The sequence below is a fragment of the Enterobacteriaceae endosymbiont of Donacia marginata genome (assembly GCF_012567685.1).
GTDB lineage: Bacteria > Pseudomonadota > Gammaproteobacteria > Enterobacterales > Enterobacteriaceae.
Window position 1 is genome coordinate 2,420 of the sequence record NZ_CP046184.1, and the last position, 57,671, is coordinate 60,090.

The following is a 57,671-nucleotide window of genomic DNA, read 5'->3' on the forward strand; positions in this document are numbered from 1 at the left end:
AATTAATATTAAATTTATTTAAACGATTGTGGGTTGTAAGGTTAAGTAAATAAGCGTATATGACGGATGCCTTGGCAGTCAGAGACGATGAAGGACGTGTTAATCTGCGAAAAGCATCGATAAGTTGATTTAAAACATTATTAGTCGATGATATCCGAATGGGGAAACCCAATATATTTAATTGTATATTATCGTTATTTGAATACATAGAATGACGAGGTGAACCAGGAGAACTGAAACATCTAAGTATCCTGAGGAAAAGAAATCAATAGAGATTTCCTTAGTAGTGGCGAGCGAACAGGAAAAAGCCCAGAAATATATGTATTTATTATATTAGTAGAAATAACTGGAAAGTTATACAATATAGGGTGATAGTCCCGTATATTAAAATATGATAAATATAATTTCAAAGAGTAGAACGAGACACGTGAAATCTTGTTTGAATATAGGGGGATCATCCTCTAAGGCTAAATACTACTGACTGACCGATAGTGAACTAGTACCGTGAGGGAAAGGTGAAAAGAACCCCGGTTAGGGGAGTGAAATAGAACCTGAAATCATATACGTACAAGCAGTAGGAGCATTTTTTAAAAATGTGACTGCGTACCTTTTGTATAATGGGTCAGCGAGTTATATTTTGTAGCAAGGTTAACTGTATAAGGAAGCCGTAGGGAAACCGAGTCTTAAAAGGGCGTTTAGTTGCAAGGTATAGACCCGAAACCCGGTGATCTAACCATGAGCAGGTTGAAGGTTTGGTAATGCTTACTGGAGGACCGAACCGACTAATGTTGAAAAATTAGCGGATGACTTGTGGTTAGGGGTGAAAGGCCAATCAAACCGGGAGATAGCTGGTTCTCCCCGAAAGCTATTTAGGTAGCGCCTCGTGTAATTCATATTCGGGGGTAGAGCTCTGTTTCGGTTAGGGAATCTTCCAGATTTACCAATCCGATGCAAACTTCAAATACCGAATAATGTTATCACGGGAGACACACAGCGGGTGCTAACGTCCGTTGTGGAGAGGGAAACAACCCAGATCGCTAGCTAAGGTCCCTAAGTTATAATTAAGTGGGAAACGAGGTGGGAAGGCATAAACAGCCAGGATGTTGGCTTAGAAGCAGCCATCATTTAAAGAAAGCGTAATAGCTCACTGGTCTAGTCGTCCTGCGCGGAAGATTTAACGGGGCTAAATTATACACCGAAGCTGCGACAATAAATAATTTTTTTATTGGGTAGGGGAGCGTTCTGTAAATTGTTGAAGATAAATTGTGAAGTTTGTTGGAAATATCAGAAGTGCGAATGCTGACATGAGTAACGATAAAATAGGTGAAAAACCTATTCGCCGAAAGACTAAGGGTTCCTATCCAACGGTAATCGGGGTAGGGTAAGTCGAAACCTAAGATGAGGCTGAAAAGCGTAATCGATGGACAACAGGTTAATATTCCTGTACTCATTATTATCGCGAAGGGGGGACGAAGAAGGTTAGATTAGCCAGGTGATGGTAGTCTTGGTTTAAGCGTTTAGATGAATTATTTAGGAAAATCCGGATAATTATAACATTAAGGCGTTATGACGAAATACTTTATTGTATTGAAGTAATTAATACCATACTTACAAGAAAATCCTCTAAGCTCTAAATAATATTGAATCGTACTCTAAACCGACACAGGTGGTCAGGTAGAGAATACTAAGGCGCTTGAGAGAACTCAGGTGAAGGAACTAGGCAAAATAGTGCCGTAACTTCGGGAGAAGGCACGCTGATTGTAAGTGAAGAAATTTACTTTTGAAGCTGAAATCAGTCTAAGATAATAGCTGGCTGCAACTGTTTATTAAAAACACAGCACTGTGCAAACACGTAAGTGGACGTATACGGTGTGACGCCTGCCCGGTGCCGGAAGGTTAATTGATAGGGTTATTATTTTAATAAGAAGCTCTTGATCGAAGCCCCGGTAAACGGCGGCCGTAACTATAACGGTCCTAAGGTAGCGAAATTCCTTGTCGGGTAAGTTCCGACCTGCACGAATGGCGTAATGATGGCCAGACTGTCTCCACCTGAGACTCAGTGAAATTGAAATTGCTGTGAAGATGCAGTGTACCCGCGGCAAGACGGAAAGACCCCGTGAACCTTTACTATAGCTTGATATTGATTGATAGATATTGATGTGTAGGATAGGTGGGAGGCAATGAAATATCAACGCTAGTTGGTATGGAGCCAACCTTGAAATACCACCCTTGAATATTTATTATTCTAACCTAAACCCGTTATCCGGGTTAGAGACAGTGTCTGGTAGGTAGTTTGACTGGGGCGGTCTCCTCCTAAAGAGTAACGGAGGAGTACTAAGGTCAGCTAATCACGGTTGGAAATCGTGAGGTTAGTACAAAGGCAAAAGCTGGCTTAACTGTAAGAATGACAATTCAAACAGATGCGAAAGCAGGTCTTAGTGATCCGGTGGTTCTGTATGATAAGGCCATCGCTCAACGGATAAAAGGTACTCCGGGGATAACAGGCTAATACCGCCCAAGAGTTCATATCGACGGCGGTGTTTGGCACCTCGATGTCGGCTCATCACATCCTGGGGCTGTAGTAGGTCCCAAGGGTATGGCTGTTCGCCATTTAAAGTGGTACGCGAGCTGGGTTTAGAACGTCGTGAGACAGTTCGGTCCCTATCTGCCGTGGGCGTTGGAAGATTGAAAGAATTTGCTCCTAGTACGAGAGGACCGGAGTGAACGTATCTCTGGTGTTCGGGTTGTTATGCCAATAGCATTGCCCGGTAGCTAAATACGGAAAAGATAAGCGCTGAAAGCATATAAGCGCGAAACTTATCTTAAGATTAATCTTCCCTGAATTTTTATTAATTATTTATAAAAATTCCTTAAGGGACGTTAAAGACTATGACGTTGATAGGCTGGATGTGTAAGCATAGTAATATGTTGAGCTAACCAGTACTAATAAACACCCGTGAGTCTTAACCTTACAACACCAGAATCGTTTGGATTTAATTATTAATTAATTATTTTATAGTTTAGTAAAATATTCCTGGTATAAATAACGCAATGGTACCACCTGAATCCATTCCGAACTCAGAAGTGAAACGTTGTTGTGCCGATGGTAGTGTGAGGTTTACCTCATGTAAGAGTAGGTAAATACCAGGGATAATAATACAAGTAATTTATATTTCATATAATGTATAAGAAAAAACTTTGTAAATATTCATTAAAAAAATTAAATACTTTTAATATAAATATTAATGCTAGTAAAATTGTACAAGTTAAAGAGTTAAAACAATTATGTTTAATATGGAATAAATATAAAAAAAAAAAATTTCCTTGTATAATTTTAGGAGAAGGTAGTAATGTTTTATTTTTAAAAAATTTTTATGGTTTAGTTATTATTAATAGAATAAAAGGTATTTATCTAAGTGAATCTAAAAAATATTGGAATTTACATATAAATTCTGGAGAAAATTGGCATAAACTTGTAAAATTTACAATTAGAAAAAAAATTTATGGTTTAGAAAATTTAGCATTAATCCCAGGGCGTGTTGGATCAGCACCAGTTCAAAATATTGGAGCTTATGGGGCTAGTATACAAAATTTTTGTGAATATGTAGATATTATAAATCCTATCAATAAAAAAATTAAAAGAATTAATAAAAAAGAATGTAATTTTAGATATAGAGATAGTGTTTTTAAATATAATTATAAAAATTATATAATTATTTCTGTAGGTCTATCTTTATCCAAAAATTGGATTCCAAATTTAGATTATCACGATTTAAAAAAATTAAAATATAATAATATTACTCCTCAAATAATTTTTAATTATATTTGTAATCTTAGAAAACAAAAGATTCCCCATCCAAAAATTCATGGAAATGCAGGAAGTTTTTTTAAAAATCCAATTATATCTCCTATATTAGGTTTTAAATTATTAAAAATATTTTCTGATATGCCTTTTACTTTAGAAAAAAATAATTTTAAATTATCTGCAGGATGGTTAATTGATAAATGTAAATTTAAAGGCTATAAAAGAAAAGGGGTAATGGTATATTCAAGACAATCTTTAATTATTATAAATAAATTTAATAATTCATCAGGAATAGATATTTTAAAATTAGCTATAAAAATATATAATGCAGTTGGAAAAAAATTTGGAGTTTGGTTAGAACCAGAAATTAAAATTATAGGTAATTATGGGGAAATAGATCCTTGTATTTTTTTTAAAAAAAATATATAAAGTAATTTTTTTACTAAAATTTATTTTAGATAAATAATCTTTTAAAAATTATTTTTAAAGCTAAAACATAGCCATATGTACCTAATCCTAGAATAACTCCATGAGAAATATCTGAAAAAAATGATTTTTTTCTAAAAACTTCTCTTTTATATATATTTGTAATATGTACTTCTATAAAAGGAATATTTATTGCTAATAAAGTATCTCTTAAAGCAATACTAGTATGAGTAAAAGAGGCAGGATTAAAAATAATATAATTAAAATTATTTTTATATTTAATTAAATAATTAATTAATTTATATTCTGCATTAGATTGAAAATGGCTTAATTTACAATTATTTTTTTTAGCTTTTTTAGTTAAAATATTAATAATATCTTTTAAAGATTGTTTCCCATATATTTTAGTCTCTCTATTACCTAAAAGATCTAAATTTGGACCATTTAAAACTAAAATGTGATAATTTATATTTTTCATTATTATTTTATTAATATATATTTAATAGTTAAAATATCTTTAATACTATTATAGTAGTAAATATTTATTTTACAAAATAAATATATTTTTAAAAAATTTATTTATTTATAATAAATAATATATTTATTATGAATAAAATGATATTATTTATTATTAATATAAAGAACTATATTTAACTAAAATAACTATAAAATATAAAGTCAGGTTTTTTCATCATGTTAAAAAAATTTCGAGGAATGTTTTCTAATGATTTATCTATAGATTTAGGAACAGCAAATACTTTAATTTATGTTAAAGGAAAAGGAATTGTTTTAAATGAACCTTCTGTAGTAGCAATTAGACAAGATAAGGCAGGTTTTCCTAAAAGTGTAGCTGCTGTTGGATATAATGCTAAACAAATGTTAGGAAGAACTCCAGGAAATATTTCTGCAATTAGACCTATGAAAGATGGAGTTATAGCCGATTTCTTTATTACTGAAAAAATGTTACAACATTTTATTAAACAAGTTCATAGTAATAGTTTTATGAAACCTAGTCCAAGAGTATTAGTATGTGTTCCTGTTGGCGCAACTCAAGTTGAAAGAAGAGCAATACGTGAATCAGCACAAGGTGCAGGAGCTAGAGAAGTTTTTTTAATAGAAGAACCTATGGCCGCTGCAATTGGGGCTGGTTTGCCTGTATCAGAAGCAACAGGTTCGATGGTTATCGATATAGGAGGAGGAACTACTGAAGTAGCAGTTATATCACTTAATGGAGTAGTATATTCTTCTTCTGTAAGAATAGGGGGGGATAGATTTGATGAAGCTATTATTAATCATGTAAGACGTAACTATGGTTCCTTAATTGGAGAAGCTACAGCTGAAAGAATTAAACATAGAATAGGTTCAGCTTATAATAATAATGAAGAATTATTAGAAATGGAGGTAAGAGGAAGAAATTTAGCAGAAGGAGTCCCAAGAGGATTTACATTAAATTCAAATGAAATTTTAGAAGCTCTTCAAGAACCTCTAACAGGTATAGTTAGTGCTGTAATGATTGCATTAGAACAATGTCCTCCAGAATTAGCTGCTGATATAGCAGAAAAAGGTATGGTATTAACAGGAGGTGGAGCATTATTAAAAAATTTTGATAAATTATTAATTGAAGAAACAGGTATACCAGTATCTATTGCTGAAGATCCATTAACTTGTGTAGCAAAAGGTGGGGGGAAAGCTCTAGATATGATTGATATACATGGAGGTGATTTATTTAGTGAAGAATAAAATTATTATAAATTAAGATGATATATTTATGAAATTAATTTTTAACAAAAAACCTATTTTTAAATTAAGAATAATTATTACTATAATAATTTCTATTATAATTATAATTACTGATATATATTCTAATTATTTAATAGAATTAAGATATTCTATTAATAATAAAATTAGTCCAATTTATTTTTTTTTAAATAAACCATTTTATATATATAAAAATACATTAAATTATTTTATAGAATATAATGTTTTAAAAAAAAAAAATAAATATTTATATAATAAAATATTAAAACAAAATATTGAATTATATAATTTACAAAAAATTAAATATGATAATATTGATCTAAGAAATATTTTACAAATACCTATTTTAAAAGAAAAAAAAAGTATTTTAGCTGAAATAATACCTATGTATTTCCCTATAAATAGGGATGTATTATTTATTAATAAAGGATTAAAAGATGGTGTAGTACCAGGAACAATAGTTCTTAATGATAAAGGTATTGTAGGACAAATAATAATAAATAATAATAAAAATAGTCAAGTTTCATTGATTTGTAATAAAAAAATTTTTTTACCAGTACAAATAAAAAATAGTGATATTAAATTTATAATTCACGGTAATGGATGTACAAAAAACTTACAGTCTGAATATATATCTACAGATATTATTCTTAATAAAGGAGATATATTAGTTACATCTGGATTAGATGAACAATATCCTATAGGATATCCAGTAGGTATTATAACTAGTATATTTTTTGATAAAAAAAAAAATTTTAATATAGTTTATGTAAAACCATTTTTACAAATAGAAAAAATAAAATATTTAATGTTATTAATAAATTCAAAATAAAATATGAAAAATTATTTCTTAAGATTATTTATCTATACAACTTTTATAATATCATTATTTTTACAAATTTTATGTACTAAAAATAGTAATATTATTTTACAAATACCCTGGTTAATATTAATTTTAATTTATTGGGTTTTAAAATATCCATATGTAATTAATATTATTACAAGTTTTTTTATAGGATTATTAATTGATTTTTTTGCTAATTATATATTAGGAATACATAGTTTATTACTATGCATATTAACATATTTTTTATCATATAATTATATATTAATAATAAATTTAAATATAATTTATAAATTTTTATTAATTATATATATTTCTTTCATAATTAATATTATTGTTTATTATATCAATAATATAAATTTTAATTATCAAGAATTATTTTTACAAAGTATTATAAATAGTTTTATATGGATTATTATTTATTATAGTATGGAGAAGTTTTATTATAAATGTCAAAAATATTTTTTCTCATAAAACAAAACATTATCATTATAATGATAATGTTTTGTTTTAAATACTAAATTTAAATAAATTATTTTTTATTTATAAACATATATTATTTTTTGGTAATCCAGCAATGTTTAAAGCTTGTTTTAAAATACCTTTAGGAAATAATTGAAAAAGTATAATACTATCCCAATGAATATCATTATATTTTTTTTTTAAATAATTAATTAAGATACGTAAATTAGGGTTTATTTTATATTTAAAATATAAAAATCTTAATGTATATATTACTTTCCAATGATTTATAGTTAAAATAATATCTTCTAAAGATGCAATTTGAATTGCTATTTTTTCATTCCATGAATCATTTTTTTTATATAAATACATTTTTATGCTTTATTTTAAATAAAATCTGTTTTAATAATTAAAATATTTTAAATAGGAGGAAGAGAGATTCGAACTCTCGAATAGTTTCCTATTTCCGGTTTTCAAGACCGGTGCCTTCAACCACTCGGCCATTCCTCCAATATATATAACTATATATTATGTATATAATAATATATTTTATAAAACAATTAAAGTGAATATTTTAAATAATTAAATATCATAAAATATGAAAAATAATAATTTTAAATTAGGTAATTTATATATTGTAGCTACCCCGATAGGTAATTATAATGATATAACTAAAAGAGCTTTAATTACCCTAAATAAAGTAGATTATATTTTAGCTGAAGATACAAGAAAAATAGGAATATTATTAAAAAATTTTAATATAAAAAAAAAATTATATTCATATTATGAATATAATGAAAAAAAAAAAATAAAATTATTTTTAGAAAAAATTCAACAAGGATATAATATTGCATTAGTTTCAGATGCAGGAACCCCATTAATAAATGATCCAGGATATAGAATTATTCAATTATGTCGTACACAATATGTTAATATAAAAATTATACCTATCCCAGGTCCATGTGCTGCTATTTTAGCATTATCTATATCAGGGTTACCAACAAATAGATTTTGTTATGAAGGTTTTTTATCTAAAAAAAAAAATAAAAGAATTAAAAGATTACATGAATTAAAATTAGAAAATAGAACATTAATTTTTTACGAATCAACACATAGAGTATTAAAATGTTTATATGATATAAAAAAAATTTTTGGGAAAGATCGATATATAGTCTTTATAAAAGAATTAACAAAAAAATGGGAAAATATATATGGAAATAGTATATCTAATCTAATTAGATGGTTAAAATTAGATTTAAATAGATTAAAAGGAGAAATAGTATTAGTTATTAGTGGATATAAATCTTCTAATAATAATTATAAAATATCTTCTAAAGTAATTAGAACATTTTTAGAATTAAAAAAAGAATTATCAACAAAAAAAGCAATAAAAATAACTTCTGATATTTTTTCTATTAAAAAAAATTTATTATATAAATTTTATATAAAAAAAAATACTAATTATGATTCTAATAATGTAGAATAATTATTCTAAAGTTAGTTAAAACAGTCGCTTTTATTAATTTCTGTAAAAGAGGAAAGTCCGGACTCCATAGGGTATGGTGCCAGATAATTACTGGGAAGTTTAAACTTACGAATAGTGCAACAGAAAAAATACCGCCTTTTATTTATAATAAGGTAAGGGTGAAAAGGTATGGTAAAAGCATACCGGTATATTAGTAATAATATACGTCAATGTAAACTCCACCAGGAGCAAGGCTAAATAAGATTCGTATAACCCGTACTATGAATCTGGGTAAGCTGCTTGAAATAATAAGTGATTATTATTCTAGATAAATGACTGTTTCAGACAGAATCCGGCTTAAAAATTAACTTTATATAAATAAGCATAATTTCTTCTTTTAGAAGAAATTATGCTTTTTCATAAGCATATAAAATATTTTTCATTAAAATTGCTACTGTAATAGGTCCAACACCCCCAGGTACTGGGGTAATATAAGAAGCTCTTTGTTTTGCTAAATTAAAATCAATATCACCTACAATCTTATTTTCATTAATTTTATTAATCCCAACATCAATTACAATTGCCCCTACTTTAATCCAATCTCCTGGTATAAAGTTTGGTTTCCCAATAGCTACTATTAATAAATCTGCATATTTTATATAATGATGTAAATCTTTTGTAAAACGATGTGTAATCGTAATAGTACATCTATTTAATAATAATTCCATAGCCATTGGTCGTCCAACTATATTAGAAGCTCCTACAATTACTGCATTAAGACCACATAGATTAATATTATAATATTTTAATATTTTTAATATTCCTAAAGAGGTACAAGGACGTAATAAAGGAACTCTTTGACATAAACGTCCAATATTATAAGGATGAAAACCATCTACATCTTTTGATGGATGTATTGTTTCTAAAATTTTAATTATATTTATTGTTTTAGGTAATGGTAACTGAACTAAAATACCATCAATATATTTATTTTTATTTAAAAAATTAATAACTTCAATTATTTTATTTTCATTGATATTTTTAGAAAAATTATATTTAGTATAAAAAATACCTAGTTTTTCACAAATTTTTAATTTATTTTTAATATAAATTTTTGATGCAGGATTATTCCCTATTAAAATTACTCCTAAACCAGGTTTTCTTTTCTTATTTAAGAAAATATTTTTTATTTTTTTACGAATTTTAATATATATTTTTTCTGCAATAATATTGCCATTAATAATTTTAGCATTCATTTTAAATTACTCATTTTGAAATAAAATTATTAATTAAAATTAATTTAATTAATTTGAATATATATTATAATAATGATATGATTAATAAATCAAAATCATTATTTTGCGCTCTTAGCTCAGTAGGATAGAGCAATAGCCTTCTAAGCTATTTGTCACAGGTTCGAATCCTGTAGAGCGCAAAAATATTCAATAAAAATAATAACTTTATTATTAAATTTATTCAAAAATTTTATAAATAAATAAAATATTTAAATTAAAGTATTGTATTTTAAAATATCTCTTTATTATTTATTTACATATAATATTTATATAACCAATAATATTGTGAATATTTTATAAAATTTTATTTAAAAAAAATTTATGTTTTTCATATTTTCATCAATATTAAATTAATTATAAAAAATTAACTTTATTTAATAAGATTTCAATAAAATAAATTAAAATTATTTTCAGAAAAATAGTTGTAAATATAATTTTATAAATATACTAATATAAATGATAAAGATAATAAAATTATCAAATAATAAGAATATAACCTTATTTTTACTCATAAGATAAATTTTATGAAAAAATTATATTTTAATAGTATTAAAATCTTTAAAATATATATTTTAATAAATATAAAAAATAATATATTTATCTTTTTATCTTTATTTAAAATATTATTTACTAAGATAATTATTATTTTTTGAATAATAAGTATTATTATGGGTCGTGCAGGATTTGAACCTGCGACCAATTGATTAAAAGTCAACTGCTCTACCAACTGAGCTAACGACCCCCATTTATAAATTTTCTGGGTGATGACGGATTTGAACCGGCGGCCCCCTCCTTGTAAGGGAGGTACTCTACCAACTGAGCTAATCACCCAAAATATTATTCTTATATGCTATATTTTTTAATACTAAAATGTCAATATTTTTATTAAAAATATTTAAAATAAAAATAAAATAATTTAAAATTATATAATAATATAAGAATATTAATCTATATAAAAATTATATTTTATGAAAAAAATAACAACTAGATTTGCACCAAGTCCAACTGGTTACCTACATATAGGTAATATACGTACTGCTTTATATTCTTGGCTATTTGCTAGAAAAAATAAAGGTAATTTTATATTAAGAATTGAAAATACCGATTTTAAAAGATCAAAAAAAATTTTTATTAAAAATATTATTGATACTTTAAAATGGTTAAATATTGATTGGGATAAAGGACCATACTTACAAAGTAAAAGAATAAATAGATATAATAGTATTATAAATACTATGTTAAATGAGGGTAAAGCTTATAAATGTTATTGTTCTAAAGAAGAATTAGAAAAAAATAAAAAAAAACAAATTATTAATAAAGAGAAGATTAAGTATAATGGTAAATGTTTTAATAATAAATTAAAAGTTAATAAACAATTACCTTATACTGTAAGAATACATATCCCTAAAAATAAATATATTACATTTATAGATACAATTAGAGGGAAAATAATAATCGATAATAATGAATTAGATGATTTTATAATTAAAAGAACAGATGGTATGCCTACTTATAATTTTTGTGTAGTTATAGATGATTGGGATATGAAAATAACTCATGTTATTAGAGGGGAAGAACATATAAATAATACACCTAAACAAATTCATATTATTAATGCTGTGGGAGCGAATATTCCTATTTATACGCATGTTTCTATAATTACCGATAAATTAGGAAAAAAAATTTCTAAAAGAAATAATAATTTAGATATTTTAAAATATAAAAAAAAAGGTTATTTACCTATTGCATTATTAAATTATATTTTACGTTTAGGATGGTCTTATGGTAATAAAGAAATTTTTTCTTTAAAAGAAATGAAAAAATTATTTAATTTAAAAAATTTAAATAAATCATCTAGTATTTTTGATATAGATAAATTAAATTGGTTTAATAAATATTATTTAAGTAAATTATCAAAAAGTGAGATGCTTAATTATTTAGAAAATTTTTGTAATAAAAATAATATTAACATTAATAATGGTCCTAAATTAAAAAATTTATATACAATCTTTAATAAAAGATTTAATACATTAGAAGAAATAAATAATTTATGTTTTATTTTTTATAAAAATCCAAATTATAATAATCTATTGATTAAAAATTATTTAAATATAAATACTCAAATAATTTTAGAACTATTTAAGTTAAAAATAACTAATATAAAATTATGGTCTATAGAATATATTAATAATATTTTTAATAAAATTTTATTAAAATTAAATATTTCTTATAAAGAAATAGCTATGACTTTACGTTTAGCAATAACTGGGATAAAAAATACCCCTCCGATTAATCATATAATTTATTTAATGGGTAAAAAAAAAACTTTGTATCATATTAATAATGCAATAAATTTTATTCAACTTAAATAATCTTTAACTATATGAACCATAATATATATTAAAAAAATAAGCGGATGAATAGATTTATATTTCCCCCGCTTATATTAATTTCTTAATCTAGGTTTTATTAATTGTTTTTTTATTGCAGCTGATAATTCGTCTAATGAAGAATTTTCTGAATATTCATTTTCAAGAGGTTCTCCTGACAATTGAGCTTCAGCTAAATATGTATGTACTGGCTGTCCATTATCATCTTCCATAACTACATGATACCATGGTTTACTACGTAATGTTTTAATTTCAGCAACTTCATTAATTTTAGGGTCACGTAAAGAATATTCTGGATCAACATCAACTATAACTCCTAAAAAACCTAATAATTTATGTCTTACTTGTTGACCAATACCAAATTTACTGGTAATCATTATTAAGATCCTTTCTAAGAAATATTACAGTTTTAATATTAATTATATAATAAACTTTTCTAAAATTAAATATTTATTTAAATTAAAATTAAATTAATTTTTGTATTTTTTAGTATAATTTTTTTATAAAAATTATAAATAAAATAATTTTTTATTATAATAATATTTATATATTAAACTTTTATTTTAAAAAAAGAGAAAAAATATATGGTAAGGCCTATTTGTGCTATTATTAATAGCAGTGCATTAAAAAATAATTTAAAAATAATAAAAAAAATTGCATATAAATCTAAAATTTGGTTAGTATTAAAAGCAGATGCGTATGGTCATGGTATTAAAAATATTTATTCTATTATAAAAAATAATAGTGATGGTTTTGCTATTTTAACATTAGATGAAGCTATAATTTTAAGAGAAAATGGTTGTAAAAAACCTATTCTATTATTAGAAGGTTTCTTTAATAAAGAAGAATTATGTATAATTTATAAATATTTTTTAACTATTACAATACATAATAAATGGCAACTTAATAAGTTAATTCAATATAAATCAAAATATCCTATTAATATATATATAAAAATTAACACTGGGATGAATAGATTAGGATTTCCTGTAAAAGATATTACTTCAATAATAAGTATTATTAAAAATAAAATTAATGTTAATAATATAACTTTAATGACTCATTTTGCTGATGCATCTCAAAATTCTTATTTTGTAAAAAAGCAAATAAATAGTATTAAAAATAATATTAGCATTTATCATAATTTTTCATGCTCATTTGCAAATTCTGCAGCAATATTATGGCATTCATATAGTTATTATGATTGGATAAGAACTGGGATTATTCTATATGGAGCATCACCAACAGGTGATTGGAAAGATATTTCTACAAAAAAAATACAACCAGTAATGACATTAAAAAGTAAAATAATATCTATTCAAAAAATATATCCAGGAGATATAATAGGATATAATTGTAGTTATTATACAAAAAAAAAACAAAAAATAGGAATTGTTGCATGTGGTTATGCTGATGGTTATCCTCGGAATATTAATTATAATAAAACATATGTTTTAATCAAAGATATTAAAACATTAATACTAGGTAATGTATCTATGGATATGATTGCAATAGATTTAACAAATATCCCAACAGCTAAAATAGGAAATTCAGTAGAATTATGGGGAGAAAATATTAAAATAGATGATATTGCTAAATCTTCCAATACTATTGGATATGAATTAATGTGTTCTGTATCTAAAAGAGTACCTAGAATTTTAAAATAATTTTAAAATTTATTTCAAAACTTGAATATAAAAAATAATAAAATTTATATTTATTTTTCTATCATCTTTTTTAAATTATTTATATTTATTCTCATAAATAAAGGTTTAAATTTATTAATTTTTGTATTAACTAAAGGTAATTTAATATTATTAAAACATAATTTTTTTTTTAAGAATACTTCTGTTTTTTGAGATAAAATAGGCATAATTGGTTTCATATATATCATTATTACACGGAACATATTAATACCCATAGAACAAATACTATGAACTTTTTTTTTTTTTAAATTATCTTTAATTAACAACCATGGTTTATATTTATCAATATAATAATTAGCTTTATCTGATAAAATGATTATCTGTTTAATAACATGACTAAATTTACCTTGTATAAAATATTCATGTATAATTTCAGATTTTTTTACAAATTTTAGATATAAAGATATATCAATGTTTTTAGCTAAATTATCATTAAAATAATTATTAATAAAAAATGCATTTCTTGAAGCTATATTAACAATCTTATTTACAATATCTCCATTTATTTTATGAATAAAATCATAAAAATTAAAATCAATATCATTGATATCATATGATAGTTTGGAAGCATAATAATAACGTAAACTATCAGAATCTATAAAATTTAACCATTGTTTTGCAGTAATAAAATTACCTCTAGATTTAGACATTTTAGATCCATTTAATGTTACATGACCGTGAACAAATAATTTAGTAGGTTTTCTAAAATTACTGCCTTCTAATATTGCAGGCCAAAATAAACTATGAAAATAAATAATATCTTTACCAATAAAATGGTATAATTCTGTATTGGAATCTTTTTTCCACCATTCATAAAAATTAATTTTTTTCTTATCACATAGATTTTTAAAAGTACTTATATAACCAATTGGAGCATCTAACCATACATAAAAATATTTATTAATAGATTTTGGTATTTTAAAACCAAAATATGGGCCATCTCTAGTTATATCCCATTGTTTTAAACCTAAAATAAACCATTCATATATTTTATTTTTTATTTTTTTATTTAAAACACCAGAATAAATCCAATTTTTTAAAAAGTTACTAAATTGAGGTAAATCAAAAAAAAAATGTTCAGAATTACATAATATAGGGGTTGTATTAGATAAAATAGAAATTGGAGTAATTAATTCTATGGAAGCATATGTTGCTCCACAATGTTCACAATGGTCTCCATTTTGGTCTATAGATTTACAATTAGGACATAATCCTTTTACAAATCTATCAGGTAAAAAAATATTATGTACAAGATCGTATAATTGTTGAATAATTTTTTTCTTAATAAATTTTCGTTTTTTTAAACGATTAAAAATTAATCTAGAAAAAAAAAGATTTTCATTACTATGTGTCGTATAGTAATTATCATAACTAATATTAAATTTTTTTAAATCTGTAATATGTTCATAATATATTTTATTAATTAAAGTTTCTGTACTTATATTTAAGTCTCGAGCCTTTAACATTACAGGAGTACCATGTGCATCATCAGCACAAATAAAAAATATTTCATTTCCATACATGCGATGATATCTAACCCAAATATCTGCTTGTATATGTTCTAACATATGCCCTAAATGTATACTACCATTAGAATAGGGTAAAGCACATGTAACTAATATTTTTTTTTTTAATAACATAATATCGTACTTATTATATTTTTATTTATTTAAAATTAATTAAAATTTATTTAATTTTTTAAAAATATTTTAATAAAAGAGCTTCATTATAATATTATTACAAATAGGATACAATAAATATAAAGAAAATATTAAATATAAATAACAAAAGATATCTTCATTAAGTAATTTTTTTGTAATAAGTGGTAATCTAAACTTTTTCTTATAAGGCCAAAATAACGGAACTCCAGATGGGGTTAATATATCAGCAATAATATGACTACAATAACCTATAATTAATCCTAATCTAACATCAAAAATATGATTTAATTTTAAATTAATAGAAAAAATAATAAATCCAAAACTTAAAATAGATAATAAACTATGTGTAAATCCTCTATGTCCAAATATTTTATTAATTAAATATGATAAAATTTTTATTTGACGTCCTAAAATAGATTGAGGATTATCAATATCTGGTAATAAACATGTAATTATTGAAACAGGAATAATACGCCACCAATCATCATGATACAGAATTTTAGAAAAAATAAAATGTTGTATTAAAATACTACTAGTTATTGTAAATATTATATGTCCTTTAACTGTCATATAAACTTACCTAATATAAATTTTACTAAATTAATTTAGCAATAATACCATTAATATTTATTTTTTTTATAATAACTTTTATTTTATCAGTAACCTTAAAAAATAATTCATTATTATTTAATATAATCCCTTTTTCTTGATTAATCATTAAATTATTACTTAAAAATTTTTTAGGAATAAAAGCATAAGCACCATTTTCTATAAATCTTATTTTAATACCATAATATAATATATCAATAATTTCACATATGAAAATTTTATTACGAATAGAAATATTTTTAAAATACTGTAAATATAAAAAATTATATAAATCTTTTTGTGCTTGTCTATATAAATAACGTTTTTGATTCATATTAATATAGATAGTATCTAAAGGTTTTTTTATATTATATTCTTTATTTATAATTGATTTTATTAATCTATGATTAATCATATCTCCAAATTTACGAATAGGAGATGTCCAAGTAGCATATCTTTTTAAACCTAAAGAAAAATGAGGTCCTGGTTTTACATTAAATAATGTAATTAATTGATATTTTTTTATTCTATTTAAAACAAATGATAATTTTAAATCTTGTAATTTATTATATATAGTTTTATATCCTTTTAAAGTCATTAAAAATGATTTATTATATTTAATATTATATTTATTCAATAACTCTGTTATTTTATTAATTTTATTAATATTAAATCCATAGTATGTATTATATATTCCAAAACCTAAATTTTTATATAATATTTCAGATGCACATATATTAGCTGTTATCATTGCAGTTTCAATAATTTTATGTGCTATTCTTTTTTTTTCTATTACTATATCTAATATAGTACCTTTATTATCAATAATAAATTTATAATCTATATTATTAAAATTTACAATATTTTTATAATTCCATTTTTTACGATATAAATAAAATTTATATAATAAAAAAATTTGTTGTTTAATTTTATTATTAGGTTCCCAAATTCCTTTTTTTTCTAAAAAATCTGAAACATCATGATAATTTAATTTTGCTTTTGATTTTATCCACCCGGTAAAAAAAACTATTTTTTTATTTAAAAAACCATTTTTATCAATTATTATTTTACATATTAAAACTGGTCTTTTTTTATTCGGATGTAAAGAACAAAAATTTTCTGACAATTTTTTAGGTAATAAAGAAATTGTTAATCCTGGTAAATAATTTGTAAACATTCTCTCTGATGCTATTTTATCTATTTTACTATCTTTTTTAATATAAGAAGTAGGGTCTGAAATAGCAATATAAATTAATAATTCCTCTTTAGATATCTTTTCTATATATAATGCATCATCTATATCTTTAGTATCTTTATTATCTATTGTAATAAAAAATAATTTTGTTAAATCTTCTCTATGTATATTTTTATCTAAAAATTCTATTTTTTTACATAGGTTATTACTAGGAGAGTTAATTGAAAGATTATATTTTAATAAAATTTTCCACCATGGTTTTAAATGTTTATTATTTATAGTTAAAATTTCTGTTATTTCTGCTAAAAATAAACCATTACCCTTCTTTAATAAGGGATGTTGGATAATTTTTGCAATTACTTTATCACCATCTTTAAAATTATTTTTTATATCTTTCCCTATAACACATTTTATTATATTATTATATAAAATTTTTTTTTTAGGAATAACATAAATAATATTTGTTTTTTTTTTTACTATTCCTTCAAAAATATTAAGATTAGATTTTAATAATTTAATTGGGATAACGTTCAATTTATTATTATTACTTTGTATATTAGCTAATATATAATCCCCCTCCATTATATTTTTTAAATAAATACAAGAAATATGATATATATCATTATTATCTGTTTCTAAAATTACTGTCTTTTTATTTAAAATTTTAACAAAACCTTTAATAGAAGGTAAATTTTTTGTAAATTTTTCTTTTAGTTTTAAAAGTAAAATATTATTATAAAGCATAATATTAATTATGAATTTTTTAAAATTAAAAATTTTTTAATAATTAAAATGGAAGATCATCTTCAAAATCAAGAATATTTTCATTTTTATTTATAGATAATTTATCATTATTATTTTTTTCTGTTATATTATTAGATATATTTGTTTTTTTATTCCAATCATTTTGAATTTCTTTTGAATTTTTGTCTTTATTTAATAAATTATTATCATGTTGTCGTAAATTATTTAATATTTGCATTGTTCCTCCTATACTTACAATTATTTCAGTTATATAATTATCTTGTCCATTTTGATTTTGCCATTTTCTGGTTTGTAAATAACCTTCAATATAAACTTGAGCACCTTTTTTTAAATATTCATTAGAAATTTCTGCTAATTTTCCAAATATTACAATTCTATGCCATTCAGTTTTTTCTTTATTTTCTCCGGTATTTTTATCCTTCCAATTACTTGAAGTAGCTACTATAATATTTACAACAGGATTCCCATTAGGCATATAACGTATTTCAGGATCTTTGCCTAAAAAACCGATTATAATTACTTTATTGACACCTCTTTTACTAGCCATTTTTTAAGCCTTTTAATAAAAAATTAATATTTTAAATTATAATAAGATTATTACATAAAAAATATAAATTATATAGAAAATAAATTTCCAATAAGAAAACGTAATTTTTTCATTGCATTTTTTTCTAATTGTCGTATACGTTCTGCAGATATACCATAATAATTTGCTAATTCTTGTAATGTAGTTTTTTTTTTATTTTTATTTAACCATCTTAAATTAATAATATTACGACTACGATAATCCAATTTTAATATAGCTTTATATAATTTTCCCGAAATAAATTTACTCCAGTTATCTTTTTCAATTATATTAGCAAAATTAGAATTATGATCTTTAAGAAAGATATTAGAATTAATTTTTTTATTTTTAAAATTATCTTTTGTATTATTATCATTCATATCTTGTGCTGACATACGTGATTCCATTTCATAAACATCTTTAATAGATACTCCTAATTCTTTAGCTACCATTTTAATTTCATCTTGATTAAACCAACCTAATCTTTGTTTAGCTTTTCGTAAATTAAAAAATAATTTTCTTTGTGCTTTTGTAGTAGCAACTTTTACAATTCTCCAATTACGTAAAACATATTCATGTATTTCAGCTTTAATCCAATGAATAGCAAAAGAGACCAATCTTACCCCAATTTCTGGATTAAATCTACGTACAGCTTTCATTAATCCTATATTACCCTCTTGAATAAGATCTGCTTGTTGTAAGCCATATCCAGAATAATATTTAGCTACATGTATAACAAATCTTAGATGTGATAAAATTAATTTTTTAGCAGCTTCTAAATCTCCTTTATAATATAATTTTTTTGATAATTCTTGTTCTTCCTTAGAAGTTAACATAGGATAATTATTTGCTACATGTATATATGAATCTAATGTACCTATAGGTAAAACAGAAGATTTTATATTAGAGGTAAATATATTTTTATACATTAATTCCTCCAAAAAGAAAAAAATATTAATAATTAATTTTAAATTTATTAAAATAATTATTAATTAATAATCTGTAAAAATTGCATTTATGAAATCTTTTGCATTAAATAAATATAAATCTGTAATTTTTTCTCCACAACAAAGATATCTTATTGGTATATTAAATTCATTTGCTAGGGAAAAAACAATACCACCTTTTGCTGTTCCATCTATTTTAGTTATTGTAATCCCTGTTATTCCTATATTATCATGAAATGTTCTAAGTTGATTAATAGAATTTTGACCAATATTTGAATCTATAATTAACATTATTTCATTAATAATCATATTATTATTTTTTTTTATTACACGTGTAATTTTTTTTAGTTCCTCCATAAGAAGAAAATTATTATGTAATCTTCCTGATGTATCTGCAATTAGAATATCTATTTCTTCTTTTTTAGCTTTAGAAATTGCATCAAAAATAATTGCTGAACTATCCTTTTTTTTAGAATTATGTATAAAAAAACTATTACTTTTTTTACTCCAGGAAAATAATTGTTCATGAGCTCCAGCTCTAAAAGTATCACCAGAAGCTAAAAGTACAGATTTTTTTTTTTTATAGAAATAATATGCTAATTTTCCTATTGTAGTTGTTTTCCCAACTCCATTAACACCTATTATTAATATTATAAACGGTTTTTTATTATTAATAATTAATGGAATTTCTACTGGAAGTAAAATTTTTAACATTTCTTCTTTTATATATTTATATAATTGAGAAGAACTTTCTAATTTATTTGATTTAATATATTTTTTTGTTAAATTAATAATTTTTTTTGTAGTATGTATTCCTACATCAGAAATAATTAATTTTTCTTGTAATTTATTAAATAATTTTTCATCAATAATATTTTTTTTTTTAAAAAGATTGAAAATTTCTTTACTAATATTTTTACTTGTTTTAATTAATTTTTTTTTTAAATAATTAAAAAACCCTATTTTGTCTTTACTTTTTTTATTTATCATTTTTTTACAAAAATCTTTAAATTATCTAGTAATAAAATACTTGATTTAATTAAAATTAATTATTATTTAAATAATATAACAAAAATAATTTTAAAGTAATTATTATTAATAGTAATTTTATATAAACTATGAAAAAAAAATATAATAATATTAATATTATATCAGGAAAATGGAAAGGTAAAAAAATAAAAGTTATAAATAATAAAATTTTAAAACCTACAATGTGTTTTATCCGTGAAAATTTATTTAATTGGCTTATGAAAAACGATTTATATAAATTAAAATGTTTAGATTGTTATGCTGGTTCTGGAATTTTAAGTTTCGAAGCTCTTTCTAGAAATGCTTTATTAGCTACCTTAATAGAAAATAATAAAAAAATATTTCAACAATTAAAAAAAAATATTTATTTATTAAAAATAAAAAACATTTTTTTAATTTATAATAATACTATAAATTTTTTATCAAAAAAATCAAATATTCAATATGATCTTATTTTTATAGATCCCCCATTTTGTGAAAAAAATATTTTATTACAAAAAACTTGTATTTTATTAGAAAAAAATAATTGGTTAACAAATAATGCAAAAATTTTTATTGAATGTAATAAAAAAAGTAATTGTTTTCTTTTACCTAAAAATTGGATAAAATATCGACAAAAAACATTTGGTGTGGTTACATATTTTTTGTATCAAAAAGTTTGTATAAATAAAAAACTATAATTTTTTTATTAAAAAATAATGTTTAGTATCATGTGTTTTTTGATTAATTATGTTATAATTCATAAAATGACAAAAGTATTTTATATCTATATTAACTAATAAATCATTTGTAATAATTAATAAAGTTTCATTTTTTTTTATTTGAAGTGTCTTTTTCCTAATCATCATAATAGTATTTGGACATTGTAATCCTTGTATATCTAAAATATGATCTGCGTTTTTATAAAAATTATTTTTTTTAAACATTTTAATATATTATTAGTAATAAATTTATACAAATAATTTTATTATAATAAAAAAAACAATTTTTTTGTAAAAATTTATAAATAAATTTATATTTTATATATATAAGGTAATATTATGAATTTAGAAAAAAAAAAAATAGCTCTGGAAGATGCTATTTTACAAATAGAGAATCAATTTGGTAAAGGTTCTATTATGAGACTAGGTGATAATAGAACTATGGATATAGAAGCAATATCAACAGGATCTATATCTTTAGATATAGCTTTAGGTATTGGTGGTTTACCAATTGGAAGAATAGTTGAAATATATGGACCAGAATCTTCTGGTAAGACTACTTTAACATTACAAATTATTGCTGCAGCTCAAAAATTAGAAAAGGTTTGTGCTTTTATTGATGCTGAACATTCATTAGATCCTATATATGCTCAAAAATTAAATGTTGATATTAATAAATTATTATGTTCACAACCTGATACTGGGGAACAAGCTTTAGAATTATGTGATTCATTAGCTAAATCAGGTATAGTTGATGTTATTATCGTAGATTCAGTTGCTGCCTTAACACCAAAAGCTGAGATAGAAGGAGAAATAGGAGATTCACATATAGGATTAGCAGCAAGAATGATGAGTCAAGCTATGCGTAAATTAGCAAGTAATTTAAAACAATCAAATACACTTTTAATTTTTATTAATCAAATTCGTATGAAAATTGGAATTTTATTTGGAAATCCAGAAGTAACAACCGGTGGTAATGCTCTAAAATTTTATGCTTCTATAAGATTAGATATTAGAAAAATTGGTAATGTAAAAAATGGAGATGAAATAATAGGTAATGAAACTAGAGTAAAAGTTGTAAAAAATAAAGTTGCAGTACCTTTTAAACAAGCTGAATTTCAAATTATTTATGGACAAGGTATTAATATTTATGGAGAATTATTAGATTTAGGAGTTAAAGAAAAGATAATTGAAAAATGTGGATCATGGTATAGTTATAATAATGAAAAAATTGGACAAGGAAAAATGAATGCTATAAATTTTTTAAAAAAAAACAAAAAACAATCTTTAAAAATAGAAAAAAAAATACGAGAAATTTTTTTTAAAAAAAAATAATATAAATAAATATTCTATTTTTTATAAAAAATTTATATATTTTTTTAAAAATAATTAAGGATAATTTATAGTATGGAAAATAAAATAGAAAAAGTTCGTATAATGTTTTTAGATTTTTTTCATAAAAAAAAACATAAAATAATAAAAGGAAGTTCATTAATACCTGATAATGATACATCATTATTATTTACAAATGCAGGGATGAATCAATTTAAAGAATATTTTTTAGGATATAAAGAACCTCCTTATCCAAGGATTACTACAATTCAAAAATGTATACGAGTAGGAGGGAAACATAATGATTTGGAAAATGTAGGTTTTACAAATAGACATCATACATTTTTTGAAATGTTAGGTAATTTTAGTTTTGGAGATTATTTTAAAAAAGAAGCAATTTCTTATGCATGGGAATTACTAACTGATCCTCAATGGTTTAATTTAGAAAAAAAAAAAATATATATAACTGTATATTATACAGATATCGAAACATATAATATCTGGTATAAAAATATTGGTATTCCAAAAAAAAATATTTTATTAATTAAAGATAAAAATAATATAATTTATAATTCTGATAATTTTTGGCAAATGTCTGATATAGGACCTTGTGGGCCATCTACAGAAATTTTCTATGATTTAGGTTCTGATTTAGAAGGTGATATTAGAAATAATTTAGGAAATCGTTTTATTGAAATATGGAATATTGTTTTTATCCAATTTAATAAAAATTTAAAAGGAGAATTAATACCTTTACCAATAAAATCAGTTGATACAGGAATGGGGTTAGAACGTATTAGTAGTATTTTAGAAGGAGTTAATTCAAATTATAAATTATATTTTTTCCAAAAAATTATTAAAGATATAAATAAGATTATTAAAAATAAAAATTTAGAAAATAATTCATTAAAAGTCATAGCTGATCATATCCGATCATCTATTTATTTAATAATAGAAGGTGTCATACCTAGTAATGAAAAAAGAGGATATGTTTTAAGAAGAATCATTAGAAGAGCTATTAACCATGGGAGAATATTAGGACAAAAAAAACCTTTTTTTTATAAATTAGTAAAAATATATATAAAATATATTAATAAGATAGAAAAAAATTTTTTATCTAGAAAATTTAATTTTATTACTAATATAATTAAAAATGAAGAAGAAAGTTTTAATAAAATTATAAATTCAGGAATTCTATTATTAGAAAAAGAAATTAAAAAATCAAATAATAATTTTTTATCAGGAAAACAAATATTTTATTTATATGATACTTTCGGATTATCACCTGATTTAATACAAGACATATGTATAAATAAAAAAATTAATATTGATAAAAAAGAATTTATAAAATATATGGATATTCAACGACAAAAATCTAGAAAAAATATTTTTTTTGAAAAAAAAACTAATTTATATTACAAAAACAAAATATCAAAATTTAATGGATATAATAATTTTACTACTTTTAGTAAAATACTAGATATATATTTAAATGAAAAAGCAATAAAAAAAATAAATATAGGAGATTATGGAGAGATTATATTAAATGTTACTTCTTTTTATGGAGAATCTGGAGGACAATTAGGAGATATAGGATTTTTAGAAAAAGATGAAAAAAATATATTTCAAGTTTATAATACAAAAATACAAGGTAATTTAATTATTCATATTGGTAAAATGATTTTAGGATCATTAAAAATAAATGATTATTTATATTCTAAAATAAATATAATAAATCGCTTAATGATTAGTAGAAATCATTCTGCAACACATTTATTACATTCTATCTTACGTAAAAAATTTGGGAATTATATCGAACAAAAAGGATCTCTAATTACTAATAAATATTTAAGATTTGATTTTTCATATAAAAATCCAATAGAATTACAAGATATTTTTAATATTGAAAAAAAAATTAATAATTATATATTTAAAAATATACCTATAAATACATATTTTAAAAAAAAAACAGAATTACAAAATAATAATAATATTATTAATTTATTTCATAATAAATATACTGAAACAGTAAGAATTGTAAATATTGAAAATATTTCACAAGAATTTTGTTGTGGAACACATGTATTAAATACTCAAGAAATTGGTTTTTTTATAATTATAAAATTTTTAAATATTGCAAATGGTATAAAACGTATACATGCAATAACTCATAATTTAGCTTTAGAATATATTCAAAAACAAAACAAAAATACTAAAATTATTTCTAATATATTTAAAACAGATGAGGAAAATTTAATAAAAAGTATTTTATTATATAAAAAAAAAACTAATATATTAAAAAATAATATTAAAGAATTAGAACAATATATTTCTTTAAAAGAAGAAAAAAATTTAATAAAAAATATTATTTTAATAAATAATATTAATTTAATAATAAGTAAAATATATAATTTTAATCCTAAATTATTTAATTATATTATAAAAAAATTATTAAAAAAATTTGAAAAAACAATCATATTTCTATCTACAAAATGGGAAAAAAAAATCTTTTTTATTATAAAAATTACAACAAATATTACCAAAAACATAAATGCTAAAGAAATTATCCAAAAAAATTTAGATAAAAATAGTTGTAAAGTAAATGGATGTGCTAATATAGCACAAGGAAATATTAATCTTAATGAAGATGAATATTATTTTTTCTTATCTAAGATAAGATTATTTATTTTAAATAAAATAAATAAATTAGATTAATTTTAAATTAAGTTAATTTTATTAAAAATATTTTAAATAGAATTTAAAATTATTTAAAAATAAATACAAAAATAATAGATATTTTATATTTTATTATTTTAAGGAGAAAAGGATGCTTATTCTTACTCGTCGAGTAGGCGAAACACTTATGATCGGTGATGAAGTTATGGTAACAGTATTAGGAATAAAAGGAAATCAAGTTCGAATAGGTGTGAATGCTCCTAGAGAAATTGCTGTTCATCGTGAAGAAATATATCAACGTATACAAGCTGAGAAAAATCAAAAAACAAATTCGTTAAAATAATTTTATTTTTTTATAAAAAACAAAAAATAATTAATTTGACAAAGTTTTTATTAAAGTTATAATGGTATATAATACTAATTAATGTAATTGGTGAGATGGCCGAGTGGTTTAAGGCGCACCCCTGCTAAGGGTGTATGTAGTTTCTGCATCGAGGGTTCGAATCTCTCTCTCACCGAAAATATTAAAGCATCCGTAACTCAGGGGATAGAGTACTCGGCTACGAACCGAGTGGTCGGGGGTTCAAATCCTCCCGGATGCAAATAAAAAATAATTTTTTAATACATTTATTTTTTAATTTTTAAATCTGGAGAAATAATTATTTTTAAAATAAATTATTTAATTAATGTTTAGTATCTAAAATTCACGTAAAATATCATTAATTGCTGTTTTACTTAAAGTTTTTTTATCTACTTTTTTAACTATTACTACGCAATATAAATTATACTTTCCATCTTTAGATGGTAAAGTTCCTGGAACTACAACTGAATAGCTAGGAATAATTCCATAATTAATTAAACCAGTCTCTCTGTCATAAATTTTAGTACTTTTTCCAATATATACCCCCATTGAAATTACAGATCCTTTTTTTATAATTACGCCTTCTACTATTTCTGATCTTGCACCTATAAAACAATTATCTTCAATAATAGTAGGATTAGATTGGATAGGTTCTAATACCCCCCCTATACCAACACCTCCTGAAATATGAACATTATTTCCTATTTGAGCACAAGAACCTATTGTAGACCAAGTATCTATCATAGTTTTTTCTCCAATAAAAGCACCTATATTAATAAAAGAAGGCATCAAAATTGTTTTATTAGAAATAAAAGATCCAAATCTGACAACAGTAGGAGGTACTATACGACATTTTAATTTTTTAAAATTTTTTTTTTTAAAATTATTATTAAATTTTAAAGGTATTTTATCATAAAAATTATTATATGTTCCTTTAAATAAAAAACTTTTATTTATTTTAAAATATAATAATATCGCTTTTTTAATCCATTCGTAAACTATCCAATTTCCTTTAATATTTTCAGATACTCTAATTACCCCGTTATCTAAAAAATCAATTACTTTATTAATATTATTAATAACTTTTTTATCTTTTAATAAATTATCATTTTTTTCATATTCTGAAAAATAATTTTCTATCATATCTCTAAAATATTTCATATTATTTTATTACTAAAATTTTTTTAATTAAATATTTTTATATTAATAACCATATCATTTATTTTATTAATTAACAAATTTTAATATTTTAAAAAATTATTTATATTTTTGAAATAAGGAAATTATTTTATTTTCATTTATCATTTTAATATTTAATTTAGTTGCTTTTAATAACTTAGAACTAGTTGTATTAGTACCTAAAATTAATATGTCTGTTTTTTTACTAATATAATTATTTATTATCGCTCCTAATATTATTAATTTTTTTACAAGATTAAATCTTGTTATAAATATAAATTTTCCAGTAATAGTTATTTTTTTTTGATAAAAATAATTTTTTTTTAAAATATTTTTAGGATAAATAATTTTAATTTTTTTTAATAAATTTTTAATTATATTGATATTATTTTGTTTATTAATAAAATTAAATATGTTTAATGAAGTTTTTTTACCTATATTTTTAATACTACGTAATTCAGTTAAATTAGTATTTAAAAATTTTTCTAATGTTTTAAAAAATAATGATATATGGTAACAAGTTACTATCCCCATTTCTGGAATTCCTAAAGAAAATAAAAATTTATTAAAAGTAACTTTTTGTTTATCTTGTAAAGATTGTAAAATTTTATTAATAGACTTATTACCTAAATTATCTATTTGGGATAAAACATTACTATTTAAATTTAATAAATCTATAGCATTTTTTATTAAATTTTTATCAACTAATTTATTAATTAGTTTTTCTCCTATAAAATTAATATTAATAACATCTCTTGAAATAAAATGCTTTAAATATGCTTTTAATTGATCTTTACAAGATAATCCTGCTGTACAATATAAAATATTATTTAATGTTTTTTTAAGAATAGAGTTACAACTAGGACATAATTTAGGTATTGAGATACTAATTCTTTTTTTTAATAATTTTTTATTAATTATTACATTTGTAACTTTTGGTATTACATCTCCACATCTTTGTATAACTATATAATCTCCAATTTTTAAATTTAATCTTTTTATTTCATTAATATTATATAATGTTGCAAAATTAATATTTACTCCATTAATATTAACAGTATTAAAATTAGCAATAGGGGTAATAACTCCTGTTCTTCCAATCTGAAAAATTATTTTTTTTAACAATGTTAATTTTTCTTGTGAAGGGAATTTATATGCAATAGCCCATTTTGGTGCATGATTAGTATATCCTAAAATATTTTGTTTTTTTATATTATTAATTTTAATCACAATCCCATCAATATTATAAGGTAATAAATTTCTATTTTTTTTAAAGTATTTATAAAAATTTATAATTTTATCATAAGAATAATAAACTTTTGTATATTTAGATATAGGAATTCCAAAACATTCTAATTTTGTTAATACTTCTTGTTGATTTAAAAATATTATTTTATCTGTAAAACCAATCCCATAACCATAAAAATTTAGTAAATTAAAAATTTTTTTATTAATACATTTATTTATTTTTAAAATACCATATGCTGCACTTCTCGTATTACTAAATACTTTATATTTACCAAATTTCTGTTCATTTAATTTTTTAAAATTTTTTTTTGTTATAAATATTTCCCCTCTTATTTCTAAGATTTTAGGGAAATTTTCACCTTTTAATACATGAGGTATATTTTTGATTTTTAAAATATTCTTTATAATATTTTCTCCAATAAAACCATCTCCTCTTGTAGCAGCACTTATTAAAATACCATTATTATATAATAAATTAATTGCTATACCATCAAACTTTAATTCACAACAAAAATTTGATTTATTTATTATTTTATTTATAGGCAAAAAAAATTTTTTAAATAAATCATTTTTATGAAATACATTATTTAATGATAACATTGGTATATTATGATATATTTTTTTAAAAAATATTAATGATTTATATCTAGCTCCTACTAATTTTGTGGGAGAATATTTATTTTTTAAATAAGGATATAAATTTTCTAATTTTTCTAGTTTAGAAAATAATTTATCATATTGATAATCAAGAATATTAGAACTATTTAATACATGATATTTATAATTATAATTTAGAATTTTTTTACGTAAATTTATTATTTTTTTTTTATAATAAAAAAGTTTATATATTTTATATAAAATATTTATAAATTTAATTATATAAAATTTTAAATTTTTTTTTTCCATATTGTTCCAATATCAGTATCTTCTAAAATAATATTATTTTTTTTTAATTTATTTCTAATTAAATCAGCTTTATCCCATAATTTATTATGACGAGCAATGTTACGTTTTGTAATCAATTTTTTAATTTTATCTTCATCATAATAATTACATGAATTTTTATTATTTTGTAAATATTCTTTTGGATTATAAAATAAAATTCCTAAAATATTACCCAATTTTTTTAATTTTAAAATAAAATAATTAGCAATTAAATATTTCTTTTTTCTATAAGCAATATTAATTTTTTTAGATATTTTAAATAAAATACTATATGCTTTAGGAGTATTAAAATCATCATCCATAGATTTATAAAACTGTTGTTCTAATAAAAAAAAATTATTTTTTAGATTTTTTATACTAAAAATATTTTTCTTATAAAATAAAGAAATATATAATTTTTGTATAGCTAATTGAGCTTGTTTTAATTTATTTTCATTAAATATAATAGGTCTACGATAATGAGTAACTGTTAAAAAATATCTAATAACTTCTCTATTATATTGCAATAATATATCTTTTATTTTAAAAGTATTTTTTAATGATTTAGACATTTTTTTATTATTAATAATCATCATTCCAGTATGCATCCAATAATTAACGTAAAATTCTTTATCCATACAAGAAGATTGTGCAATTTCATTTTCATGATGAGGAAAAATTAAATCATTACCTCCACCATGAATATCAAAATTTTTACCTAAATATTTACGACTTAAAGTTGAACATTCTATATGCCATCCTGGACGTCCATATCCCCATGGAGAATCCCAACCTATATTAGCTTTATTTGTTAATTTCCATAAAATAAAATCTTTATAATTTTTTTTAACACTAATATTTTTAATTCTTATATTTAATTTTAATAACTTTATATTTTGTTTAGATAAAATTCCATAATTTGGATATTTTTTTATAGAAAACATAATATCACCATTTTTAGCAATATATGCAATATTCTTTATTAATAATTTTTTTATTATAAAAATAATATCTTTTATGTGATTAGTAACTTTAGGTTCAAAATTAGGAGATAATATATTTAAATCCTTAAAATCTTTTGATATTTCTTTAATAATGTTTTGTGTAATATATTTTATATCTTTATTTTTCTTTTTTGCTAACTTTATAATTTTATCATCAACATCGGTAATATTTCTTATATAAAAGACTTTATATTCTAAAAATTTTAAATATCTGATAATTATATCAAATACAATAAAAGTTCTTCCATGCCCAATATGACATAAATCATATGGTGTTATACCACATACATAAATTTTTACCTGTTTTTTATTAATAGGTGAAAATATTTCTTTTTGTTTATTTAATGTATTAAAAATTTTTAACATTTATTTCCTTTTATAAAATTTATATAAATAATTTTATATTAATTATTTTTAATAAAATATTTTTTTTATAAAAATTAATTTTTTATAAAAAATTAATTAAATTATTTTAAGAAAGAGATTAAATATTCTCATTATTATAATAATTTGAATAATTATCAAAACGTGTAATTTGATTATTAAAAATTAATTTTATCGTACCAACAGGACCATTTCTTTGTTTCCCTATAATAATTTCAGCGATACCATGTAAATTAGTACTTTCATTATATACTTCATCTCTATAAATAAACATAATAAGATCTGCATCTTGTTCTATTGAACCAGATTCTCTTAAATCAGAATTCATTGGACGTTTATCAGATCTTTGTTCTAAAGATCTATTTAATTGAGATAAAGCAACAACAGGAACATGTAATTCTTTAGCTAAAGATTTTAAAGAACGAGAAATTTCAGATATTTCTAATGTTCTATTAAAAGATAATGAAGGAACTCTCATTAATTGTAAATAATCTACCATAATTAAACTTAATCCATTATGTTCTCTAAATATTCTTCTAGAACGTAATCTAATTTCTGTAGGAGTTAATTCTGAAGAATCATCAATATATATATTTTTTTTTTTTAATAAAATACCCATTGTATTTGATATTTTCTTCCAATCATCATCATTTAATTGTCCTGTTCTAATTTTACTTTGATTTACACGTGAAAGAGAAGCAAGCATACGGATCATAATTTGTTCACAAGGCATTTCCAAACTAAATATTAATACAGGTTTATCTTGAGAGATTGCAGTGTGTTCACAAATATTCATTGCAAGAGTAGTTTTACCCATCGCAGGACGTGCTGCAATTATAATAAGATCAGAATTTTGTAATCCTGAAGTTTTTTTATTTAATTCATGGTATCCAGTATCAATTCCTGTAATCCCTTTTTTTGGAGAATTATAAAAAGATTCAATTTTAGAAATTGTAACTTCTAGAATTTCTTCTAAATTTTTAGGTTTAGTATTTTTACTAAAACGTTTTTCTGCAATTTTAAATACACGAGATTCAGCTAAATTTAATAAATCTTCACTATTTCTACCATTTGGATAATATCCTGCTTCGGCTATTTCATTTGCAACAGATATCATTTCCCTAATTATAGCACGTTCATGAACAATATCAGCATAAGCGTATATATTTGATATACTAGGAATATTTTTTGATAATTCAGCTAAATATGCAAATCCTCCTACTTGATTTAATTTTTTTTTATTTTCTAGAGATTCAGAAAGTGTTATTAAATCAATAGGTTTACCTAATTCTATTAAACAATTCATTTCATGAAAAATTATTCTATGAGATAGAATAAAAAAATCATCTACTATTATTTTTTCTATAATATGTTCCCAGCGATTATTATCTAACATTAATCCTCCTAATATTGATTGTTCTGCTTCTAAAGAATGAGGAGGGATCTTAATTCTTTCAATTTGTATATCTTTTTTAAATTGTTTCATTCAATTATTTATTACCATATATAAATTTAATTTTAAATTTACTTAAAAAGTAAAAATAAAATTTATTATTTTATCTTTATAAGAGATAATGCTTTTTTTAAAACATCCAAATTATTTTTTTTTAAAAAATTTTTTTTATCAAAAATAAAATTTTTAAAATTATGTGATCCATTAATACCATAAAAAATATTTAATATGGGGGTAATAATAGTTCTTAAAGAAGTACCTTTTTTTAGTTCCTTTTCTATATAAGAAAACATCGATTTTACTATCATTATAGGATTTGTGATAGTAGATTTACTATGATAAATATATTTATCTATATCTACTAATATCATAGGATTTTTAAAAATTTGCCTTCCAAGCATAACTCCATCAACATATTTTAGATGTTTTTGTACATCTAATAAAGTTTTAATACCACCATTAATTGAAATTTTTATATTTGGAAAATCATTCTTTATTTTATAAATAATTTTATAATTTAATTTAGGAATTATTAAATTTTTTCTTGTATTAATTTTTTTATAAAGTAAAGCTTTTCTGGCATGAATAATAAATCTTTTACATCCACTATTTATAAGTAAATCAATAAATTTATGTAAAAAATCATAACTATCATTATTATTAATACCAATACGCATTTTAACAGTAATTGGTATAGAAACACTATCACTCATAGATTTAATACAATCTGATACAATTAAAGGATGATTCATTAAGCATGCTCCAAAATTATTCTTTTGAGACCTTAAAGAAGGACATCCTAAATTTAAATTAATTTCTTTGTATCCTATTTTTTCTGCTTGTTTAGCACATAAAGATAATAACTTTGGTTTATTTCCAGCTATTTGTAATACAATATTACTAACATTTTTATTTTCTAATAAAATAATTGGACTTTTTTTAATAAAATTACAATGTATCATTTCAGTGTATAAAAGTGATTTTTTAGTTAATTTACGATAAAAATATCTACAATATTTATTAGTTTTTTTTAACATAGGAGCTATTTCAAATCTAAAATATGGGATGTTATTTTTCATATTTATAATCAATTAATAAATTAAAAAATTATTTATTATATAAATATATAATAGAATATTAAACATATTTAAATAAATTATTTATATGGATTTTTGTTTTCTTGAAATTTAAAATTTATTATACTACCTGTACATTGTAATTTCTTATAAAAAAAATTTAATAAATAACTTTTATAATTATTATTTAATTTTGTTAATTGATTACCATATATTTTAAATATTAAAAAGTTATTTTTTAATTGATGTATATATTTTAATTTTATACGTCGACCATTATACATAGGAGGTAAAACTAATTTAGTTGCTAAACTTAAAATTTTCATAAGTTTAGAAGTATTATATACTTTTTTTGAAATATTATATATTTTATATATTAATTTAAAAATATTTTTTAAATTTATAGCAAACTTAGCAGAAATAGAAATTATAGGAAAATATTTAAATTTTTTTTTTATAAGTGTTTTTATAAAATTAATATCTTGAAATTTAATAAGATCTATTTTATTTATTATCAGAATAATTGGTTTTTTTTGTAAAATAATATATTTTATTATTTTTATATCTTGATTACAAAAAATTTTTTTTTCTCCATTAATTATATATAAAATTATATTAGATTGATTTATAATTTTATAAGATTCAGTAATTGAAATTTTTTCTATTTTATTTGTAATTTTATTTTTTTTTTTTATACCTGCTGTATCAATTATTGTAATATTTTTATTTAAATGATTTAATGATATAGAAATACTTTCTCTTGTTGTTCCAGGGATGCTATCAACAATTATTCTTTTTTCATTAATAAATTTATTTATTAATGTAGATTTACCTACATTTGGCATACCTATCACAGCTAATTTAATATTTTTATTTTTATTTTTTATTAAAAATTTAGTATTTAATTTATCTAAAAAATTCTTTTTTATATAAATTTTATTGATATGAAAAAATAATATTTTTTGAAATTTTAAAATATCATTTTTATTCATAATATTTATTCTATAAAAATCTATACCTAAAGAATAAAATTCAGTATCTAAAAAATATTTTTTTTTTGTATTTAATAAAATAATTATTTTTTTATTATATTTTCTAATATTATCAATAATTTTATAATCTGTAAGATTAAGTTTTTCCCCTTTTATTATTAATAAAATAATATTAGATTCTTTAATGGATAACAAAATTTGTTCTTTTATTAAAAAATTTTTTTTTTCAAATTTATTATAACTTACTGTATCTACGCAAATAAATTTATAATTTTTAATTTTAGCATTACCATATTTTCGATCTATCGTGAAATTTGGTATTTTATTAACTAATGCATCATATTTTTTAATCAAAATATTATATAAAGAAGATTTTCCTACATTACTATCACCTAGTATAGTAATAATAGGATATTTATATTTCATTTTTATCTCTTTTTATTTATTATATTATTAAAATTTTAAATAGATATATTTTATTATATATAGTTTGTATAACTAATTTATTATTTATTAATAAAATAAAATTTATTTTATATTTATCAATTTTTTTATTTCCAAGAAAATTTCCTTTTTTAGAATCTATCCAATAAAGAAATCCTTTATTATTTGTAAAAAAAATTTTTTTATTATAAATAAATAAATTATCAATTTTACTATTTTTAAATTTATCTTGTATCCATATTAAGTGCCCATTTTTTGCATTTAATGAAAGAATTCTATTTTTAATATCTATTAAATAGATATTATTATTATCTATAATAAAATTTTTATGAGTAAAATATATTTTTTCCCAAATAATATCACCAGTACTTAAATTTAAAGCCATAAAAGTACCATTATAAGATGATACATAAACAATTTCATTATATATAACAGGTTGAACATCAATATCATTGATATTAATAAAATTCTCTTTATCATCAAATTTTAATAAATCTTGTTCCCATATTAATGATCCATTAGAAACTACACGAGAACTAACTAAACCATTATCATCACCAGTAATTATATTATCAAAAAAAAGTACAGGAGTAGATAAACCTCTTATCGAAAATATATTTGTATTTCCTAAGTTAACTGTCCATAAAATTTTACCGTTATTTTTATTTAACCCCTGTAAGATATTACCAATACTATGTACTATTAATATATTTTTTCTAATAATAAAATTAGATAATACTTCGCTAAATACATTTTGTATCCAAATTATCGATTTTGTTTTTATATTTATCGAAAAAATTTTTCCTTGCTGATTACCTACATATAAATAATTATTTGAAATTATAGGCCCAGAAGTAAGATATTTATCTTTACAAGATGAAAAAAAACAAGATTTATTTATTAAATTAATATACCAAATAATTTTTCCTGTTTTTATATTTATACAATAAATTAATCCATTACTATTAGCTAAATATAAAAACCCTTTATAATAAAAAGGATTTAATTTGTTAAAAAAAATATTATTTTTTTCTATTTTATTTTGCCAAATTAATTTTAATTTTATTTTTTCTAATTTAGATAATGAATTATTATTTTGATGTAAAAAACTTTTTTTTTCATATGTACAAGAAATTAAACAAATAGAACAAAAAATAAATATTAATATCGTTAATTTTGATAATTTTATTTTCATATTTTACTCTTTTAGAATTTAAATTTGATTAATTATATTTTCTTAAAAAAAATTAATGAAATATTTTTTTTAAATAAAATATTAATTTATTTTCTGGTATAACTATTTGTTTTTTTAAATATAAATTTTTAATAATAATTGAATTATTATCTATTTCTTTTTGACCTATTATAATTATAAAATGTGATTTATATTTATTTGCTTCAATAATTTGTTTTTTTAAATTTTTAAAAAGATAACTAGTAATTATCCTAAGTTTAGGAAATTTATTTCTAATTAATTCACCAATAATTAATATTTTCTTTAAAATATGATTATTTTCCATTGGTATTAAAAAAATATCAACTAAATATTTAATATTTATTTTTAAAGATTTGATAATTTTAATTAATAATATTAAACGTTCTAATCCGATAGCACATCCAATACCATTATTAATTTTATCATTACTCATATTATTAATTAATTTATCATATCTACCCCCACCACATATAGTTTTAGAGGTTCCTTCTCCTATATCATTAGTTTTCCATTCAAATACTATATCATTATAATAATCTAATCCTCTTACTAAATAATTATTTATAGTAAATTGTATATTCATAAAATTTAAAATTTTACATAATTTTTTGAATTTATTTATACTCTTATCATTAAGATAATTATATAATTTTGGTGCATTTTCCAATAAAATTTTAATATTTTTATTTTTACTATCTAATATCCTTAAAGGATTTGTATAAATCTTTTTTCTATCTTTTAAATCCAAAAGATGAGAATTTTTTTCTAAAAAAAATATTAATTCTTTTATATATTTTTTCCTATCCTTTAAAGTACCTAAAGAATTAATTTCTAAAAAAATATTATTTATAATATTTAATTTTTTCCATATATTATTTATAATAATAATAATTTCAGCATCAATATAAGGAGATTTTAATCCAAGTATTTCCATACCAATTTGATTAAATTGTCTATACCTTCCTTTTTGAGGTCTTTCATAACGAAACATAGGTCCATTATACCAAAAACGTTTATTTTTAGAATAAATATTATGTTCTATAATAGCTCTAATAAAGCCAGTAGTTCCTTCAGGACGTAAAGTTAAAGAATTATTATTCTTATCAAATAAAGTATACATTTCTTTTTCTATAATATCTGTATCTTCTCCAATAGTTTTTTTAAATAATTCACTTTTTTCTAAAATAGGTAATTTAATTTCCTGATATCCATAATTATTTAAAATATTTTCAATAATATTTTCAATATTTTTCCATATTAAAGTATTTGGGAATAAACAATCATGCATACCATGAATTGCTGTAATTTTTTTTATCACTATAAAATATCTCTTTTTTTATAAAAATTAATTTAATAACTTAAATTATTTTTTAATATTTTAATAAAATAAAATATATTATACTAATAACAATTAATTATTTAAAATAAAATATATCTTCTTTATAAATTTTTTATTTAATAAAATTAAATTATATTGAATTAATAGTATTAAAAAATATATTTCTATGAAAAATGATATTTATTGGATGAAATATGCTTTATATTTTGCTAAATTAGCAAAATATAATGGGGAAATACCAGTAGGAGCAATTATTGTAAAAAATAATAAAATAATTTCTTTTGGAAATAATAATACAATTAAAAAAAATGATCCTACAGCGCATGCTGAAATAATGGCTTTAAGAAAAGCTGGTAAATATTTAAAAAATTATAGATTGTTAAATACAACTATGTATGTAACATTAGAACCATGTTTAATGTGTTCTGGTGCTATAATTATGAGTAGAATTTCTCGTTTAGTTTTTAGTACTTATAATAAAAAATATAGTAATATAGGATCTTTTATAGATTTGTTAGGAATTTATAATATTAATCATAAAATAAAAATAAGTTCTGGAATTCTAAAAAAAGAATGTACAAGTATGATACAAGATTTCTTTTCTTTAAAAAGAAAAAAAAATAATTTTTGTTTATAAAGGTAAGTTAATTTGGAAAAAAATAAGAAAATATCAGAATTATATTCTGATAAAGAATTATTAAATATTATAAAAAAAGAATCAAAAAGACAGGAAGAAAATATTAATTTAATAGCTTCTGAAAATTATACATCACGTGATATTATGTCAGTCCAAGGGACTATATTAACTAATAAATATGCAGAAGGATATCCTAATTATCGATATTATGGAGGTTGTAAGTATATTGATCAAATTGAAAATATTGCTATAAACAGAGCTAAAAAATTATTTAATGCAGATTATGTTAATGTACAACCACATTCAGGATCTCAAGCTAATTTTGCTGTATATATGGCTTTATTAAAACCTGGAGATATTATTATGGGATTAGAACATTCACATGGAGGTCATTTAACACATGGATCTCAAGTAAATTTTTCAGGAAAAATTTATAAAAGTATATCTTATAAAACTAATATAAGTGGGATAATTGACTATAATTATTTATTAAAATTAACAAAAAAATATAAACCAAAAATGATTATTGGGGGATTTTCTTCTTATTCAAGAACATGTGATTGGGCTAAAATGAGAAGTATTGCAGATTTAGTAAATGCATATTTTTTTGTTGATATTTCACATATTGCAGGATTAATTATTGCAGGATTATATCCTAATCCATTGCCTTACGCACACGTTGTTACTAGTACAACTCATAAAACATTATCTGGACCTAGAGGAGGAATTATATTATCATTAAAAAAAAATAAACATTTATTTAAAAAATTTGACAGATCTATTTTTCCTGGAAGTCAAGGAGGGCCCTTAATGCATATTATTGCTGCTAAAGCAATAGCTTTTAAAGAAGCATTACAACCTAATTTTATTATATATCAAAATCAGGTGCTAAAAAATGCTAAATTAATGGTAAAAATATTTAAAAAATATAATTATAAAATAGTATCTGATAATACTGATAATCATTTATTTATTATAGATTTAACAAATAAAAATATTACAGGGATAGAAGCTGAATTACTATTAGAAAAATATAACATTATTGTAAATAAAAATAGTATACCTAATGATATCAATTCGCCATCTATTACTTCTGGAATAAGAATAGGAACACCAGCTATTACAAAAAGAGGTTTTAAAGAAAAAGAAATATATTTATTATGTGAATATATTATAAATATTTTAAATCAAAAAAATAAATATCATAAAAACATAAAAAATAATATAATAAAATTATGTAAATTATTTCCTATATATTAATTAAAATATTTTATTTAAATAAAACAAGGTAATTTTTTCAATGAAAAAATATCATTCTGTTCTTATCTGTGTTACAGATGGTATTGAAGATATAGAAACTATATCATCTATAGATCTTTTAAATAGAAGTAACATAAATGTTATATTAATTAGTGTAAATAATAAAAGAGAAATAATATGTGCTCATGGTACAAAAATTATAAGTGATCTTTTTTTTAATGAAATAGAAAAAATTAATTTTAAAAATATAGCAGCAATTATTATCCCAGGAGGATTACAAGCATCAGAATTTTTTCAAAAAAATTTTTTTTTATTAAAATTTTTAAAAAAAATTAAAAAAGCTAATCGAATAATTGGTGCAATATGTGCAGCACCTGCTATGGTTCTTAGTACTAATAACCTATTTCCTAATGCTAAAATGACTGGATATTTAGGATTAAAATATTTAATACCATATCAACAATGGGTAAAATATCCAGTTTATTGGGATGATAAATATAAATTATTAACAGCACAAAGTGTAAAATATGCAATTAAATTTAATTTAAAATTAATACAAATTATTTTAGGTAAAGAAATATCTTTAAAAGTTGAAAGAGAATTATAAATATGTTGAAATATAAATAATAATAAATATCATTTACTACATATTTAAAATATGTAATTTTATTATTAATTATTTAAAAAAATTTAATGATTTAAATTCTTAGTTTATTTGCTATTTTATCTAATACCCCATTAATAAATTTATAACTATTTTCAACTCCTCCAAATTTTTTTGCAAGACAAATACTTTCATTTATGACTACTTTATATGGCACATCTAAACGATTTATTAATTCATATAAAGAAATACGCAAAATTGCTTTTTCAATTTGTCCTAATTCAATTAATTTACGAGATAAAAATGGTTTCATTATATTATCTAAATAAAAACTGTTAACTATCACTCCATTTATTAAATCATTAAAATAATCAAGATCAATAATCTTAATATTTTTTATTGATTCATTTAAAAAATAACATTGAATATCATTAAAATTATTTTTAGATAATTGCCAAGAATAAATTGCTTGTAAAGCATATTTTCTAGAATAATATCTGCCAGTAAATTTCACTTAACTTCCTTTTTATTTTTTGTATGTAATAATTGTATAGATTTAAATATATTAATCATTTCTAATAAAGTTAAAGCTGCTTCGGTACCTCTGTTACCTCTTTTGATACCTGATCTTTCAATTGCTTGTTCAATATTATCAGTTGTTAATATACTGAAAGAAATTGGGATATTATTTTCTACTGATAAGTTAGATATTTGTGAACAAACTTCTTGAGATAAATATTTAAAATGAGATGTTTCTCCTTTAATAATAGTTCCTATAGCTATTATACCATCATAAATATTTTTTTGTATTAATAAATTAATAACTGATGCGATTTCATAACTACCTGGGACCCAACATATAGTTATATTTTTATCTTGAACCATCCCTATTCTTTGTAAAGTATCAATAGTAGAATATAATAGATTTTTATTTATAAAGGTATTAAATCTTGATATAACAATGGCAATAAAAGCATTAGGTGCTATGATATTTTCATCAATAATTTTCATAATATGTATATATATCCTCTTTTATAAAATTATTTAATAGGTTTTAATATTAATTTTACATCTGGTCCTATTTTTTTAATATTTGTAAAATAAAAATTAGATACATTAATAATATTCATAAATTTATTTATATCACATAAATTTAATGTAATATTTCCTAATAACTTAGGTGTTAAATATATAATTAATTCATCTATTAAATTATAAGCAATTAAATATCCTGATAATATACTTCCTGCTTCTATAAGAATAGAATTAATTTTTTTATTACCTAATATTTTAAATAAATATTTTAAATCAAAATATCCATTAATTTCAGGAACAATAATTTGTTCTACATAATTAGGCCAATTTTCAAAAGTATATTTTGATTTTATTAAAAATATTTTACTAGGAAATAAAATTATTTTATCAGTAGGTTTTATCGTATTTAATCTATCTAAAATAATTCTAATTGGTTGTCTTAATAATTTTTTAGGATATATTTTTTTTATATAATAATCTAATTTATTCCACTTAACAAGTAAAGTAGAATTATCTTGTAAAATAGTTTTACTTGTACTTAAAATAGCTGTACTTTTTGCTCTTAATTTTTGAACATCTTTTCTAGATATTTTTGATGATATCCATTTACTATTGCCATTTAATAATGCAATTTTACCATCTAAAGATGATGCTAGTTTAAGTTGTATCCAAGGAATACCAGTATTCATTCTTTTAAAAAATCCATAATTTATCAATTTAGCTTTTTTTGATAAAATATTATTAGTAATCTGAATTCCTTTAGAATATAAAAATTTTAATCCTTGACCATTTACTTTTGGATTTGGATCTTTTGATGCAACAACTAATCTTTTTATTTTAGCATCAACTAATGCTTGACAACAAGAAGGTGTTAAATTTGTATAATTACAAGGTTCTAGTGTAACATAAACTGTTGCTCCTTTAGCATATTTACCTGCTATTTTTAATGCGTTAATTTCTGCATGATCTTCTCCTGTTTTAAAATGATATCCTTGACCAACAATTTTTTTATTATTTACAATAATACATCCTACATTTGGATTAGGAGTTGTAGTAAAAATACCTAATTTAGCTAATTTAATTGCATACATCATATAAAATTTATCTATTGAATACATAATATCCTTAAAAAATATAATTTTTCAACAATTTATAATTTTAATATTAATTATTATCATTTAATATAATAAAAATTAATTAAATTAAATAAAAATTTACAAAAATTAATTTTTTATTTAAATATATTATAAATATAAATTATTATAATTAATATATTATATATCTATAAAATATAATATTTCTAATTATTTAATTATTTAAATGATTTTAATATAAGAAAAGTATAATAAATATACTTAATAAATTTTGTTTTAAGAGATAACATTGATATGAAAAAAAAAATTATTATTTTTGATACTACATTACGTGATGGAGAACAATCACTAAAATCTAATTTAAATACTAAAGAAAAAATAGAAATAGCATTATCTTTAGAAGAAATGGGTATTGATATTATTGAAGTTGGATTTCCAATTTCTTCTCCTACTGATTATCAAACTGCAAAAAAAATATCATATATTATAAAAAATAGTAAATTATGTGGATTAGCTAGGTGTAAAGAAAAAGATATAGATATGGTTTATAAATCATTAAAAAAATCTGATAATTTTAGAATTCATATTTTTTTAGCAACTTCTCCTATACATATTTTTACAAAATTAAAAACTACTTTAAATAAAGTAATAGAAAAAATATCATTTATGATAAAATATGCTCGTAAATATACTGATGATATTGAATTTTCTTGCGAAGATGCGAGTAGAACCCCTATTAATGATTTATGTCTAGTTGTACAAACAGCTATTAATGCAGGAGCAACAACTATTAATATACCAGATACTGTAGGTTATACATTTCCTCAAGAATATTATAATATAATTTCTTATTTAAAGAGAAAAGTAGATAATATAGATAAATGTATTATTTCAGTTCATACACATAATGATTTAGGAATGGCTGTAGGTAATGCTATTACAGCAATAAATGCAGGAGCAAGACAAATAGAAGGAACTATTAATGGTATAGGAGAAAGAGCTGGGAATTGTGCTTTAGAAGAAGTAATTATGGCTTTATATACCAGAAAAAAAAATATGAATTTTTATACTAATATAAATTATCAAAAAATATATCATACAAGTAAAATAGTAAGTAATATTTGTAATATACCATTAGCCATACATAAAGCTATTGTAGGAAATAATGCTTTTTCACATTCTTCTGGTATCCATCAAGATGGAATGATAAAAAATAAAAAAACTTATGAAATATTAGATCCGGAAAATATAGGATTTAATAAAACAAAAATTAATCTTACTTCTAAATCAGGAAGAGCTGCAGTTAAATATCATATGAATTTAATGGGATATAAAAAAAATACATATAATATTAATAAATTATATAATAAATTTATTAAATTAGCTGATAAAAAAGGACAAATTTTTAATTATGATTTAGAATCATTAGCTTTTAATAGTAATATAGAAAATAATACAGAATATTATTCATTAATATATTTTAATGTGCAATCAAATTCTAATTTATCTATTGCAACTATAAAATTAAAATGTGGAGAATTAATAAAATTAGAAGCAGCAACAGGGTTAGGACCAGTTGATGCGATATATAAAACAATAATTAGAATAACAAATTATAATATAAAATTTATTCAATATATTTTAACAAATAAAAGTCGTACTCAAAAATCAATTGGACAAGTTATTATTAAAATAAAATATAAAAAAAAAATTTTTCACGGTATTGGTTTATCTAAAGATATTATAAAAGCTTCAATTATTTCTATTATTGATTGTCTTAATAATATTTGGAGATCTGATCAAGTACAAAAAAATATAATAAAAATTCATAAATTTTAAAATTTTAAGGAATAGTAATGTCAGATATATTTAAAATAGCTATTTTACCTGGAGATGGTATAGGTCCAGAAATTATGAAACAAGCAATAAAAGTATTAGAAAAAATAGAAAAATATATAACTAAAAAAATAGTTATTGATACCTATATTGTCGGTGGAGCAGCCATAAATATATATGGTAATCCATTACCTAAAAAAACATTATATGGTTGTGAAAAATCTAATGCAATATTATTTGGATCTGTTGGAGGTCCTGAATGGGATTATTTACCTTTAAATAAAAGACCAGAAAAAGGTTCATTATTAAAACTAAGAAAACATTTTAATTTATTTGCAAATATACGTCCTACTTTCTTTTATAAAGATTTAGGTATTTTAAGTCCTTTAAAAGAAAAAATTTTATATAAAGGTTTTGATATTGTTTGTATTAGAGAATTAACAGGAGGTATATATTTTGGTTTACCTAATGGTCGAAAAGGTAAAGGTATAGATGAATATGCATTTGATACTGAAATATATTCAAGATTTGAAATAGAAAGAATTGCACATATAGCTTTTAATATAGCTTTAAAAAGAAAAAAAAAAATATGTTCTATTGATAAAGCAAATGTTTTAAATACATCAATACTATGGCGTGAAGTTTTAACAGATATATCAAAACAATATATATCAGTAAAATTAGAACATATGTATATTGATAATGCTGTAATGCAATTAATGAAAAATCCTTCACAATTTGATGTCATATTATGTCCAAATTTATTTGGTGATATTATATCTGATCAATGTGCTATGATTTCTGGATCAGTAGGTAATTTACCTTCAGCTAGTTTTAATCAAAATTATTTTGGTTTATATGAACCATCAGGAGGTTCTGCTCCTAGTATTGCTGGTAAAAATATAGCTAATCCTATAGCACAAATATTATCATTAGCAATGTTAATTGAATATTCTTTAAAAGAAAAAAATATATCTCAAAAAATTAAAAATGCTATTAAAAAAATATTAAACATGGGTTATAGAACAAAAGATTTATTTACTGATAGTATAAATGAAAAAATAATTACAACTGATGATATGGGAACATTAATTATGGAAACTATTATTTAATATAAATAGGTATAAATATATGGGAAAAACATTATATGAAAAAATATATGATAAACATATTATTTGTAATTTAAAAAATAATACTAATTTATTATACATTGATAGACATTTTATTCATGAAGTTACTTCACCTCAAGCCTTTCAAGGATTAAGAAATAAAAATAGAAAAGTCTATAGATCAAATAAAACTTTTGCAACTATGGATCATAATGTATCTACTAAAATAAAGGATATAGGGGCATCTGGTTATATAGCTAAAAAACAAATGGAAACCCTTATAAAAAATTGCAATGATTTTAATATCAAATTATATGATATTTATCATCCCTTACAAGGGATTGTGCATGTTATAGGTCCAGAACAAGGAATTACATTACCTGGCATGATTATTGTATGTGGTGATTCACATACTTCTACTCATGGAGCATTTGGTGCATTATCTTTTGGTATTGGTACTTCAGAAGTAGAACATGTTTTAGCAACTCAAACTTTAAAACAAAATCGCTTTAAAAATATGTTAATAAATATTACTGGTAATATATCTAAAAACATTACTGCAAAAGATATTATCTTATCAATAATTAGAAAAATTGGTATTAGTGGTGGTAATGGATATATTATTGAATTTAATGGTAATGTTATAAAAAAATTAAGTATGGAATCTAGAATGACAATTTGTAATATGTCTATTGAAATGGGGGCTAAGGCAGGATTAATTGCACCTGATAATACAACTTTATCATATTTAAAAAATAAAAAATTTACTCCCAAAGATGGGTTATGGGGAAAAGCTTTAAAATATTGGAAAACATTATACAGTGATTATAATGCTAAATTTGATAAAATTATAGATATAAATATTACAAAATTAACTCCTCAAATTTCTTGGGGTACTAATCCCGAACAAATAATCGGTATTAATGAATCTATCCCATTAATAAAATCTTACATGAATAAAAATAAAAAAAAATTAGCTATAAAAGCTTTAAAATATATGGATTTACATGAAGGAACTAAATTAATTAATTTAAAAATTAATAAAGTATTTATTGGTTCTTGTACAAATTCTAGAATTGAAGATTTAAGGTCTGCAGCAAAAATAGTTGTAGGTAGGAAAATTGCTCCTCATATTACTGCTCTAGTTGTTCCAGGATCTAATATGGTAAAAAAACAAGCAGAAAAAGAAGGATTAGATAAAATTTTTAAAAATGCTGGTTTTGAATGGCGTTATTCAGGATGTTCTATGTGTTTAGCAATGAATAATGATAAATTAAAACCTGGAGAAAGATGCGCTTCTACTAGTAATAGAAATTTTGAAGGTCGTCAAGGACGTAATAGTAGAACTCATTTAGTTAGTCCTATTATAGCAGCAATTACAGCTATATATGGTTATTTTACTAATATTAATTTATAATAAAATAAGAAATATTTATGAATAATAAATTACAGTATAATGGTATTATAGTTCCTTTAAATATATCAAACATTGATACAGATGTTATTATACCAAAACAATTTTTACAAAAAAATAATAAAAAAGGATTTGGAAAATATTTATTTAATGATTGGCGATATTTAGATAATAAAAGTAAAATAATTAATCCTAATTTTATTCTAAATAAAAAAAAATTCAAAAATTCAAAAATTTTATTAACTAGAGATAATTTTGGGTGTGGTTCTTCTAGAGAACATGCTCCCTGGTCGTTATTAGATTTTGGTTTTCATACTATTATTGCGTCTAGTTATGCAGATATATTTTATAATAATGCAATTAATAATAAATTAATATTAATTATTTTAAATAAAAAAATAATTGATCAATTATTTTTTATAATAAAAAAATATCCTGGTATTTTTTGCTATATAGATTTATTTTATAAAAAAATTACAATTAATAATGTATCTTTTAATTTTAAAATGAGTAATGATATAATTAATTTTATTACAAATGATTTAGATCAAATAGATATAACAAAAAAATATTCTAAAGAAATTAATATTTTTGAAAAAACATATTTTGAATTTTTTTAAAATGAGCATATTATTAAATGCGTATAATATTATTAGGTCCTCCTGGAGTAGGTAAAGGAACGTATGCTAGATTTATATCTGAAAAATATAATTTACCTAATATTTCTATAGGAAATATGTTAAGAAATTATATATTAAATAATAAATATACTTTTTTAACTAAAAAAATAAAAAAATTTATTAAGAAAGGTATTATGGTTCCTGATGATATCATAATAAAAATTATTAAAAATAGGTTATACAATATTGATTGTAAACAAGGTTTTTTATTAGATGGATATCCTAGAAATATTTTACAAGCTAATATTCTAAAAAAAGAAAATATAAAAATAAATATAATTTTAGAATTTTATATCCCAATTAATGAAATTATTAAAAGAATTATAGGTAGGAGAATACATCTACCTTCAGGTAGAACTTATCATGTAATTTTTAATCCTCCAAAAATAAAAAATAAAGATGATATAACAGGTGAAAAATTGATAACGAGAACAGATGATAATTTAATAACAATAAGAAATCGGTTAAAAGAATATTTTATACAAACTAAACCATTAATTGAATATTATAATAAAGATTATATAAAAAATAAGATTATTTATAAAAAAATTAATAATACATTATCTATTTTAGATGTAAAAAAAAAAATAGATAATTTTTTACAAAAATTAAATAAAATAAAAAAATAGTTTTATTTTTTTTTAAAATTTTAATTAAGTGATTAAAATTATAATAATTTGTTTATTTACTTTAATTTTGTTATTATTTATTAATTAATATTAATTAATATGGATTATAATTTAATGTTTACCGGAAGTATTGTAGCACTTATAACTCCAATGGATATTAAAGGTAATCTTTGTAAAGAAAGTTTACAAAGACTTATTAAATATCATATTAATAGTGGTACAAAAGCAATTGTTATTATGGGGACAACAGGAGAAGCGGCTACATTAACATATAATGAACATATAGATGTTATAATGTATGCATTAGATTTTTCAGAAAAAAAAATACCTATTATAGCTGGAACAGGATTTAATTCTACATCTAAAAGTATTAAAATGATATCTATCCTTGAAAATTCAGGAATTATAGGTTGTTTAAATATTACTCCCTATTATAATCGTCCTACACAGGAAGGTTTATATCAACATTTTAAAGAAATTGCAAATAATACTAAATTACCCCAAATACTATATAATGTTCCTTCAAGAACAGGATGTGATTTATTACCAAAAACAATTTATAAATTATCAAAAATTAGTAATATAGTAGGTATAAAAGAAGCTACTGGAGATTTATCTCGTGTAAATAAAATTAAAAATTTAATAAAAAATAATTTTTTTTTAATTAGTGGAGATGATAAAACTGCTTTTGAATTTATGTTGTTGGGTGGTGATGGTATTATATCTGTTACAGCAAATATTGTTGCATCAAAAATGAGTAAATTTTGTAATTATATAAAAGAAAAAAAAATTAATAAAGCAAAAAAAATTAATAAAGAATTAATTATATTACATAATCAATTATTTCTTGAATCTAATCCAATACCCATTAAATGGGCAGTAAAAAGATTAGGATTAATTAAAAATGATAAAATGAGACTTCCTATGACTCCACTTACAGAATATAATCAAAAAATTATAGAAAATACATTAAAAAAATTAAAATTAATATAAATGACTAATATTAGTTACTGTTAATAAATATTCTTTTATATAATATAAAATTAAAACTCTATTTTTTTTAAATTTATTATCTGTATGATTAATTGTTACTTTTTTAAAAAAATTATTAACAGGATAATATAACTCAGATAATATTAATAATATTGTATAATATTCATTATTTTTAATTTTTAATTTTAATATTTTAGATAATTTAATAATATGTCTAAATAAAATAATTTCTTCTTTATCTTTTAAAAGATAAGTATTAATTTGGTTATTTTTATTTATATATTCTTTATTTTTTAATAAAATATTATTTATTCTTTTATAAGTAAAAATTAAAAAATTACTTTGTTTTTTTTCATTTTTAATAAATAAATTTAATGCTTTAATTTTATAATCTAAAATTAATAAATCATTTATTTTATTATCTAAAATAGAATTAATAATATTTTTTTTGTATCCTAATGATATATACCAATTTTTACATATTTTTTTTATAAAAAATAATATTTGTTTTAATATTTTTTTTTTCTCAATAAGATTTTTTTTATATAAAAAAAGACTAAAATTTATTAATTCAATTAAATTAATTTTTATTTTTTTTTCCATAATAATACGTATTATAATTAATGTTATATATTTTAAAGAAAATGGGTCTTTATCTCCTGTTGGGATTAATGATATACTAAACATTCCTACTATAGTATCTATTTTATCTGAAATAAATAAAACACAGGAAACCATATTTTTAGGTATAAAATTATTTTTTTTATATTGATATTGTTCTTTTATCGCTTGTGCTACATTTTTATTTTCTTGATTATATTGTGCATAATACATACCAATAATTCCTTGTAAATCGGGAAATTCATAAACCATTTGTGTTGCTAAATCACATTTAGATAATTTACTTGCTCTAATACAATCTATAATATTAATATTATTAATAATTTTTTTTGCTATATATTGAGATATTTTTTCTATTCTTATAGTTTTTTCAAATAAATTACCTAAATTTTTTTGGAAAATAATATTTTTTAATTTACTTAAATATTGTTCAAATTTTATTTTTAAATCATTTTTAAAAAAAAATTGAATATCTTTAAATCTTGATTTAATTATCTGTTCATTATTATTAATGATTCTTTCATTATTAGTTGTTTCAATATTTATTAATATAAGAAAATTAGATAATAAATTATTTTTTTTATCATATAAAGGGATATATTTTTGATATTTAATCATTACATATGATAATATTTCTGATGGAAGTTTTAAAAATTTTTTATCAAATTTTCCTATTAATACTACAGGCCATTCAACCATAGCAGATAATTCTTCTAAAAAAATGTTATCTATTTTAATAATAGCATGGAATTTATCTGCTATTTTTTTAATTTTATCAAAAATAATATTTTTTCTTTTAAAGAAATCAACAATTATTTTACCTTTTTCAAATAATAATTCTTCATATTTTTTTGAATTTTTTAAAATTATTTTTTTTTGACACATAAACCTATGTCCTTTAATAATATTATTTGACGTAAGATTTAATATTTTTTTTTTAATATTTTTTTTTCCTAAAACTAGTATAATATTTCTTATTGGCCTAATAAATTTAAAAATATTTTCATCCCAAAACATAAAATTAGGAATAGAAATAATATTTTTTAAAGAATTTATTATTATATTTGATAATAAATGTTTAATATGTAATCCTTTTATAATTTTTTTATAAAAAATATATTTATTTTTATAAAAAATATTTTTAATATCTTTAATCTTATATTTTTTTATCCAATGTTGAATTATTTTATTTTCAAAAATATTTTTTTCATTAGAAATAAAAGGTCCTTTAATATTAAAAAAATAATTAGATTGTATTATATTTATAAAATATATTTGTAATGCAATACGTCTAGAAGTAAAAAAACATTTTATTATTTTATATTCAAAATGATTTTTTTTTAATTCATTTTTGAAATTTTTTAAAATTATTTGAGATATTTTTAATAAATAATTTGAAGGTATTTCTTCTATACCAATTTCTAATAATAATATATTATTACACATAAAATTATATCACCTAATTAATAATTTTGTTATTTTATATAATTATAATATTTTATAACAATTAATTTTGTCATATTACGTAATTTTAAAACATATCTTTGTCTTTCAGTATGTGATAAAAATCTACGTGCTTCTAATAAATTAAAACAATGAGATGCTTTTAAAAGTTTTTCATATGCAGGAAAAATTAATGGTTTTTTTAAATTTAATAAATAACTAATTTCTTTTTCATAATTATGAAAACAAGATATAATAAAATTAATATTTGTATATTCAAAATTATAAATAGACTGTTCTTTTTCATTTTTATAAAAAAAATCTTTATAAGTAATACAACTATCTTTATTTTTATTCCATATTAGATCAAATATATTTTTTACATTTTGTATATGCATTGCTAATCTTTCTAAACCATAAGTAATTTCTCCTGTAATTGGTTTACATATTATACCACCCATTTGTTGGAAATATGTAAACTGAGTTATTTCTATCCCATTTAACCATATTTCCCATCCAATTCCATAAGCCCCTAATGTAGGGTTTTCCCAATTATCATCAATAAAACAAAGATTATTATTTTTTAAATCTATTTTTAATTTTTCTAAAGATTTTAAATATAAATCTTGAATATTATGAGGAGGTGGTTTCATTATTACTTGAAACTGATAATATTGTTGTAATCTATTAGAGTTTTTTCCATATCTCCCATCAGATGGTCTTCTTGATAATTGTATATATGCTAGTTTAATTGGTTTTTTACCTATTGCATATAAACATGTCATTGGATGTGATGTTGCAGCTCCGACTTCAGTATCAATAGCTTGAATTATACTACAACCTTGTTTTGCCCAATAATTTTGTAAAATAAAAATCATTCCTTGAAATGTTTTTTCATTAAATTCTTTCATTTTTTTAAATTTATTTAATTTTATTATTTTATAATAATATTTATTATTTTGAATAAAATATAAATTAAAATTTAACATATTTTTAATAGAATAAAAATTAATGTTAAAATAATTTATTATTTTTAAAATAAAAATTTAATAATCTATAAAAATTTTAATATGGACTAAATATAAATATGAATAATATATCTAAAAAAAATTTTTTTAAAAAAGAAAAAAATGAATATAATAAATTAATAATAAAGGCTACAAATTTAGCAATTTTATTATCTTTTACATTATTAATATTAAAATTATTAGCTTGGTGGCAAACTAAATCTATCAGTATGTTAGCTGCTTGTGTAGATTCTTTAGTTGATATTACATCTTCATCAACTAATTTATTAATCATATATTATTCATTACAACCTGCTGATTTAGAACATACTTTTGGACATGGTAAAGCTGAATCATTATCTGCTTTAACACAAAGCATATTTATTTGTATTACAGCAATATTTTTATTTTTAAATAGTTTAAAATACATATCTCATCCTACAAAATTATATTATCCAATTATTGGGATAATTGTTATTATAATTTCATTTTTTTTAACTTTAATATTAGTAATTTTTCAAAAAAAAGTAATTGCGAAAACAAATAGTCAAGCTACTCATGCTGATATGATTCATTATGAATCTGATATTTTAATTAATAGTGCAATTTTAATAGCGTTAATTTTAAACTTTTTTAATATAAAACAAGCAGATTCTTTTATAGCATTAATTATAAGTATATTTATTTTTTATAATGCTTTTAAAGTAGGTTATAAAGCAATACAATCTCTATTAGATAGATCTTTACCAGAACATGAAAAAAAAATTATAATAGATTTAATTACTTCTTGGCCAAAAGTAAAAGGAGCACATCAATTAAAAACAAGACAATCAGGACCTACTCGTTTTATACAACTTCATTTAGTATTAGAAGATAATTTACCTTTATTAGCATCACATTCAATTGCAAAAAAAATAGAAAATGCTTTACATAAAAAATTTCCTTATTCAGATATAATTATACATCAAGATCCATATTCTATTGTTTCTGAAAAATATAAAGGTTTTTTTAAAAATTAATTTTATTAATAAAATATTATATATTTTGAGGTATCATATGATTCAAAAAATTGGTGTTCTTACAAGTGGGGGAGATGCTCCAGGAATGAATGCTGCTATTAGAGGGGTTGTTCGAACAGCATTAGGATATAATATTGAAGTTTTTGGAATATATAATGGTTATTTAGGATTATATAATAATCATATTATAAAATTAAATAGATATAGTGTATCTGATATTATTAATAAAGGGGGTACTTTTTTAGGATCTGCTCGTTTTATTCAATTTAAAAATAAAAAGATACGTTCTATTGCTATAAATAATATGAAAAAAAATGGTATTAATGCATTAGTTGTAATAGGAGGAGATGGAACATATATGGGTGCTAAATTATTAACAGAAATGGGATTCCCATGTATAGGTATTCCAGGAACAATTGATAATGATGTTGCAGGTACTGATTATAGCATAGGATATTCTACTGCATTAGAAACAATTGTTCAAGCTATCGATAAATTAAGAGACACTTCTACTTCTCATCAAAGAATATCTATTGTTGAAATTATGGGTAGACATTGTGGAGATTTAACTTTATCTGCAGCTATTGCTGGAGGTTGTGAATTTATTGTTTTACCAGAAATTAATTATAATAAAGAAGATTTAGTAAAAGAAATACAAATAGGAATAGAAAAAGGGAAAAAACATGCCATAGTATTGATTACAGAATTTATTTGTGATATTAATAAACTAGCAGATTTTATCCAAAAAAAAATTAAACGTGAAACTAGAACTACAGTTTTAGGATATATCCAAAGGGGAGGATCTCCTGTTGCATATGATCGTATTTTAGGTTCTCGTATGGGATCATTTGCAGTTGAATTATTATATAAAGGATATGGAGGTAGATGTATAGGTATTAAAAATGATAAAATGGTTCATCATGATATTATTGATGCTATTTTAAATATGAAAAAAATTTTTAAAAAAGATTTATGGGATACTGCAAAAAAATTATTTTAATAAAATCAAAAAAAGGAATAAAATATGAAGAATATAAAATTTTTAAAAAGAATAGAAGTAGGAAAAAAATTTAGTAGACGTTTACGAATTAATAATAAATTTCCAGCTATTATTTATGGTAAAAATAAAAAAGAAATACCTATCATAATAAATAATGAAGATATAATTAATATTAATTTTAAAAATTTTTTTAAAAAAAAAATTCAATTAATAGATGGAAAAAAAAAAATATATAAAGTAAAAATTATTGATATTCAATATCATCCATATAAAAATACTAAAATATTTCATATAGATTTTTTATTTATATAATTATTTATATGTAAATATTTATGTAAATATAAATATTTTTACCTAAATAGAAAATTCACTAATAATTAAATATTATATTCCTAACACATCATGCATATTATATATTCCTGTTTTTTTATTACTAAGCCAAATAGCAGCATTAATAGCACCTTTTGCAAAAGGAATTCTGTTTGATGCTTTATGAATTAATTCTATTTGTTCTCCAATAAAAGAAAATAAAATATTATGTTCTCCATATAAATCAGCTGCTCTAATAGAATGACATGTTACTTTTTTAACAATATTAAATTTTTTATAATTATAAATAATCATATCTTTTAATGATAATGCTGTTCCTGATGGGGAATCTTTTTTGTTTTTATGATGTTTTTCTATTATATCTATATCTAAATTATTTATTTCTTTATTTTTACATAAAATTTTAGTAAAATTTTCTATTATTTTTAATAAAAAATTAATACCTTGGCTAAAATTAGAAGATAAAATAACAGCTATATCTTTTGATATTTTTTTTATTATTAATTTTTGTTGTTCAGTAAAACCGGTAGTGCCAATAACAATTTTTTTTTTATATTTTTTACAAAAATTAATATTTTCTAATGTTGTTTTTGGATTTGTAAAATCTATTAAAATGTCAAATTGGTTTTTAATATCAATTAAATTAGATTTAATATTTAAAAAATTGGATTTATATAATATTTTATTTTCTTTTTTTAAAGATAGTTTATGTTCTGTAACTCCATTTAATGTAAGATTATTTATTTTACTTGTATTTAATATTTTTAAAATGCTTTTACCCATACGTCCGTTGACACCTGCTATTGCTAAATTAATTTTATTATTTTTCATAAAAAAACCTATATATTATTTAATATTTAAAAAAATATCTTTTAGAATAAAAATTATTCCAATACAAATGAAAATATCTGCAATATTAAAAACTGGAAAATGATAATTAAATATATGTATATCTATGAAATCTATTACAAAACCATATTTAATTCTATTAATAAAATTACCTAATATTCCACCTAATATAAGATTATAAGATATTTGTTTATTTTTATTTTTTTTTAAAAAAAATATTAGTATAATAATACTTACTATATTAAAAAAAAAATAATATTTTTATATTTTTTAAAAAAACCAAAAATTATTCCATAATTTTGTAAATAAATAAAATTTAAATAAGAATAAATATGATAATATTCATACAATTTTATTTTTTTTATAATTAAATTTTTACAAAAAAAATCTATTATTATAAATAATAAAATATAAATATTTATTATTTTCATTTCTTTTCTTTTCATTAAAATTTTTAAATAAATAAACGTTTTTCACCATTACCTATGGTATTTAATTGACAGCGATTACAAATATTATTAATTATATTTTTTGAATAATACCAACAACGTTGGCATTTATAATATTTTGATTTTTTAATTTTAAAACTTTTTATTAATTTATTTATAGATGTTTTTTCTTCATAATAAAAAGAAATATGAGATACTAATAATAAGAAACGTAATTCTGTACCTAACATTATTAATTTTTTATAAATATTTTTATTTACAAAAACAGTAATATTTGCTTCTAGAGAACTACCTATAATTTTTCTTTTTCTTGCATATTCAATTATTTTATTTATTTCATCTTTAAAAATAAAAATATCCTTCCAATATTCATAATTCATTTTATTACTTGATGATAAATAAAATAATTTCGAATACCATTCTGCTGTAAAAACATATTTAGATCTTTTCCCTGGAATATAATTCCAAATTTCATGAGCTGTAAAAGATAAGATTGGAGCTATCCATCTTACTAAAGATTCAAGAATCATATATAAAGATGTTTGACAACTTAGTCTTTCTATACTATATCTTTTAAATGTATACTGTCTATCTTTAATAATATCAAAATAAATAGATCCTAAATCTATAGAACAAAATTGCATTATTTCCTTTATTACATTTTTTATATTATAAATATTATAGTATTTTATAATTTTATCTTGTGTAATTTTTGTTTTATGTATAATCCATTTATCTAGTACTAACATATTTTTTTCTTGTATTATATTTTTTTCTGGTATAAACTGATCTAAATTAGATAATAAAAATCTAACTGTATTACGAATACGTCTATAGGTTTCTGTAATTCTTTGTAAAATATTTGAAGATATATTTATTTCATTAGTATAATCTGTAGAAGCAACCCATAATCTTAAAATATCACTACCTAATGTATTTACTATATTTTGAGGTTTAATAATATTTCCTAAAGATTTAGACATTTTTTTACCATGATTATCAACAGTAAATCCATGACTTATTACTGTTTTATATGGAATATTATTATCTATAGCTGTTGAAATAATTAATGAAGAAATAAACCATCCTCGATATTGATCATTTCCTTCTAAATATATATCAATTTTATTATTTTTAAATTCTTCAATTTGTTTAATAATAGAACGATAAGTTGATCCAGAATCAAACCAAACATCTAATACATCTATTACTTTATCATATAAGCAAGCATCTTCCCCTAAAAATTCTTTAATATCTAAATCCCACCATGCTTGAATACCATTTTTTTCAATCATAGAAGCTATTTTTTTAATAAATTTTAGAGAATTAATATGTATTTTTTGTGTTTTCTTATTAATAAATAAAGGAATAGGAATGCCCCATATTCTTTGTCTAGAAATACACCAATCAGGTCTTTTATCTAACATTAAATTCATTCTTTCATAACCCCAACTAGGTATCCATTCTACTTTCTTTATTAATTTTTTTGCTGATTTTCTAAGATTTTGTTTATCTATACTAATAAACCATTGTGGAGTAGATCTATATATAATTGGTATTTTATGACGCCAACAATATGGATAATTATGAATATAATTATCTATTAAAAATAATGTATTTTGTTCTATTAAGATTTGAGTAATTATTTTTTCAGAAGAAAAAATATTAATTTTATTTAACTTAGGATGTATTCCATTTTTAAAAAATCCTTTTTTATCTATAATATTTTTTAAACATGTTATTTTATGTTTATTACATATATTATAATCATCTAATCCATGATTAGGTGCCATATGGACAATACCAGTACCTGATTTTTCAGAAACATAATTATCTATAATAAGAGATGAAATATTATTATTAATTGGATTTTTTATTAAAATATTTTTAAAAAATTTACCTTTTATTTCTAATAAAATTTTCCATTCTCTAATTTTTTTTTTATTCATAATAACATTAACTAAATTCTTAGCTATGATAATAATATTTTTATCAATTTTAATTAATTGATAATATATTTCTGGATGTAAAACAATTGCTCTATTTGCAGGTATAGTCCATGGAGTAGTAGTCCATATTAAAAAGGAAATATTATAATTTTTTATTTTTATATTTAAATTTTTTTTAAAAAAATTAGTGTTAATTATATTAAACATAACATAACATGTTAATGTTTTTTTTTTAACATAATCAACTTCAGCTCCTGCTAGAGAAGAAAAACATTTTGTACACCAATGTACTGGTTTTTCTCCTTTATATATATAATTATTTTTAATGATTTCCCCTAAAGTACGAACAATATTTGCTTCTGTTTTAAAATTCATTGTTAAATAAGGATTTAACCAATCAGCACATATTCCTAACCTCATAAAATCTTTTTTTTGTTTTTTAATTTGTTCAAACGCATATTTTCTACATTCAATTCTAAATTG

Annotated in this window: 49 protein-coding genes, 6 tRNA genes, 2 rRNA genes, 1 other RNA gene and 1 pseudogene (1 of these 59 cut by a window edge); 29 read left to right on the forward strand and 30 right to left on the reverse strand. The window is 20.8% G+C overall.

Annotation, left to right across the window (positions count from 1 at the left end; genetic code table 11):
- The first annotated feature begins 39 nt into the window (after nucleotides 1-39).
- From GJU04_RS00015 to murB, 3 genes are all read left to right on the forward strand, one after another.
- Nucleotides 40-2,971 (forward strand): 23S ribosomal RNA (locus tag GJU04_RS00015).
- Between the two features lie 62 nt (nucleotides 2,972-3,033).
- Nucleotides 3,034-3,150: ribosomal RNA gene (rrf, locus tag GJU04_RS00020) — 5S ribosomal RNA — on the forward strand.
- A gap of 31 nt (nucleotides 3,151-3,181) precedes the next feature.
- Nucleotides 3,182-4,234: a UDP-N-acetylmuramate dehydrogenase gene (gene murB, locus GJU04_RS00025; RefSeq protein WP_168892881.1), complete on the forward strand. Its 1,053-nt coding sequence runs from the start codon at nucleotides 3,182-3,184 to the stop codon at nucleotides 4,232-4,234.
- A gap of 25 nt (nucleotides 4,235-4,259) precedes the next feature.
- On the opposite strand, the gene aroQ is transcribed toward murB, so the two are convergent.
- Nucleotides 4,260-4,709, reverse strand: coding sequence for a type II 3-dehydroquinate dehydratase (gene aroQ, locus GJU04_RS00030; RefSeq protein ID WP_168892882.1), 450 nt, complete (start codon nucleotides 4,707-4,709; stop codon nucleotides 4,260-4,262).
- A gap of 215 nt (nucleotides 4,710-4,924) precedes the next feature.
- Here aroQ and GJU04_RS00035 point away from each other — a divergent pair, with 215 nt between their 5' ends.
- From GJU04_RS00035 to mreD, 3 genes are read left to right on the forward strand one after another with little or no spacing between them, the layout of a single operon-like run.
- The gene (locus GJU04_RS00035; protein WP_168892883.1) at nucleotides 4,925-5,971 is read left to right on the forward strand and encodes a rod shape-determining protein; all 1,047 of its coding nucleotides are present in this window, start codon (nucleotides 4,925-4,927) and stop codon (nucleotides 5,969-5,971) included.
- A gap of 28 nt (nucleotides 5,972-5,999) precedes the next feature.
- On the forward strand, nucleotides 6,000-6,821 hold the full coding sequence (gene mreC, locus GJU04_RS00040; RefSeq protein WP_168892884.1) for a rod shape-determining protein MreC: 822 nt from the start codon (nucleotides 6,000-6,002) through the stop codon (nucleotides 6,819-6,821).
- A gap of 3 nt (nucleotides 6,822-6,824) precedes the next feature.
- Nucleotides 6,825-7,307 carry a rod shape-determining protein MreD gene (gene mreD, locus GJU04_RS00045; protein WP_168892885.1) on the forward strand — a complete coding sequence of 161 codons (483 nt, stop codon included), beginning with the start codon at nucleotides 6,825-6,827 and terminating at the stop codon, nucleotides 7,305-7,307.
- A 69-nt stretch (nucleotides 7,308-7,376) separates the two neighbouring features.
- Here the strand turns inward: mreD and GJU04_RS00050 are convergent, their stop codons facing one another.
- Nucleotides 7,377-7,667 (reverse strand): TusE/DsrC/DsvC family sulfur relay protein, encoded by a 291-nt coding sequence (locus GJU04_RS00050; RefSeq protein WP_168892886.1) that lies wholly within the window; start codon nucleotides 7,665-7,667, stop codon nucleotides 7,377-7,379.
- Between the two features lie 53 nt (nucleotides 7,668-7,720).
- A tRNA-Ser gene (locus GJU04_RS00055) sits at nucleotides 7,721-7,805 on the reverse strand.
- An 88-nt stretch (nucleotides 7,806-7,893) separates the two neighbouring features.
- Between GJU04_RS00055 and rsmI the strand changes: the two genes are divergently transcribed.
- Together rsmI and rnpB are read left to right on the forward strand one after the other, a co-directional pair.
- The gene (gene rsmI / locus GJU04_RS00060) at nucleotides 7,894-8,781 is read left to right on the forward strand and encodes a 16S rRNA (cytidine(1402)-2'-O)-methyltransferase (protein ID WP_168892887.1); all 888 of its coding nucleotides are present in this window, start codon (nucleotides 7,894-7,896) and stop codon (nucleotides 8,779-8,781) included.
- A gap of 7 nt (nucleotides 8,782-8,788) precedes the next feature.
- An RNA gene (rnpB, locus tag GJU04_RS00065) (RNase P RNA component class A) lies at nucleotides 8,789-9,136 on the forward strand.
- A 31-nt stretch (nucleotides 9,137-9,167) separates the two neighbouring features.
- Here the strand turns inward: rnpB and folD are convergent.
- A complete protein-coding gene (gene folD, locus GJU04_RS00070; protein ID WP_168892888.1) occupies nucleotides 9,168-10,016 on the reverse strand; it encodes a bifunctional methylenetetrahydrofolate dehydrogenase/methenyltetrahydrofolate cyclohydrolase FolD in 849 nt (282 codons plus the stop codon).
- Nucleotides 10,017-10,121: 105 nt separating this feature from the next.
- Between folD and GJU04_RS00075 the strand changes: the two genes are divergently transcribed.
- Nucleotides 10,122-10,195, forward strand: a tRNA-Arg gene (locus GJU04_RS00075).
- A 529-nt stretch (nucleotides 10,196-10,724) separates the two neighbouring features.
- Here GJU04_RS00075 and GJU04_RS00080 read toward each other — a convergent pair.
- Both GJU04_RS00080 and GJU04_RS00085 read right to left on the reverse strand, forming a co-directional pair.
- Nucleotides 10,725-10,797, reverse strand: a tRNA-Lys gene (locus GJU04_RS00080).
- Between the two features lie 16 nt (nucleotides 10,798-10,813).
- Nucleotides 10,814-10,886: transfer RNA gene (locus GJU04_RS00085), tRNA-Val, on the reverse strand.
- A gap of 137 nt (nucleotides 10,887-11,023) precedes the next feature.
- Between GJU04_RS00085 and gltX the strand changes: the two genes are divergently transcribed.
- Complete coding sequence (gene gltX / locus GJU04_RS00090) at nucleotides 11,024-12,427, forward strand: glutamate--tRNA ligase (RefSeq protein ID WP_168892889.1); 1,404 nt, start codon at nucleotides 11,024-11,026, stop codon at nucleotides 12,425-12,427.
- Between the two features lie 74 nt (nucleotides 12,428-12,501).
- Here gltX and hspQ read toward each other — a convergent pair whose 3' ends face one another.
- Complete coding sequence (gene hspQ, locus GJU04_RS00095; protein WP_168892890.1) at nucleotides 12,502-12,822, reverse strand: heat shock protein HspQ; 321 nt, start codon at nucleotides 12,820-12,822, stop codon at nucleotides 12,502-12,504.
- A 207-nt stretch (nucleotides 12,823-13,029) separates the two neighbouring features.
- Here hspQ and alr point away from each other — a divergent pair, with 207 nt between their 5' ends.
- A complete protein-coding gene (gene alr, locus GJU04_RS00100; protein ID WP_168892891.1) occupies nucleotides 13,030-14,112 on the forward strand; it encodes an alanine racemase in 1,083 nt (360 codons plus the stop codon).
- 50 nt (nucleotides 14,113-14,162) lie between these two features.
- Here the strand turns inward: alr and metG are convergent, their stop codons facing one another.
- The 6 genes from metG to ftsY form a co-directional block, all read right to left on the reverse strand.
- Nucleotides 14,163-15,791 carry a methionine--tRNA ligase gene (gene metG, locus GJU04_RS00105; protein ID WP_168892892.1) on the reverse strand — a complete coding sequence of 543 codons (1,629 nt, stop codon included), beginning with the start codon at nucleotides 15,789-15,791 and terminating at the stop codon, nucleotides 14,163-14,165.
- 69 nt (nucleotides 15,792-15,860) lie between these two features.
- On the reverse strand, nucleotides 15,861-16,382 hold the full coding sequence (locus GJU04_RS00110) for a metal-dependent hydrolase (protein WP_168892893.1): 522 nt from the start codon (nucleotides 16,380-16,382) through the stop codon (nucleotides 15,861-15,863).
- A gap of 25 nt (nucleotides 16,383-16,407) precedes the next feature.
- Nucleotides 16,408-18,339, reverse strand: coding sequence for an exoribonuclease II (locus GJU04_RS00115; protein WP_168892894.1), 1,932 nt, complete (start codon nucleotides 18,337-18,339; stop codon nucleotides 16,408-16,410).
- A gap of 43 nt (nucleotides 18,340-18,382) precedes the next feature.
- Nucleotides 18,383-18,907, reverse strand: coding sequence for a single-stranded DNA-binding protein (ssb, locus tag GJU04_RS00120; protein ID WP_168892895.1), 525 nt, complete (start codon nucleotides 18,905-18,907; stop codon nucleotides 18,383-18,385).
- Between the two features lie 68 nt (nucleotides 18,908-18,975).
- Nucleotides 18,976-19,854 (reverse strand): RNA polymerase sigma factor RpoH, encoded by an 879-nt coding sequence (gene rpoH, locus GJU04_RS00125; protein ID WP_168892896.1) that lies wholly within the window; start codon nucleotides 19,852-19,854, stop codon nucleotides 18,976-18,978.
- Nucleotides 19,855-19,917: 63 nt separating this feature from the next.
- Complete coding sequence (gene ftsY / locus GJU04_RS00130) at nucleotides 19,918-20,862, reverse strand: signal recognition particle-docking protein FtsY (protein WP_168892897.1); 945 nt, start codon at nucleotides 20,860-20,862, stop codon at nucleotides 19,918-19,920.
- A 128-nt stretch (nucleotides 20,863-20,990) separates the two neighbouring features.
- Here ftsY and rsmD point away from each other — a divergent pair, with 128 nt between their 5' ends.
- Entirely contained in the window at nucleotides 20,991-21,581 is a 591-nt protein-coding gene (rsmD, locus tag GJU04_RS00135) for a 16S rRNA (guanine(966)-N(2))-methyltransferase RsmD (protein WP_168892898.1), read from the forward strand.
- On the opposite strand, the gene GJU04_RS00140 is transcribed toward rsmD, so the two are convergent.
- Nucleotides 21,576-21,827: a sulfurtransferase TusA family protein gene (locus tag GJU04_RS00140; protein ID WP_168892899.1), complete on the reverse strand. Its 252-nt coding sequence runs from the start codon at nucleotides 21,825-21,827 to the stop codon at nucleotides 21,576-21,578. The two genes, rsmD and GJU04_RS00140, sit on opposite strands and share 6 nt — an antisense overlap.
- Before the next feature lie 114 nt (nucleotides 21,828-21,941).
- Between GJU04_RS00140 and recA the strand changes: the two genes are divergently transcribed.
- From recA to GJU04_RS00165, 5 genes are all read left to right on the forward strand, one after another.
- Nucleotides 21,942-22,937: a recombinase RecA gene (recA, locus tag GJU04_RS00145; protein WP_168892900.1), complete on the forward strand. Its 996-nt coding sequence runs from the start codon at nucleotides 21,942-21,944 to the stop codon at nucleotides 22,935-22,937.
- A 72-nt stretch (nucleotides 22,938-23,009) separates the two neighbouring features.
- Entirely contained in the window at nucleotides 23,010-25,649 is a 2,640-nt protein-coding gene (gene alaS, locus GJU04_RS00150) for an alanine--tRNA ligase (protein ID WP_168892901.1), read from the forward strand.
- 112 nt (nucleotides 25,650-25,761) lie between these two features.
- Nucleotides 25,762-25,953, forward strand: coding sequence for a carbon storage regulator CsrA (gene csrA / locus GJU04_RS00155; protein WP_168892902.1), 192 nt, complete (start codon nucleotides 25,762-25,764; stop codon nucleotides 25,951-25,953).
- An 89-nt stretch (nucleotides 25,954-26,042) separates the two neighbouring features.
- A tRNA-Ser gene (locus GJU04_RS00160) sits at nucleotides 26,043-26,128 on the forward strand.
- A gap of 11 nt (nucleotides 26,129-26,139) precedes the next feature.
- A tRNA-Arg gene (locus GJU04_RS00165) sits at nucleotides 26,140-26,212 on the forward strand.
- Nucleotides 26,213-26,307: 95 nt separating this feature from the next.
- Here the strand turns inward: GJU04_RS00165 and dapD are convergent.
- The 8 genes from dapD to hisS all read right to left on the reverse strand — a co-directional run bounded on the left by dapD (nucleotide 26,308) and on the right by hisS (nucleotide 37,209).
- Nucleotides 26,308-27,132, reverse strand: coding sequence for a 2,3,4,5-tetrahydropyridine-2,6-dicarboxylate N-succinyltransferase (gene dapD, locus GJU04_RS00170; protein WP_168892903.1), 825 nt, complete (start codon nucleotides 27,130-27,132; stop codon nucleotides 26,308-26,310).
- 96 nt (nucleotides 27,133-27,228) lie between these two features.
- Nucleotides 27,229-29,304 (reverse strand): NAD-dependent DNA ligase LigA, encoded by a 2,076-nt coding sequence (gene ligA / locus GJU04_RS00175; protein ID WP_168892904.1) that lies wholly within the window; start codon nucleotides 29,302-29,304, stop codon nucleotides 27,229-27,231.
- Entirely contained in the window at nucleotides 29,286-30,692 is a 1,407-nt protein-coding gene (gene cysS / locus GJU04_RS00180; RefSeq protein ID WP_168892905.1) for a cysteine--tRNA ligase, read from the reverse strand. Before cysS ends, ligA begins: the two co-directional genes overlap by 19 nt.
- Before the next feature lie 118 nt (nucleotides 30,693-30,810).
- Nucleotides 30,811-32,196, reverse strand: coding sequence for a replicative DNA helicase (dnaB, locus tag GJU04_RS00185; RefSeq protein ID WP_211080566.1), 1,386 nt, complete (start codon nucleotides 32,194-32,196; stop codon nucleotides 30,811-30,813).
- A gap of 65 nt (nucleotides 32,197-32,261) precedes the next feature.
- Nucleotides 32,262-33,242: a tRNA dihydrouridine(20/20a) synthase DusA gene (gene dusA, locus GJU04_RS00190; RefSeq protein ID WP_168892906.1), complete on the reverse strand. Its 981-nt coding sequence runs from the start codon at nucleotides 33,240-33,242 to the stop codon at nucleotides 32,262-32,264.
- Nucleotides 33,243-33,319: 77 nt separating this feature from the next.
- A complete protein-coding gene (gene der, locus GJU04_RS00195) occupies nucleotides 33,320-34,657 on the reverse strand; it encodes a ribosome biogenesis GTPase Der (protein ID WP_168892907.1) in 1,338 nt (445 codons plus the stop codon).
- A 19-nt stretch (nucleotides 34,658-34,676) separates the two neighbouring features.
- Nucleotides 34,677-35,870, reverse strand: a complete 1,194-nt coding sequence (locus tag GJU04_RS00200; RefSeq protein ID WP_168892908.1) for an outer membrane protein assembly factor BamB family protein — start codon at nucleotides 35,868-35,870, stop codon at nucleotides 34,677-34,679.
- Between the two features lie 52 nt (nucleotides 35,871-35,922).
- Nucleotides 35,923-37,209 carry a histidine--tRNA ligase gene (hisS, locus tag GJU04_RS00205; protein WP_168892909.1) on the reverse strand — a complete coding sequence of 429 codons (1,287 nt, stop codon included), beginning with the start codon at nucleotides 37,207-37,209 and terminating at the stop codon, nucleotides 35,923-35,925.
- 187 nt (nucleotides 37,210-37,396) lie between these two features.
- Here hisS and tadA point away from each other — a divergent pair, with 187 nt between their 5' ends.
- From tadA to GJU04_RS00220, 3 genes are read left to right on the forward strand one after another with little or no spacing between them, the layout of a single operon-like run.
- Nucleotides 37,397-37,867, forward strand: coding sequence for a tRNA adenosine(34) deaminase TadA (tadA, locus tag GJU04_RS00210; RefSeq protein ID WP_343034712.1), 471 nt, complete (start codon nucleotides 37,397-37,399; stop codon nucleotides 37,865-37,867).
- 12 nt (nucleotides 37,868-37,879) lie between these two features.
- Nucleotides 37,880-39,127, forward strand: a complete 1,248-nt coding sequence (glyA, locus tag GJU04_RS00215) for a serine hydroxymethyltransferase (protein ID WP_281351273.1) — start codon at nucleotides 37,880-37,882, stop codon at nucleotides 39,125-39,127.
- A 40-nt stretch (nucleotides 39,128-39,167) separates the two neighbouring features.
- Nucleotides 39,168-39,734 carry a DJ-1/PfpI family protein gene (locus GJU04_RS00220; RefSeq protein WP_168892910.1) on the forward strand — a complete coding sequence of 189 codons (567 nt, stop codon included), beginning with the start codon at nucleotides 39,168-39,170 and terminating at the stop codon, nucleotides 39,732-39,734.
- 91 nt (nucleotides 39,735-39,825) lie between these two features.
- Here the strand turns inward: GJU04_RS00220 and nusB are convergent, their stop codons facing one another.
- Genes nusB through ribD form a run of 3 tightly spaced genes read right to left on the reverse strand, consistent with a single transcriptional unit; the run spans nucleotide 39,826 to nucleotide 41,884 of the window.
- A complete protein-coding gene (gene nusB / locus GJU04_RS00225) occupies nucleotides 39,826-40,245 on the reverse strand; it encodes a transcription antitermination factor NusB (RefSeq protein WP_168892911.1) in 420 nt (139 codons plus the stop codon).
- Entirely contained in the window at nucleotides 40,242-40,742 is a 501-nt protein-coding gene (gene ribH / locus GJU04_RS00230) for a 6,7-dimethyl-8-ribityllumazine synthase (RefSeq protein WP_168892912.1), read from the reverse strand. The genes nusB and ribH overlap by 4 nt, the downstream gene beginning before the upstream one ends.
- Nucleotides 40,743-40,771: 29 nt before the next feature.
- Entirely contained in the window at nucleotides 40,772-41,884 is a 1,113-nt protein-coding gene (gene ribD, locus GJU04_RS00235; RefSeq protein WP_168892913.1) for a bifunctional diaminohydroxyphosphoribosylaminopyrimidine deaminase/5-amino-6-(5-phosphoribosylamino)uracil reductase RibD, read from the reverse strand.
- Nucleotides 41,885-42,154: 270 nt separating this feature from the next.
- Here ribD and leuA point away from each other — a divergent pair, with 270 nt between their 5' ends.
- The 6 genes from leuA (at nucleotide 42,155) to dapA (ending at nucleotide 48,521) form a co-directional block, all read left to right on the forward strand.
- Entirely contained in the window at nucleotides 42,155-43,699 is a 1,545-nt protein-coding gene (leuA, locus tag GJU04_RS00240) for a 2-isopropylmalate synthase (protein ID WP_168892914.1), read from the forward strand.
- Nucleotides 43,700-43,716: 17 nt separating this feature from the next.
- A complete protein-coding gene (gene leuB / locus GJU04_RS00245) occupies nucleotides 43,717-44,808 on the forward strand; it encodes a 3-isopropylmalate dehydrogenase (protein ID WP_168892915.1) in 1,092 nt (363 codons plus the stop codon).
- Between the two features lie 19 nt (nucleotides 44,809-44,827).
- Entirely contained in the window at nucleotides 44,828-46,222 is a 1,395-nt protein-coding gene (gene leuC, locus GJU04_RS00250) for a 3-isopropylmalate dehydratase large subunit (protein ID WP_168892916.1), read from the forward strand.
- A gap of 17 nt (nucleotides 46,223-46,239) precedes the next feature.
- Nucleotides 46,240-46,839 carry a 3-isopropylmalate dehydratase small subunit gene (gene leuD / locus GJU04_RS00255; protein WP_168892917.1) on the forward strand — a complete coding sequence of 200 codons (600 nt, stop codon included), beginning with the start codon at nucleotides 46,240-46,242 and terminating at the stop codon, nucleotides 46,837-46,839.
- A 17-nt stretch (nucleotides 46,840-46,856) separates the two neighbouring features.
- Nucleotides 46,857-47,528 carry a nucleoside monophosphate kinase gene (locus tag GJU04_RS00260; RefSeq protein WP_168892918.1) on the forward strand — a complete coding sequence of 224 codons (672 nt, stop codon included), beginning with the start codon at nucleotides 46,857-46,859 and terminating at the stop codon, nucleotides 47,526-47,528.
- 114 nt (nucleotides 47,529-47,642) lie between these two features.
- Nucleotides 47,643-48,521 carry a 4-hydroxy-tetrahydrodipicolinate synthase gene (gene dapA, locus GJU04_RS00265; protein WP_168892919.1) on the forward strand — a complete coding sequence of 293 codons (879 nt, stop codon included), beginning with the start codon at nucleotides 47,643-47,645 and terminating at the stop codon, nucleotides 48,519-48,521.
- Here the strand turns inward: dapA and glyS are convergent.
- Nucleotides 48,513-50,588: a glycine--tRNA ligase subunit beta gene (gene glyS, locus GJU04_RS00270; RefSeq protein WP_168892920.1), complete on the reverse strand. Its 2,076-nt coding sequence runs from the start codon at nucleotides 50,586-50,588 to the stop codon at nucleotides 48,513-48,515. The genes dapA and glyS overlap by 9 nt on opposite strands.
- Nucleotides 50,589-50,617: 29 nt before the next feature.
- On the reverse strand, nucleotides 50,618-51,496 hold the full coding sequence (gene glyQ, locus GJU04_RS00275) for a glycine--tRNA ligase subunit alpha (protein WP_168893269.1): 879 nt from the start codon (nucleotides 51,494-51,496) through the stop codon (nucleotides 50,618-50,620).
- 176 nt (nucleotides 51,497-51,672) lie between these two features.
- Between glyQ and GJU04_RS00280 the strand changes: the two genes are divergently transcribed.
- From GJU04_RS00280 to rplY, 3 genes are read left to right on the forward strand one after another with little or no spacing between them, the layout of a single operon-like run.
- Nucleotides 51,673-52,611, forward strand: a complete 939-nt coding sequence (locus GJU04_RS00280) for a cation diffusion facilitator family transporter (RefSeq protein WP_168892921.1) — start codon at nucleotides 51,673-51,675, stop codon at nucleotides 52,609-52,611.
- A gap of 37 nt (nucleotides 52,612-52,648) precedes the next feature.
- Nucleotides 52,649-53,611 carry a 6-phosphofructokinase gene (pfkA, locus tag GJU04_RS00285; protein ID WP_168892922.1) on the forward strand — a complete coding sequence of 321 codons (963 nt, stop codon included), beginning with the start codon at nucleotides 52,649-52,651 and terminating at the stop codon, nucleotides 53,609-53,611.
- A gap of 24 nt (nucleotides 53,612-53,635) precedes the next feature.
- Nucleotides 53,636-53,923 carry a 50S ribosomal protein L25 gene (gene rplY / locus GJU04_RS00290; protein ID WP_168892923.1) on the forward strand — a complete coding sequence of 96 codons (288 nt, stop codon included), beginning with the start codon at nucleotides 53,636-53,638 and terminating at the stop codon, nucleotides 53,921-53,923.
- 72 nt (nucleotides 53,924-53,995) lie between these two features.
- Here the strand turns inward: rplY and dapB are convergent, their stop codons facing one another.
- From dapB to ileS, 3 genes and pseudogenes are all read right to left on the reverse strand, one after another.
- On the reverse strand, nucleotides 53,996-54,772 hold the full coding sequence (gene dapB, locus GJU04_RS00295; protein WP_168892924.1) for a 4-hydroxy-tetrahydrodipicolinate reductase: 777 nt from the start codon (nucleotides 54,770-54,772) through the stop codon (nucleotides 53,996-53,998).
- 15 nt (nucleotides 54,773-54,787) lie between these two features.
- A pseudogene (gene lspA / locus GJU04_RS02300) lies at nucleotides 54,788-55,236 on the reverse strand (signal peptidase II).
- A gap of 8 nt (nucleotides 55,237-55,244) precedes the next feature.
- On the reverse strand, nucleotides 55,245-57,671 hold the 3' portion of the coding sequence (ileS, locus tag GJU04_RS00310) for an isoleucine--tRNA ligase (protein ID WP_168892926.1). The gene runs 357 nt beyond the window's last position; only the last 2,427 of its 2,784 coding nucleotides appear in the window; its start codon lies off the right edge, out of view; it ends in the stop codon at nucleotides 55,245-55,247.

Coding starts and splice junctions, on each gene's coding strand:
- mreC (WP_168892884.1), top strand. CDS start 6,000: ATGAAATTAATTTTTAACAAAAAACCTATTTTTAAATTAAGAATAATT.
- leuC (WP_168892916.1), top strand. CDS start 44,828: ATGGGAAAAACATTATATGAAAAAATATATGATAAACATATTATTTGT.
- ribD (WP_168892913.1), bottom strand. CDS start 41,884: ATGTATTCAATAGATAAATTTTATATGATGTATGCAATTAAATTAGCT.
- ftsY (WP_168892897.1), bottom strand. CDS start 20,862: ATGATAAATAAAAAAAGTAAAGACAAAATAGGGTTTTTTAATTATTTA.
- leuB (WP_168892915.1), top strand. CDS start 43,717: ATGTCAGATATATTTAAAATAGCTATTTTACCTGGAGATGGTATAGGT.
- pfkA (WP_168892922.1), top strand. CDS start 52,649: ATGATTCAAAAAATTGGTGTTCTTACAAGTGGGGGAGATGCTCCAGGA.
- ribH (WP_168892912.1), bottom strand. CDS start 40,742: ATGAAAATTATTGATGAAAATATCATAGCACCTAATGCTTTTATTGCC.
- dapD (WP_168892903.1), bottom strand. CDS start 27,132: ATGAAATATTTTAGAGATATGATAGAAAATTATTTTTCAGAATATGAA.
- dnaB (WP_211080566.1), bottom strand. CDS start 32,196: ATGAAACAATTTAAAAAAGATATACAAATTGAAAGAATTAAGATCCCT.
- GJU04_RS00115 (WP_168892894.1), bottom strand. CDS start 18,339: ATGCTTTATAATAATATTTTACTTTTAAAACTAAAAGAAAAATTTACA.
- ssb (WP_168892895.1), bottom strand. CDS start 18,907: ATGGCTAGTAAAAGAGGTGTCAATAAAGTAATTATAATCGGTTTTTTA.
- rsmI (WP_168892887.1), top strand. CDS start 7,894: ATGAAAAATAATAATTTTAAATTAGGTAATTTATATATTGTAGCTACC.
- aroQ (WP_168892882.1), bottom strand. CDS start 4,709: ATGAAAAATATAAATTATCACATTTTAGTTTTAAATGGTCCAAATTTA.
- cysS (WP_168892905.1), bottom strand. CDS start 30,692: ATGTTAAAAATTTTTAATACATTAAATAAACAAAAAGAAATATTTTCA.
- tadA (WP_343034712.1), top strand. CDS start 37,397: ATGAAAAATGATATTTATTGGATGAAATATGCTTTATATTTTGCTAAA.
- gltX (WP_168892889.1), top strand. CDS start 11,024: ATGAAAAAAATAACAACTAGATTTGCACCAAGTCCAACTGGTTACCTA.
- rplY (WP_168892923.1), top strand. CDS start 53,636: ATGAAGAATATAAAATTTTTAAAAAGAATAGAAGTAGGAAAAAAATTT.
- leuA (WP_168892914.1), top strand. CDS start 42,155: ATGAAAAAAAAAATTATTATTTTTGATACTACATTACGTGATGGAGAA.
- folD (WP_168892888.1), bottom strand. CDS start 10,016: ATGAATGCTAAAATTATTAATGGCAATATTATTGCAGAAAAAATATAT.
- der (WP_168892907.1), bottom strand. CDS start 34,657: ATGAAATATAAATATCCTATTATTACTATACTAGGTGATAGTAATGTA.
- dusA (WP_168892906.1), bottom strand. CDS start 33,242: ATGAAAAATAACATCCCATATTTTAGATTTGAAATAGCTCCTATGTTA.
- mreD (WP_168892885.1), top strand. CDS start 6,825: ATGAAAAATTATTTCTTAAGATTATTTATCTATACAACTTTTATAATA.
- GJU04_RS00035 (WP_168892883.1), top strand. CDS start 4,925: ATGTTAAAAAAATTTCGAGGAATGTTTTCTAATGATTTATCTATAGAT.
- GJU04_RS00260 (WP_168892918.1), top strand. CDS start 46,857: ATGCGTATAATATTATTAGGTCCTCCTGGAGTAGGTAAAGGAACGTAT.
- alr (WP_168892891.1), top strand. CDS start 13,030: ATGGTAAGGCCTATTTGTGCTATTATTAATAGCAGTGCATTAAAAAAT.
- glyS (WP_168892920.1), bottom strand. CDS start 50,588: ATGTGTAATAATATATTATTATTAGAAATTGGTATAGAAGAAATACCT.
- dapB (WP_168892924.1), bottom strand. CDS start 54,772: ATGAAAAATAATAAAATTAATTTAGCAATAGCAGGTGTCAACGGACGT.
- leuD (WP_168892917.1), top strand. CDS start 46,240: ATGAATAATAAATTACAGTATAATGGTATTATAGTTCCTTTAAATATA.
- csrA (WP_168892902.1), top strand. CDS start 25,762: ATGCTTATTCTTACTCGTCGAGTAGGCGAAACACTTATGATCGGTGAT.
- rpoH (WP_168892896.1), bottom strand. CDS start 19,854: ATGTATAAAAATATATTTACCTCTAATATAAAATCTTCTGTTTTACCT.
- recA (WP_168892900.1), top strand. CDS start 21,942: ATGAATTTAGAAAAAAAAAAAATAGCTCTGGAAGATGCTATTTTACAA.
- rsmD (WP_168892898.1), top strand. CDS start 20,991: ATGAAAAAAAAATATAATAATATTAATATTATATCAGGAAAATGGAAA.
- dapA (WP_168892919.1), top strand. CDS start 47,643: ATGTTTACCGGAAGTATTGTAGCACTTATAACTCCAATGGATATTAAA.
- glyQ (WP_168893269.1), bottom strand. CDS start 51,496: ATGAAAGAATTTAATGAAAAAACATTTCAAGGAATGATTTTTATTTTA.
- alaS (WP_168892901.1), top strand. CDS start 23,010: ATGGAAAATAAAATAGAAAAAGTTCGTATAATGTTTTTAGATTTTTTT.
- GJU04_RS00220 (WP_168892910.1), top strand. CDS start 39,168: ATGAAAAAATATCATTCTGTTCTTATCTGTGTTACAGATGGTATTGAA.
- GJU04_RS00140 (WP_168892899.1), bottom strand. CDS start 21,827: ATGTTTAAAAAAAATAATTTTTATAAAAACGCAGATCATATTTTAGAT.
- GJU04_RS00200 (WP_168892908.1), bottom strand. CDS start 35,870: ATGAAAATAAAATTATCAAAATTAACGATATTAATATTTATTTTTTGT.
- hspQ (WP_168892890.1), bottom strand. CDS start 12,822: ATGATTACCAGTAAATTTGGTATTGGTCAACAAGTAAGACATAAATTA.
- murB (WP_168892881.1), top strand. CDS start 3,182: ATGTATAAGAAAAAACTTTGTAAATATTCATTAAAAAAATTAAATACT.
- GJU04_RS00280 (WP_168892921.1), top strand. CDS start 51,673: ATGAATAATATATCTAAAAAAAATTTTTTTAAAAAAGAAAAAAATGAA.
- GJU04_RS00110 (WP_168892893.1), bottom strand. CDS start 16,382: ATGACAGTTAAAGGACATATAATATTTACAATAACTAGTAGTATTTTA.
- GJU04_RS00050 (WP_168892886.1), bottom strand. CDS start 7,667: ATGTATTTATATAAAAAAAATGATTCATGGAATGAAAAAATAGCAATT.
- ligA (WP_168892904.1), bottom strand. CDS start 29,304: ATGGAAAAAAAAAATTTAAAATTTTATATAATTAAATTTATAAATATT.
- metG (WP_168892892.1), bottom strand. CDS start 15,791: ATGTTATTAAAAAAAAAAATATTAGTTACATGTGCTTTACCCTATTCT.